General features: G+C 64.9%; 43 protein-coding genes and 1 riboswitch. Of the genes, 23 read left to right on the top strand and 20 right to left on the bottom strand.

All coding sequences use genetic code 11. The features are described from left to right. Positions 1 to 123: 123 nt before the first annotated feature. The 3 genes from AB2N08_RS21835 to AB2N08_RS21825 all read right to left on the bottom strand — a co-directional run bounded on the left by AB2N08_RS21835 (position 124) and on the right by AB2N08_RS21825 (position 2,593). Positions 124 to 1,827: a hypothetical protein gene (locus AB2N08_RS21835; RefSeq protein WP_367613010.1), complete on the bottom strand. Its 1,704-nt coding sequence runs from the start codon at positions 1,825 to 1,827 to the stop codon at positions 124 to 126. A 59-nt stretch (positions 1,828 to 1,886) separates the two neighbouring features. Beyond that, positions 1,887 to 2,288 carry a response regulator transcription factor gene (locus tag AB2N08_RS21830; protein WP_367613009.1) on the bottom strand — a complete coding sequence of 134 codons (402 nt, stop codon included), beginning with the start codon at positions 2,286 to 2,288 and terminating at the stop codon, positions 1,887 to 1,889. A 77-nt stretch (positions 2,289 to 2,365) separates the two neighbouring features. Next, complete coding sequence (locus AB2N08_RS21825; RefSeq protein ID WP_367613008.1) at positions 2,366 to 2,593, bottom strand: DUF3820 family protein; 228 nt, start codon at positions 2,591 to 2,593, stop codon at positions 2,366 to 2,368. Between the two features lie 62 nt (positions 2,594 to 2,655). Between AB2N08_RS21825 and AB2N08_RS21820 the strand changes: the two genes are divergently transcribed. Further along, positions 2,656 to 3,075 (top strand): DUF1810 domain-containing protein, encoded by a 420-nt coding sequence (locus AB2N08_RS21820; RefSeq protein WP_367613007.1) that lies wholly within the window; start codon positions 2,656 to 2,658, stop codon positions 3,073 to 3,075. Between the two features lie 11 nt (positions 3,076 to 3,086). Here the strand turns inward: AB2N08_RS21820 and AB2N08_RS21815 are convergent, their stop codons facing one another. Together AB2N08_RS21815 and AB2N08_RS21810 are read right to left on the bottom strand one after the other, a co-directional pair. Continuing rightward, a complete protein-coding gene (locus tag AB2N08_RS21815) occupies positions 3,087 to 3,509 on the bottom strand; it encodes a DUF7684 family protein (protein WP_367613006.1) in 423 nt (140 codons plus the stop codon). Between the two features lie 71 nt (positions 3,510 to 3,580). Beyond that, positions 3,581 to 3,973 (bottom strand): MerR family DNA-binding transcriptional regulator, encoded by a 393-nt coding sequence (locus tag AB2N08_RS21810; protein WP_367613005.1) that lies wholly within the window; start codon positions 3,971 to 3,973, stop codon positions 3,581 to 3,583. 64 nt (positions 3,974 to 4,037) lie between these two features. On the opposite strand from AB2N08_RS21810, the gene AB2N08_RS21805 reads away from it, so the two are divergent. Next, the gene (locus AB2N08_RS21805; RefSeq protein WP_367613004.1) at positions 4,038 to 4,964 is read left to right on the top strand and encodes an alpha/beta fold hydrolase; all 927 of its coding nucleotides are present in this window, start codon (positions 4,038 to 4,040) and stop codon (positions 4,962 to 4,964) included. A gap of 7 nt (positions 4,965 to 4,971) precedes the next feature. On the opposite strand, the gene AB2N08_RS21800 is transcribed toward AB2N08_RS21805, so the two are convergent. Further along, the gene (locus tag AB2N08_RS21800; RefSeq protein WP_367613003.1) at positions 4,972 to 6,540 is read right to left on the bottom strand and encodes a hybrid sensor histidine kinase/response regulator; all 1,569 of its coding nucleotides are present in this window, start codon (positions 6,538 to 6,540) and stop codon (positions 4,972 to 4,974) included. Positions 6,541 to 6,627: 87 nt separating this feature from the next. Next, on the bottom strand, positions 6,628 to 7,638 hold the full coding sequence (locus AB2N08_RS21795) for an NADP-dependent oxidoreductase (protein ID WP_367613002.1): 1,011 nt from the start codon (positions 7,636 to 7,638) through the stop codon (positions 6,628 to 6,630). Between the two features lie 176 nt (positions 7,639 to 7,814). Between AB2N08_RS21795 and AB2N08_RS21790 the strand changes: the two genes are divergently transcribed. From AB2N08_RS21790 to AB2N08_RS21750, 9 genes are all read left to right on the top strand, one after another. Further along, positions 7,815 to 9,254 carry an NYN domain-containing protein gene (locus AB2N08_RS21790; RefSeq protein ID WP_367613001.1) on the top strand — a complete coding sequence of 480 codons (1,440 nt, stop codon included), beginning with the start codon at positions 7,815 to 7,817 and terminating at the stop codon, positions 9,252 to 9,254. A gap of 126 nt (positions 9,255 to 9,380) precedes the next feature. Next, entirely contained in the window at positions 9,381 to 9,809 is a 429-nt protein-coding gene (locus tag AB2N08_RS21785) for a hypothetical protein (RefSeq protein WP_367613000.1), read from the top strand. Between the two features lie 72 nt (positions 9,810 to 9,881). After that, positions 9,882 to 11,351 (top strand): sodium:solute symporter, encoded by a 1,470-nt coding sequence (locus AB2N08_RS21780; protein ID WP_367612999.1) that lies wholly within the window; start codon positions 9,882 to 9,884, stop codon positions 11,349 to 11,351. 29 nt (positions 11,352 to 11,380) lie between these two features. Next, positions 11,381 to 13,237: a signal peptide peptidase SppA gene (gene sppA / locus AB2N08_RS21775; RefSeq protein WP_367612998.1), complete on the top strand. Its 1,857-nt coding sequence runs from the start codon at positions 11,381 to 11,383 to the stop codon at positions 13,235 to 13,237. A 278-nt stretch (positions 13,238 to 13,515) separates the two neighbouring features. Continuing rightward, a complete protein-coding gene (locus tag AB2N08_RS21770) occupies positions 13,516 to 14,829 on the top strand; it encodes an efflux RND transporter periplasmic adaptor subunit (protein ID WP_367612997.1) in 1,314 nt (437 codons plus the stop codon). 151 nt (positions 14,830 to 14,980) lie between these two features. Next, a complete protein-coding gene (locus tag AB2N08_RS21765; protein WP_367612996.1) occupies positions 14,981 to 18,076 on the top strand; it encodes an efflux RND transporter permease subunit in 3,096 nt (1,031 codons plus the stop codon). After that, positions 18,073 to 21,351, top strand: coding sequence for an efflux RND transporter permease subunit (locus AB2N08_RS21760; protein ID WP_367612995.1), 3,279 nt, complete (start codon positions 18,073 to 18,075; stop codon positions 21,349 to 21,351). The genes AB2N08_RS21765 and AB2N08_RS21760 overlap by 4 nt, the downstream gene beginning before the upstream one ends. 5 nt (positions 21,352 to 21,356) lie before the next feature. Continuing rightward, positions 21,357 to 22,811, top strand: coding sequence for an efflux transporter outer membrane subunit (locus AB2N08_RS21755; RefSeq protein ID WP_367612994.1), 1,455 nt, complete (start codon positions 21,357 to 21,359; stop codon positions 22,809 to 22,811). Between the two features lie 65 nt (positions 22,812 to 22,876). Further along, on the top strand, positions 22,877 to 23,839 hold the full coding sequence (locus tag AB2N08_RS21750) for an HDOD domain-containing protein (protein WP_367612993.1): 963 nt from the start codon (positions 22,877 to 22,879) through the stop codon (positions 23,837 to 23,839). A gap of 16 nt (positions 23,840 to 23,855) precedes the next feature. On the opposite strand, the gene AB2N08_RS21745 is transcribed toward AB2N08_RS21750, so the two are convergent. Further along, positions 23,856 to 25,163, bottom strand: coding sequence for a GGDEF domain-containing protein (locus AB2N08_RS21745; protein WP_367612992.1), 1,308 nt, complete (start codon positions 25,161 to 25,163; stop codon positions 23,856 to 23,858). Between the two features lie 176 nt (positions 25,164 to 25,339). Between AB2N08_RS21745 and AB2N08_RS21740 the strand changes: the two genes are divergently transcribed. From AB2N08_RS21740 to AB2N08_RS21730, 3 genes are all read left to right on the top strand, one after another. Next, complete coding sequence (locus AB2N08_RS21740) at positions 25,340 to 27,478, top strand: S46 family peptidase (protein WP_367612991.1); 2,139 nt, start codon at positions 25,340 to 25,342, stop codon at positions 27,476 to 27,478. A 158-nt stretch (positions 27,479 to 27,636) separates the two neighbouring features. Next, complete coding sequence (gene pnuC / locus AB2N08_RS21735) at positions 27,637 to 28,230, top strand: nicotinamide riboside transporter PnuC (protein ID WP_367612990.1); 594 nt, start codon at positions 27,637 to 27,639, stop codon at positions 28,228 to 28,230. Then, entirely contained in the window at positions 28,227 to 28,748 is a 522-nt protein-coding gene (locus tag AB2N08_RS21730; protein ID WP_367612989.1) for an AAA family ATPase, read from the top strand. The genes pnuC and AB2N08_RS21730 overlap by 4 nt, the downstream gene beginning before the upstream one ends. 10 nt (positions 28,749 to 28,758) lie before the next feature. On the opposite strand, the gene AB2N08_RS21725 is transcribed toward AB2N08_RS21730, so the two are convergent. Then, the gene (locus AB2N08_RS21725) at positions 28,759 to 29,898 is read right to left on the bottom strand and encodes a hemin-degrading factor (RefSeq protein WP_367612988.1); all 1,140 of its coding nucleotides are present in this window, start codon (positions 29,896 to 29,898) and stop codon (positions 28,759 to 28,761) included. Between the two features lie 18 nt (positions 29,899 to 29,916). Then, positions 29,917 to 32,172 (bottom strand): TonB-dependent receptor domain-containing protein, encoded by a 2,256-nt coding sequence (locus tag AB2N08_RS21720; RefSeq protein ID WP_367612987.1) that lies wholly within the window; start codon positions 32,170 to 32,172, stop codon positions 29,917 to 29,919. Positions 32,173 to 32,464: 292 nt separating this feature from the next. Between AB2N08_RS21720 and AB2N08_RS21715 the strand changes: the two genes are divergently transcribed. Further along, positions 32,465 to 33,433: an HDOD domain-containing protein gene (locus AB2N08_RS21715; RefSeq protein ID WP_367612986.1), complete on the top strand. Its 969-nt coding sequence runs from the start codon at positions 32,465 to 32,467 to the stop codon at positions 33,431 to 33,433. A 1-nt stretch (position 33,434) separates the two neighbouring features. Here AB2N08_RS21715 and AB2N08_RS21710 read toward each other — a convergent pair whose 3' ends face one another. From AB2N08_RS21710 to AB2N08_RS21690, 5 genes are read right to left on the bottom strand one after another with little or no spacing between them, the layout of a single operon-like run. After that, positions 33,435 to 34,730 (bottom strand): methyltransferase domain-containing protein, encoded by a 1,296-nt coding sequence (locus tag AB2N08_RS21710; protein ID WP_367612985.1) that lies wholly within the window; start codon positions 34,728 to 34,730, stop codon positions 33,435 to 33,437. Positions 34,731 to 34,766: 36 nt separating this feature from the next. Beyond that, positions 34,767 to 36,827: a TonB-dependent receptor domain-containing protein gene (locus AB2N08_RS21705; RefSeq protein ID WP_367612984.1), complete on the bottom strand. Its 2,061-nt coding sequence runs from the start codon at positions 36,825 to 36,827 to the stop codon at positions 34,767 to 34,769. Between the two features lie 35 nt (positions 36,828 to 36,862). Then, on the bottom strand, positions 36,863 to 37,213 hold the full coding sequence (locus AB2N08_RS21700) for a DUF3325 domain-containing protein (RefSeq protein ID WP_367612983.1): 351 nt from the start codon (positions 37,211 to 37,213) through the stop codon (positions 36,863 to 36,865). After that, positions 37,210 to 38,865 carry a PepSY-associated TM helix domain-containing protein gene (locus AB2N08_RS21695; protein WP_367612982.1) on the bottom strand — a complete coding sequence of 552 codons (1,656 nt, stop codon included), beginning with the start codon at positions 38,863 to 38,865 and terminating at the stop codon, positions 37,210 to 37,212. Before AB2N08_RS21695 ends, AB2N08_RS21700 begins: the two co-directional genes overlap by 4 nt. Beyond that, on the bottom strand, positions 38,862 to 39,197 hold the full coding sequence (locus AB2N08_RS21690; protein ID WP_367612981.1) for an iron transporter: 336 nt from the start codon (positions 39,195 to 39,197) through the stop codon (positions 38,862 to 38,864). Before AB2N08_RS21690 ends, AB2N08_RS21695 begins: the two co-directional genes overlap by 4 nt. Before the next feature lie 363 nt (positions 39,198 to 39,560). Here AB2N08_RS21690 and AB2N08_RS21685 point away from each other — a divergent pair, with 363 nt between their 5' ends. Further along, entirely contained in the window at positions 39,561 to 40,523 is a 963-nt protein-coding gene (locus tag AB2N08_RS21685) for a DUF6279 family lipoprotein (RefSeq protein ID WP_367612980.1), read from the top strand. A 242-nt stretch (positions 40,524 to 40,765) separates the two neighbouring features. Here AB2N08_RS21685 and AB2N08_RS21680 read toward each other — a convergent pair whose 3' ends face one another. Further along, entirely contained in the window at positions 40,766 to 41,497 is a 732-nt protein-coding gene (locus AB2N08_RS21680; RefSeq protein WP_367612979.1) for a TetR/AcrR family transcriptional regulator, read from the bottom strand. A 14-nt stretch (positions 41,498 to 41,511) separates the two neighbouring features. Here AB2N08_RS21680 and AB2N08_RS21675 point away from each other — a divergent pair, with 14 nt between their 5' ends. The 3 genes from AB2N08_RS21675 (at position 41,512) to AB2N08_RS21665 (ending at position 44,685) form a co-directional block, all read left to right on the top strand. Beyond that, positions 41,512 to 42,567 carry an aldo/keto reductase gene (locus AB2N08_RS21675; RefSeq protein ID WP_367612978.1) on the top strand — a complete coding sequence of 352 codons (1,056 nt, stop codon included), beginning with the start codon at positions 41,512 to 41,514 and terminating at the stop codon, positions 42,565 to 42,567. Then, entirely contained in the window at positions 42,567 to 43,700 is a 1,134-nt protein-coding gene (locus AB2N08_RS21670; RefSeq protein WP_367612977.1) for a metallophosphoesterase, read from the top strand. Before AB2N08_RS21675 ends, AB2N08_RS21670 begins: the two co-directional genes overlap by 1 nt. Positions 43,701 to 43,761: 61 nt before the next feature. Further along, on the top strand, positions 43,762 to 44,685 hold the full coding sequence (locus AB2N08_RS21665) for a polyprenyl synthetase family protein (protein ID WP_367612976.1): 924 nt from the start codon (positions 43,762 to 43,764) through the stop codon (positions 44,683 to 44,685). 25 nt (positions 44,686 to 44,710) lie between these two features. Here the strand turns inward: AB2N08_RS21665 and AB2N08_RS21660 are convergent, their stop codons facing one another. Beyond that, complete coding sequence (locus AB2N08_RS21660) at positions 44,711 to 45,253, bottom strand: YdeI/OmpD-associated family protein (protein ID WP_367612975.1); 543 nt, start codon at positions 45,251 to 45,253, stop codon at positions 44,711 to 44,713. 1,016 nt (positions 45,254 to 46,269) lie between these two features. Here AB2N08_RS21660 and AB2N08_RS21655 point away from each other — a divergent pair. Further along, positions 46,270 to 46,668, top strand: a complete 399-nt coding sequence (locus AB2N08_RS21655) for a hypothetical protein (protein WP_367612974.1) — start codon at positions 46,270 to 46,272, stop codon at positions 46,666 to 46,668. Positions 46,669 to 47,122: 454 nt separating this feature from the next. Here AB2N08_RS21655 and AB2N08_RS21650 read toward each other — a convergent pair whose 3' ends face one another. Together AB2N08_RS21650 and AB2N08_RS21645 are read right to left on the bottom strand one after the other, a co-directional pair. Then, positions 47,123 to 49,252, bottom strand: coding sequence for a TonB-dependent siderophore receptor (locus tag AB2N08_RS21650; protein ID WP_367612973.1), 2,130 nt, complete (start codon positions 49,250 to 49,252; stop codon positions 47,123 to 47,125). An 85-nt stretch (positions 49,253 to 49,337) separates the two neighbouring features. Next, positions 49,338 to 49,435, bottom strand: a riboswitch (TPP riboswitch). A gap of 56 nt (positions 49,436 to 49,491) precedes the next feature. Next, positions 49,492 to 50,265, bottom strand: a complete 774-nt coding sequence (locus AB2N08_RS21645) for a DUF535 family protein (RefSeq protein ID WP_367612972.1) — start codon at positions 50,263 to 50,265, stop codon at positions 49,492 to 49,494. 252 nt (positions 50,266 to 50,517) lie between these two features. Between AB2N08_RS21645 and AB2N08_RS21640 the strand changes: the two genes are divergently transcribed. Beyond that, positions 50,518 to 50,817 (top strand): hypothetical protein, encoded by a 300-nt coding sequence (locus AB2N08_RS21640; protein WP_367612971.1) that lies wholly within the window; start codon positions 50,518 to 50,520, stop codon positions 50,815 to 50,817. A gap of 93 nt (positions 50,818 to 50,910) precedes the next feature. Beyond that, entirely contained in the window at positions 50,911 to 51,624 is a 714-nt protein-coding gene (locus AB2N08_RS21635) for a glutathione S-transferase (RefSeq protein WP_367612970.1), read from the top strand. Here the strand turns inward: AB2N08_RS21635 and AB2N08_RS21630 are convergent, their stop codons facing one another. Then, on the bottom strand, positions 51,625 to 52,830 hold the full coding sequence (locus AB2N08_RS21630; RefSeq protein WP_367612969.1) for an MFS transporter: 1,206 nt from the start codon (positions 52,828 to 52,830) through the stop codon (positions 51,625 to 51,627). 103 nt (positions 52,831 to 52,933) lie between these two features. Between AB2N08_RS21630 and AB2N08_RS21625 the strand changes: the two genes are divergently transcribed. Next, the gene (locus AB2N08_RS21625) at positions 52,934 to 53,830 is read left to right on the top strand and encodes a LysR family transcriptional regulator (protein ID WP_367612968.1); all 897 of its coding nucleotides are present in this window, start codon (positions 52,934 to 52,936) and stop codon (positions 53,828 to 53,830) included. The last annotated feature ends 95 nt before the right edge of the window (positions 53,831 to 53,925 follow it).

Here is a 53,925-nt window from a genome sequence, read left to right as displayed (position 1 = left end):
ACAGGCCGAGATCAAAAATCAGGGATGTCTATTCTGATGCGACAGTCAACAAGATTATTCCGGACAGCAGTGCGCCTCTGCGGGAACGACGTGCTGGAATTTGTGGCCAAGGGACTCACCCCCTCACCGCAAATCGTGCAGCGCCATCCCGCCGAAACTCGTCCACGTCCCGAACACGCTTTCAAGCTGCGGCAGCAGGCGCATCAGCGCGCCCTTGTCGGCGTGGAAGCTGGCGTCGGCCGCGTCGATGTCCTGGCTCGCGGCCAGCGCATACGCCTGCGCCTTGTCGTGCGCGGCCGGCACCTGCAAGAGCAGCAGGATCTTCTGGCCGCCCAGTTCGAACACCAGCAAGTCCCCGCGTGCGCCTGGCGGGCGGCGCTCGTAGCGGCGCTGCACGCCGGCGCCGATCGGGCCTGCGTCCAGTGCCACGCGCACCGTCTTGCCATGCAAGGCGCCCCAGTCCAGGAACGGCACGGCCAGGCGGTAGATCTGCTCGGGATCGGTGCGCGGGCTCTTGACGGTCAACATATCGGCGTACTTCGCCAGCCCATCCAGCAGACCGGTCTTGCCGGCCCACCAGTGCGGCACCACGAAGTCGAGCGTCAGCTTGCCGCCCGCCTGGTGCAGCGCGGCCGCCAGCTCCAGGTAGCGCCGGTCGCGCTGCGCCTGCGGCAGCACGTGGGCCGGCAGCGCATACGGCTCGATGTGGTACTGGACACCTTTTAGCCGGGCACCATCGGCAGCGGCGGCATTGTAGGCGGCGTAGGCGCGCATGCGCGCGACGGCGCCAGCCTGGCCAGCGGGCAGCACCATCTCGGGCGCGCCTTCCATGGCGCTGACGGCGATGCCGCGGCTGCCGGCCTGGCGCACAAACGCGCCCAATTGCGCGGCGTCTGCCACCGCGCCGTCTTTCAGTGGCACCGTGATGAAGACCGCGCCGATCTTTTGTTCGGCCGCCCAGTCCAGCAGCGGCGCAGCGCGCTCGCGCCATTCGTTCGGGCTCCAGGTCCAGGTCGCGCGCGGCGCGGCAGCCGGATCGGCATCGCCGGCCGCTTCCAGCGTCAGCGCGTCGAGCGTCAGCGTCGCCGCGCCTTGCGGACAGGCCAGCGTGACCTGGCGCCAGTTGGCGCGATCGAGTTGTTCGGGCAGGGCGAAGCGCGCTGTCTGCACGCGCTGCCCGGCGTCCAGGTAGCCCAGGTCGAGCGCCGCTTGTGGCTTGGCCGACGCGCCATCCTGGATGCGCATGGCGAAGCGGCCCGTGCCCGAAAATGCCCCCTGCAGCACGGCGTGTGCGCGCGGCATGAACCAGGGACCGAGCAGCGCGACTCCCGCGGGTCTGGCGCCGGCGCGGCAGGTCAGGTACAGGCGGCCATCCTTGAGATTGGCGTTGATGCGCTCAGTGTCGCCATGGGTGCGCGTCTGCATGGCCCCTAACAGGCTGGCGCCGAACGGCATCGGGGTTTGTGGCCGCGGCGCCGGCTGGTCGCTCACCAGCGTGTGTTCGCTGACGCTGAACGACTTGCCCTTGTCGGCCTCGATCCCGCGCAGCAGGATGGTCTTGCCGGGACGGGCGTCAGGCGGCAGGAAGTGCAGCGCCTGCACGCCCGTGACTGACGCCGGCAACGGCAGCATGCGGCAGTTTGCCTGCGGCTTGCCGGGTTCTTCGGTGACGATGGCATGCAGGACGGAACCGTCTGGCGCCGTGGTTTGCGCGGTGATGGCGCCAGGCGAGACGACGGGCGTGCCGGGACACAGCTGCAGGCTGGCAGCCAATGCGGGCGTGGTCGATAGCGAGAGTAACAACAGGAGGGGGAGCGAACGGGACATGACTTGATTTTAAGTCAATAGTCCGATCTGGCGCGTACGGTTCAGCGCCGGCCGTCCCGTCAGGCGTCGTGGATCTTGAGCAGGCGCCGCACGCGCGCCATCAATTCATTGGGCTGGAATGGCTTGCTGACGAAATCGTTGGCGCCGGCGTCCAGCGCGCGCACGGTATCGCGTTCGGTGTTTTTCGCGGTGAGCATCAGGATAGGCACCGCGACCCAGTCGGCCCGCGCACGCGCCAGTGCGACGAGCTCGAACCCGTCGAGGTAGGGCAGCATCACGTCGAGCAGGATCAGGGCCGGCGCTTCGGTGGCGGCGGCGATGTGCTCGCTCGCGGCGCGGCCATCGGCCAGGTGGATCACGCGGTAGCCCTGGCGCTCGAGCATGAAGCGCAAAACCTGGGCGATGTGGTCATCGTCCTCGACAACCAGGACCAGTGGCGATGATGCGTGTTCGTTCGGCATGATGAACTCGTGAAGGAATGTCCGATTATACCGATGCGCCTGCCTGATTTGCCACATGAATTGCTATAAAGAATCAACTAACTGCGCCGGTTGGCCGGGTGTCGCAATGGATCGAGCAGGCCACGCAGATCGTTGTGATCGAGTTCGTACATCAAGGCCAGCAATTGGCCCAACTCGCCGCGCGGAAACCCTTCGCGCGCAAGCCAGCCAAGGTAGTGGCCGGGCATGTCGGCGATCTTGCGGCCTTTGTATTTACCGTAAGGCATTTCTCGAACGAGCAGGAGGGCTAAATGGTCGGCATTCATCGTGCGGCACTTTAGCAAACAACGGCGACGTTGTAGCATTTCGATGACAAAGGGAGGGCATCATGGACAATCATTTCGATCTCGACCGTTTCGTGCAGGCGCAGGATCCGGTCTACCCCGCCGTGCTCGCCGAGCTGCGCGCCGGCCACAAGCGCACGCACTGGATGTGGTTCGTGTTTCCGCAAATCGCCGGCCTGGGCACCAGTGCGATGGCGCAGCGCTACGCGATCGCATCGACCGACGAGGCGGCGGCGTATCTGGCGCACCCGGTGCTGGGGCGCCGCCTGCGCGAATGCGCCGGCATCGTCGCCGCGCTCGACAGCGACGATGCCGGCGCCATTTTCAGCCATCCGGACGAGCTGAAATTTCATTCGTCGATGACGCTGTTCGCCGATGTGGCGCCAGATGAGGCGGTGTTTCAGGCCTGCATCGACAAATACTTCGAAGGCCAGCCCGATCCCGAAACGCTGGCCCGGCTGTAGCACGCGCAGGCTCAGGCCTCGGCCAGCTGCGCCAGCAGTTCGTCTGGCCGCCCGCGCATGGCCACGTGCAGGATGACGGCCGTGGAAAGACGCAGCGCCGGGTGGCTGGCGCGGTGGCGCGCGAACCAGAACACTTCGTCGAGATCTTCGTCGGCGTGCTGCGACACCGTCACGATCTGTTCGGGCGGGATGTCGTCGTAGTCGAACGCTTCGAGTGCGGCGTCGTCGACGGCGTCGTGCCAGCTCTCGCATTCTTTGCCCCAGGCCAGCATGCTGCGGCAGCCGCTTGTTACCAGCCAGCGCGCCACCTCCCAGCGCCACATCTCGTCGCTGTCGTCGTCGATCACGACAATGGCCATGAACGGCGCCAGGTGACTCAGGTCGGGCAGGGCGTCGTGGGGCCGCAGTTGCAGGTAATGGGCTTTGGCTTGCATGGTGTTATCGCGGTGTCGGTAAAGCCGTCATTATCGCAGCAAGCAGCGGCCGCCGCGCCAGGCGCAGGCGTTCAGTCGGCCGGCACGCCGCTGCCGTCGACCAGCATGGCGCGCAGGCGCGCGCGCCGGTGTTCGAGCTCGCTCATCTCGGCCTCGATCGCGGCCAGCAGCTTGCGGCGCGCCGGCGCGGTTTCCGGGCACATCGCGGCGCCGTCGACGGCCAGCATGCAATTCGGGAATGCCGCAATGTTGGCCAGGCTGAACCCGGCCGCGATCAGGCGGCCGATCTGGCGCACCTGCGTGACGGCGATCACCGGGAATACCCGATAGCCATTGTCGGCCCGGCGCGATGTCAGCAAACCCTGCGCATCGTAATGACGAATCGAGCGCACGCTGGCGCCGCTGCGGCGCGCCAGTTCGCCGATCGACAGCGGGCCAGGTTCTTCGGATGGCATTGCACGCATTTCGCTTGACCCTCACACTAATGTCAGGCTCGAGGATAGCATTTCATCGACTCCGGAGTACATCATGTATCTGTTTTCTTCACGCATCCGGGCCCACGCCCTGGCGTCCTTCCTGTTGGCCGCGCTGCTTGCCGCATCGTCGTTATTGCACGCGGCGCCCCGGCACTTTACCGTCACTGCGCCCGACGGCGTGGTGCTCGCGGTCCAGGAATCCGGTAATCCGGCCGGGCCGGCCATCGTGCTCATTCACGGCCTGCTGGGCAGTCACATGAACTGGGAGGCGCAGCGCGCCAGCCCGGCCCTGCAGGGTTATCGCCTGATCAGCTATGACCTGCGCGGGCACGGCCGCTCCGGCCAGCCGCGCGATGCCAGGGCCTACAGCGAAGGCCGGCGCTGGGCCGACGACCTGGCGGCCGTCATCGCCGCCACCGGCGCGCACAAACCGGTGCTGGTCGGCTGGTCGCTGGGCGGCGTGGTGATCTCCAATTACCTGGCCGCGCACGGCGACGGCCGGATCGGCGGGGCGGTCTATGTCGATGGCGTGATCGAGATGGGCCACCCCGAGCAGATTGCGCCGCACCCGGCGATCTATCGCGATCTGAACGCGGACGACCTGGCCACGCGGCTGGATGCGCAGCGTGCCTTCCTGGCACTGTGCTTCGCCACGCGGCCCGGCAAGGCCACGTTCGAGCGCCTGCTGGGCGCCGCCGCGATGGCGTCGTGGGACATGCAGGCGGCCGTGTTTGCGCTCGATGTGCCGCTCGGCGGCCTGGCCAGGACGCAGGCGCCGGTATTGCTGCTGTATGGCGCGCGCGATGCGCTGGTCAACGCCGAACCTGCCATGGCGCGCGTGCGCCAGCTCAATCCGCGCGCGACCCGCATTGTCTATGCCGGGTCGGGCCATGCGCCGTTCGCCGAGGAGCCCGAGCGCTTTTCACGTGACCTGGCGCGGTTTGTCGATGCTGCCGCAGCGCGCGGCGCACAACGGTGACAGAGGGTTAGCCGGCGCCGTCGAGCAGCGCGTACAGCTGCGCGATATCGATCGGCTTGACCAGGTGATGGTCGAATCCGGCCTGCAGGATCTGCTGGCGGTCGCTGTCCTGGCCGTAGCCGGTGATGGCGACCAGCAGCGCGCGGGCCGTACCGGGCCGTGCGCGCAGGCGTCGCGCCAGTTCCAGGCCGTCGATGCCGGGCAGGCCGATATCGAGCAGGCAGGCCTGCGGTGGGTGGTCAAGCGTGGCGTCGAGTGCCTCGAGCGCCTCGAGCGGATCGTGTTCGACCTGGACCTGGTGGCCGTTCGCTTCCAGCAGCATCGACAGGATGACGGCCGCGTCGACATTGTCATCGACGACCAGTACGCGCAGTGGCGCCGCCGTGGATGCCGGCTGCTCATTGGGCGCCGGCGCCGCCACCGGGGGCGCATGCAGCCCCGGCAGGCAGACCGAGAAGCGGCTGCCCTGGCCCGGCCCGGCGCTGTCGCAGGCGACCACGCCGCCGTGCAGTTCGACCAGGCTTTTTACGAGCGCCAGGCCCAGTCCCAGGCCGCCCGATGAGCGGTCCGAGGCGCGCTCGGCCTGGGTGAACAGTTCAAAGGCGCGTGCCGCCAGCTCGGGCGCCATGCCGATCCCGTTGTCCAGCACATCGATGCACAGCCAGCCGTCGCGCCCGAAAGCATTGACGCCAAGGCGACCACCATCGGGTGTGTACTTGGCAGCGTTGCCCAGCAGGTTCGCAATCACCTGCACGAGGCGCTTGCGGTCTGCCTGTATCTGCGTGCCGTGCGGCGGCAGATTCAGCGCCAGAGAATGGCCGCGCGATTCGATCAGCGGCGTGACCTGTTCGACCGCTTCGTGCAGCACGGCGCCGACGTCGAGCAGGGCCTGGTCGAGTTCCACCAGGCCGCGCGTGACGCGTGAGACGTCGAGCAGGTCGTCGATCAGCGCTGTCATGTGCCGCACCTGGCGCCCGATGATCTGGCTGGTGCGCGCGAGCACGTCTTCATCGAGTGTCGTGCGCTGCAGCAGTTCGGCGGCCGCGCCGATTGGCGCCAGCGGGTTGCGCAGCTCGTGCGACAGCATCGCCAGGAATTCGTCCTTGCGGCGGTCGGCTTCGCGCAAGCGTTGTTCGCTCTCGCGCAGCGCCGCTTCCGACTTGAGCTGGTCAGTAACATCGATATTGCTGTGCGAGATGCACAACAGTTCACCGTCGGCGCCGAACACCGGCGTGCTGGTCGCGGTCCAGAAGCGTTCTTCGAAGATGGTCTCGCCGTTGGGCAGCACGATCGGGATCGGATAGCGGATCGCGGGCAGGGTATCGGGCTGGCTGCTGGTGCGGACCTTGGCCAGCGAGTCGCGCAGGCTCGCTTCGCCAACGTCTGCCGGATCAGCGGGGTCGCCTGGAAAGGCCTTGAACAGACTGACACCCACCAGTTCATCGCGGGTGCGCGCCGACGCTTTCAGAAAGGCGTCGTTGACAGCCAGGATCGTCGCGTCGGGCGTCGGCGACAACAAGTAGTGCCCGAACGGCGATCGGTTGAAAACAGACTCGAACAGGGTCGTGGTCAGCATCGTTGTTCGATAAACGGTAGCAAAAGGTTAAATAATTATAGGCCACATTTGACGTGCAGCGTGACAAGTCAGGATTGTGGCCTGTGATTATTCTGCGACGCGCACGACCAGCTTGCCGAAGTTTTTCCCTTCGAGCAGACCGATGAATGCTTCCGGCGCCCGGTCCAGCCCCTCGACGATATCTTCGCGGTAGCGCAACGAACCATCCCTGATCCAGTCGGCGGCCTCTTTCAAAAAGGTCGGCTCGAGCCGCTCGGCGAATTCGTTCTGCAGGAAGCCGCGCACGGTCAGGCTCTTGAACAGCGTCAGACTGAGGTCGATCGAGGCGCCCGCGCCGGCGTCGTTGTAGTGCGAAACCAGCCCGCACACGGGAATGCGCGCAAAGTTGTTCAGAAGGGGTTTGACCGCCTCCAGCACCTGGCCGCCGACGTTCTCGAAATACACGTCGATGCCGTCCGGGCAGGCCCTTGCCAGTTGCTCGGCGAAGTCCGGCGCGCGATGGTCGACCACCGCGTCGAATTTCAGTTCGTTCTTCACGAACGCGCATTTCTCGGGCCCGCCGGCGATGCCCACCGCCCGGGCGCCCTTGATACTGGCGATCTGGCCGACGACCGAGCCGACGGCGCCGCTGGCTGCCGCCACCACGACCGTTTCACCTTGTTTCGGCTTGCCGATTTCCAGCAGGCCGGCATAGGCCGTAAAGCCCGGCATGCCCAGCACGCCGACGGCAGTGGACACCGGTGCGGCGGCCGGATCGACGCGGCGCAGGTTGCTGCCGTCCGAGATGGCGAACGCTTGCCAGCCCGAATACGCTACGACGATCTCGCCTTGCGTCCAGTCAGGGTGGTTCGACTGCTTGACGCGGGCGACGGCGCCGCCGATCATCACGTCGCCAAGCTGCAGCGCGGCCGCGTAGGTGGCGGTGCCGTTCATGCGGGTGCGCATGTACGGGTCGAGCGACAGGTACAAGGTCTCGAGCAGCAGCTCGCCGTCACCCGGCGTGGGGATCGGCGCGTCTTCGATGTGGAAGTTGTCGGTCGTTGGCTTGCCCTTCGGGTGCGAGGCAAGCACGATGCGGCGGTTTGACGTTGCGGACATATCGGGGTCTCCATGGAAGCGGTCGGATGCGACAGCATAGAGAGTGTTTGCGGATCGTGCCCACGCGCCAGGGCGGACACCCGGGATTGACCGCTCGGATTCGCCAGAAGGCGTGAAACGGATGGGCGTGCGTATAATCGCCGTACGTTTGCCTTATCACTACCGAAAAAAAACTCATGGCCTCTTCTTCCGACAACATCAGCATGGCGGTGTTCTGCGACTTTGAAAACGTCGCACTGGGCGTTCGCGACGCCAACTACGAAAAATTCGACATCAAGCCGGTGCTGGAACGCCTGCTGCTCAAGGGCAGCATCGTGGTCAAGAAGTCGTACTGCGACTGGGACCGCTACAAGGGCTTCAAGGCGCCGATGCACGAAGCGAACTTCGAGCTGATCGAAATCCCGCACGTGCGCCAGTCGGGCAAGAATTCGGCCGACATCCGCCTCGTCGTCGATGCCCTTGACCTGTGCTACACCAAGTCGCACGTCAACACCTTCGTCATCATCAGCGGCGACTCCGACTTCTCGCCGCTGGTCTCGAAGCTGCGCGAAAATAACAAGCAGGTGATCGGCGTCGGGGTCAAGCAATCGACCTCCGACCTGCTGGTGGCGAACTGCGACGAATTCATCTTCTATGATGACCTGGTGCGCGAGCAGCGCCGCACCGCCGCCAAGCGCGACGAGCGCAAGGCCGCGCCGCAATCGCGCCGCTCGAACGCCAACACCGCTAACAACAGCAATGTCGGCGACGACAAGCGCAAGGAAGAACTCGAAGCGCGCAAGGTGCAGGCGCTCGACATGGTGGTCGAGACGTTCGACGCCCTCACGTCCGAACGCGGCGACACCGGCAAGATCTGGGCGTCACTGCTGAAGGACACGCTCAAGCGCCGCCGTCCCGACTTCTCGGAAACCTATTACGGCTTCCGCACCTTCGGCAACCTGCTTGAAGAAGCGCAGACGCGTGGCCTGTTCGAATTCGGCCGCGACGAAAAATCGGGCACCTATGTGTTCCGCAGCGCGAATGCGGCCGGCGTCGCCGCCAGCCAGGAAGCCTCGCAGGACGGCACGCAAGCGCCGGACGCCGTGGTCCAGGACATGCTCGACGCCGCAGCGCCGGTCGAGGGCGGCGACGAGCCGGTCAAGGCCGACGGCCGTCGTGGCCGTGGCCGCGGTGGCCGCAAGGGCGGCAACCGCAACGAAGCGTCCAATGTGCCAGCGCTGCTCGAGCCGGTGGCATACGAGCCGCAGGCCGAGCCCGAGCTGTTCGAAGAGCCTGCATCGCAGCCGACCCTGGTCGTGAGCGACGCCGAGCCGGTCGAGGCTGAAGAAGCACCGGCGCCGGTGGAGAAAGAACGTCGCCGCGCGCCGCGCAAGCCGTCGGCCAAGAAGCTGGCGGAGCAGGCCGCCGCCGAAGCCGAAGCCGCGGCGGCAGCCGAAGCCGAAGCGCAGGCCGTTGCCGCAGCCGCCGCCGAGGTCGAGGAAGAAGCCGCACCGGAGCCAGAGCCCGAAGCCGAAGCCGCCAAACCATCGCGCACCAAGGGCGCCCGACCGGCGCGCAAGGCGGCGCCGCGCAGCCGTCGTCCGGCCAAGCCGAAAGCCGGGTCCGACAACGGTTGATCGCCAGGTAGAAGCCACGCGCGGCAGCAGTGCGCCGCGCGCGGATCGACGATGCAATAATCACAGCGCCTGCCCGGTCCTCTGGCAGGCGTTGTCGTTTGATGGAGCCTGGCTGTGGAGCCTTGCATGCGCGCACTTGCCGCTGTGTTCCTGCTGTCCTGCCTGGGCGGACCCGCGTTCGCCGCGCCGGCGGGCGTCGCCGCCGATCACCCGATCGTCGGCATCTGGCGCCTCGACGTGCCGGACGCTGGCTGCGCCGAAACCTACCGCTTCCGCGCCGACGGCACCACGTTCGTCACCAGCGCGGCCGAAGTCTCCGAGAGCGTGTACACCATCCCGCCACAGCCCGACCAGCAGGGTTTCTATCGCCTGACTGATCGCATCACCAAAGACAACGGCAAGCCCGATTGCGGGGGCAACGTCATGAAGCCCGGCGCCCAGGTCATCAATTTCATCCAGTTCCACCCGTCGCGCACGCTGTTTCTGATGTGCGCCGACCAGACCATGCAAACCTGTATCGGGCCGTTCCGGCGCGTGCGCGGCGAAGAGGTCTGATCGTGCGTTGCCTGGCTGCCCGCGTGCCCGGCAGTGTATATTGCTGGGCAAAACGACCTTCCCCGGCTTGTCATGTCCCCGCTTCTCCTGTTCTGCATCCTCATCGGCTACTTCGCCCTGCTTCTCGCCGTGGCCTGGGCCACTTCGCGCGGCGCCAACAACGACAGCTTCTTCATCGGTAACAAGAGCAGCAACTGGATGCTGGTCGCGTTCGGCATGGTGGGCACCACGCTGTCGGGCGTGACGTTCGTCAGTGTGCCGGGCGCCGTCGGCGTCGACGGCTTCGGCTATGCCCAGATCCTGATCGGCTATGTGATCGGCTACCTCGCCGTGACCTGGCTGCTGCTGCCGCTGTACTATCGCCTGCAGCTCACCTCCATCTATCACTACCTCGACGTGCGCCTGGGCCGGCGCGCCTACCAGAGCGGGGCGGGGTTCTTCATCATCTCGCGCCTGCTCGGCGCCACCGCGCGCCTGTACCTGGTGGTGAACATCCTGCAGGCGATCATCCTCGACAGCCTGGGTGTGCCGTTCTGGCTCAGCACCCTGGTCGTGCTCGGGATGATTTTGCTGTACACCTACCAGGGCGGCGTGAAAACCATCGTCTGGACCGACACGCTGCAAACGACCGGCATGCTGTTCGGCCTGTTCGCGTGCGCCTGGTTCCTGCTGGACGAATTGAACCTGTCTGTGCCGCAAAGCCTGGACCAGATGCGCTCGAGCGGCCTGGCGAACATCTTCACGCATGACGTCAACAGCCCAAACTTCTGGCTCAAGCAGATCGTGGCCGGCGCCCTGATCACCATCACCATGACGGGCATGGACCAGGAGATGATGCAAAAGACCATCTCGGTCAAGACGCTGGCCGACTCGCAAAAGAACCTGCTGGCGCTGACCGCCGTGCTGGTCGTGGTACTGCTCTCGTTCTTGTTCCTCGGCGGCTTGCTGTACCTGTACGCGCCGACAGTGGGCGTAACCGCCACTGGCGACAAGATCTTCCCGGCCGTCGTGATGGGCCACCTGCCGCCGGCGCTGCAGATCATCTTCTTGATCGCGCTGATTTCGGCGCTGTTCCCGAGCGCGGATGGCGCGATCACGGCGCTGACGTCGTCGACCTGCATCGACCTGCTTGGCATCAAGCGCCGCACCGACCTGACCCAGGCCCAGGCCGAAGGGCTGCGCCGCCGCGTGCACCTGGGCTTCGCCGGGCTGTTTTTGCTGCTCGTGATGGGCTTCAAGGTGGCCGACAACCCGAGCATGATCGGCGTGATCCTCAAGCTCGCGGCGTATACCTACGGCCCGCTGCTTGGCCTGTTCGCCTTTGGCATGTTCACGGCGCGCGTGCCACGCAACCGCCTTGTCCCGCTGGTCACGATCGGCGCGCCGGTCCTGTGCGCGATCCTTGAGTACAATCAGGCGTATCTGCTCGGTTCATACCGGCTCGGGCTGGAACTGCTGATGATCAACGGCATCCTGGTGTTCGCGGGGCTGTACGCGATTTCGCTGCGCGCCCAGGCCCGTCATCCCATGCAGTCCGCTTAATTTTTGCATTCATCTTTTATGGAGTTTCGATGGCCTTCAAGCCCCTGAGTGCCTTGCGGCGCGGGATCGTCATGGTGTGGACCGCGCTCGACGTGACCCGCCGCACCTTCGTCAACCTGCTGTTCCTCCTGCTCGTGATCATCGTGGTCTCGCTGTTCTTCAGCGGCGGCGCCAAGCCGCTGTCAAGCAAGACGGCGCTGGTGCTCGAGATCCGGGGCGACCTGGTCGAACAGTACGAAACCACGCTGCGCGACACGGTGCTCGACAACGTCGGCGGCGATTCCAAGCGCACCGTGCGCCTGCGCGACGTGATCGTCGTGCTCGACGCCGCAGCGCGCGACCCGAACATCTCGAGCGTCGTGCTGCTGCTCGACGAGATGCAGGGCGGGGGCATGGCCATGCTGCGCGAGATCGGCGCTGCCGTCGACCGGGTAAAGAAGAGCGGCAAGACGGTCGTGGCCTGGAGCGGCCAGTACGACCAGAAGCGCTACCTGGTCGCCTCGCACGCCAGCGAAGTCTATGTCCACCCGATGGGCATGGTCATGATCGAAGGCTTCGGCGGACGCCGCAACTACTACCGCGACGCGCTCGACAAGGTCGGCGTCACGGTCAACCTGATCAAGGTTGGCACCTACAAGAGCGCCGCCGAGCCGTATATCGCCAACGGCCCGTCCGATGCCGCGCGCGAAGCCGACGCCTATCTGTACAACGCCATGTGGTCGGGCTACACGGGCCTGGTCGAGAAAAACCGCAAGCTGCCCGATGGCGCATTGGGGAGCATGATCGAGTCGCTGCCGGAGCGGATGGAAGCGGCCGGCGGCAGCGCCGCCAAGGTGGCGCTGCAGGCAAAGCTGGTCGACGGCCTGAAAACCCGCGACGAACTGCGCGACCTGATGATCAAGCGCGGCGTGCGTGACGACGACATCAAGTCGTTCCGCCAGATCGGTTTCTATGACTACCTGGCGCGCAATCCGCAGAAGCAGTTCGGCGACGCGGTCGGCGTGGTGGTTGCTGCCGGCACCATCACCGATGGCGACGGCGGTCCAGGCGTGATCGGCGGGCGCGGTATGGCCAACCTGATTCGCCAGGCGCGCGAGGACGACAATATCAAGGCGCTCGTGCTGCGCGTCGATTCGCCCGGTGGTAGCGCCTATGGCTCCGAGCTGATCCGGCGCGAGCTCGAGCTGACGCGCGCCGCCGGCAAGCCGGTGGTGGTGTCGATGGGCAGCGTGGCGGCGTCCGGCGGCTACTGGATCTCGATGGCATCCGATGAAGTCATCGCCGACCCGGCCACCGTCACCGGTTCGATTGGCGTGTTCGCGCTGCTGCCGACGGCCGACAAGGTCGCCGCGAAGCTGGGCATCCACACCGACGGCGTGACCACGACCTGGCTGGCCGATGCCTACAACCCGCTGCGCCCGCTCGATCCGCGCTTCCAGCAACTGGTCCAGTCGAGCATCAACAACGTCTACAGCGACTTCACCACCAAGGCCGCCGCCGCGCGCAAAACCACGCAGGCGAAGATCGACGAAGTGGGGCAGGGCCGCGTCTGGACCGGCGTCCAGGCAAAGGAACGCGGCCTGGTCGACCGCCTGGGCGGCTATAACGATGCGCTGGCGTCGGCCGCCGGCCGCGCCAAGCTGGGCAAGGATTACCGCGTCGTGTATGTCGAGCGGCCGGTCACGCGCGTCGAGCGCTTCCTGCAGATGGCGGGCGCCTCGGCGGTGCAGGCCATGAACATCCAGGTCAAACTTGGCCTGATCGAGAACGCGATCCCGGCCGGTCCGGTCAACCAGGTGGCGGCCGACATGGCCTTTTTGTCCGAACTGACCGACGAGCGCAAACCGTTCGCGGCGGTCACGCACTGCTTCTGCGGCAACTGGTAGGCTACGGCGATGCTACCAATGTAATGACTTTGTAACTGATTAATACAGGGCCCAGACGGGCGCGGAGCCGCGGTTTCGCGCCCGTTGTACGTCTACTGCCGCCATTGCGGGGCTAACCGTGTAAATCGGCGTTAAGTGAAGCGACACGCTGCCGTTTGAAGCCCGGCGCGTTCCGTATTCAATGTACGTTACGAAACATTCCGTATGAAACTCGCATGCTAAAGTCATTGTGAGCCGTAGTGCGTAGCACGCATTCACAAAAAACGACAAGGACAAGCATGGACCAGCATTCCCCGACCCCTCCCGCCACCACCCGGCCAGCGCGCACCCGGCGCACCCGCCTGATCGGCGGCACGATCGCCGTGCTGTCGATGGCGGCGCTGGGCTACCTGGCCTGGACGCTCATCAACCCTGCGCCTGCCGGGCCAGGTGGACCAGGCGGCGCGGGAATGTCTGCCGGTGGTCCTGGCGGCGGTGGCGGCGCACGTGGTCCTGGTGGGCCTGGTGGTCCGGGCGGTGGCCGGGGCGGCCCGGCGACGACAGTTGGTACCGCCACCGCGACCCAGGCCGATATCCCGGTCACGCTCGAAGCGCTGGGCACGGTGGTGCCGGCCGCGATCGTGACGGTGCGCCCGCAGGTGTCGGGCGTGGTCCAGAAGATCCACTTCACCGAAGGCCAATTGGTCAAGCCGGGCCAGGTCCTGGCCACGATCGACCAGCGCCCGTTCCAGATGGCGCTGCTGCAGGCACGGGGCCAGCGCCAGCGCGACGAAGCGCAGCTGGAAAGCGCGCGCGTCACGCTCAAGCGCTTCCAGACCCTGCTCGAACAGGATTCGATCGCGCGCCAGGAAGTCGATACGCAGGCGGCACTGGTCAAGCAGCTCGAAGGCACGGCGACCATCGACCGCGCCGCCGAGGGCACGGCCCAGCTCAATCTCGACTATGCCACGGTGCGCGCACCCATCGGCGGGCGCGTCGGCCTGCGCACGGTCGACGTGGGTAACCTGGTCAGCAGCGGCGACACCGCAGGCATTGCCGTGATCACGCAACTGGCGCCGATCGACGTCGAATTCGCGGTGCCGCAGGATGGCCTGCCGGTGCTGCAGCAACGCATCACGCAAGGCGCGAAGCTGCCGGCGACGGCGCTGGACCGCACGCGCACCGAGGCGCTGGCCACCGGCAGCTTCATCGCGCTCGATAACCAGGTCGACACGTCGACCGGCACCGTGCGCGCCAAGGCGCGCTTTGCCAATACGGACGCCAGGCTGTTCCCGAGCCAGTTCGTCAACCTGCGCCTGACGGTCAACACGATCCAGGATGCGGTGCAGGTGCCGGTGACGGCGCTGCGCCATGGCACCGACGGCGATTTCGTGTATGTGCTCAATGCCGAAAAGCGTACCGTGGCGCTGCGCACCGTCAAGCGCGGGCAGGCCACGGTCGACAAGGTGCAGATCGTCAGCGGTTTGAAGGCGGGCGAGCAGGTGATCACCGAAGGTGCCGACCGCTTGCGCGATGGCGCCAGCGTGGTGCTGCCGACCGACAAGCCGGCCGCGCGTGGCGCAGGCCGTCCGGCGCGGGGAGCGCAGCAATGATGGTATGGGATTCGGCCCGCGCCGCTGGCACGTCGTTCCCGCGGAGGCGGGAACCCAAGTGTGCATGCGCTGCCACCAGCGCGCACAGCATCGGCGGCTTTACGGACTTGGGTTCCCGCCTGCGCGGGAACGACGGTCATGGGGGAGCCGCGTGAGCCCCTCCACCCCCTTCATCCAGCGTCCGGTCGCCACCGCCCTGTTGATGCTGGCGATCGTGCTCTCGGGCCTGGTCGGCTACCGCTTCCTGCCGCTCGCCGCGCTGCCGCAGGTTGACTTCCCGACCATCCAGGTGCAAACGCTGTATCCCGGCGCCAGCCCGGAAGTCATGGCGCGCACCGTCACGGCACCCCTCGAACGCCAGTTCGGCCAGATGGCCGGCCTGACCCGCATGAGTTCCACCAGCGCCGCCGGCGTGTCGATGGTCACGCTGCAGTTTGCGCTGGGCGAGACGCTCGACGTGGCCGAGCAGGAAGTGCAGGCCGCGATCAATGCTGGCGGCTCGCTGCTGCCGACCGACCTGCCGGCGCCGCCGGTCTACGCCAAGGTCAACCCGGCCGACGCGCCGGTGCTGACCCTCGCGATCACGTCCGACACGCTGCCGCTGACCGAAGTCCAGAACCTCGTCAACACGCGCCTGGCGTTGAAAATCAGCCAGGTCTCGGGCGTGGGCCAGGTCTCGCTGTCGGGCGGCCAGCGCCCGGCCGTGCGCATCCAGGCCGATACCGACGCTCTTGCATCGTATGGCCTTGGCCTGGACACGCTGCGCACGGCGATCACCGCCGCCAACGCCAACAGCGCCAAGGGTAGCTTCGACGGCCCGACGCGCTCGTACGCGATCAACGCCAACGACCAGCTGGTCACGGTGCCAGACTATCAAAACCTGATCGTCGCCTACCGCAACGGCGCGCCGGTCAAGTTGCTCGAAGTGGCCAAGGTTGTCGACAGCGCCGAGAACGTGCGCCTGGGCGCCTGGGCCAATATGAAGCCGGCCATCATCCTGAACGTGCAGCGCCAGCCGGGCGCGAATGTCATCGCCACGGTCGACGCGATCAAGGCGCGCCTGCCCGAGCTGCAGGCCGGCCTGCCGGCCGCACTGCGCATGGACGTGCTGAGCGACCGCACCACGGGCATCCGCGCCTCGGTCAAGCACGTGCAGATCGAACTGGTGCTGGCCGTGATCATGGTGGTGCTGGTGATCTTCGCCTTCCTGCACGACCTGCGCGCCACGGTGATCGCCAGCCTGGCCGTGCCAATCTCGCTGATCGGCAGCTTCGGCGTGATGTACCTGCTTGGGTACAGCCTGAACAACCTGTCGCTGATGGCGCTGACGATTGCCACCGGCTTTGTCGTCGACGATGCGATCGTCATGATCGAGAACATCGCGCGCTATATCGAAAAGGGCGAAGCCCCGATGGCCGCCGCGATCAAGGGCGCCACGCAGATTGGTTTTACCATCATCTCGCTGACCGTTTCGCTGATCGCGGTCTTGATTCCGCTGCTGTTCATGGGCGACGTGGTGGGGCGCCTGTTCCGTGAATTCGCCGTTACGCTGGCCATCACGATCCTGATCTCGGGCGTGGTCTCGCTCACGCTCGTGCCGATGATGGCCGGGCGCTGGCTGCGCAGCCACGAGCAAGAAAAACCGAGCCGCTTCGCCGTCAAGTTCCAGGCCTTCTTCGATCGCGTGATTGCACGCTACGACGTGATGCTGGGCTGGGTGCTGAAGCGCCAGGGTCTCACCTTGCTGGTGGCGCTGGCCACGGTGGTGCTCACTGCCGTGATGTGGATCATCATCCCGAAAGGCCTGTTCCCGACCCAGGACACGGGCCAGCTCCAGGCCCGCGTGCAGGCACGCCAGTCGATCTCTTACACTGATATGGCCAAGCTGCAGCAAGAAGCAGCGCGGGCAATCATGGCCGACGAATCGGTCGCCTCGGTGGCCTCGTACGTCGGCGTCGATGCCGCCAACAACACGATGCTCCATACCGGCACCATGCTGATCAACCTGAAGGCCGATCGCGGCAACCAGGCTGACACCATGCAGCGGCTGCGCGAGCGCGTGGCCAACGTCGCCGGCCTGCAGTTGTTCCTGCAGCCGACCCAGGATTTGACGATCGACGCCGAAAGCGGCCCGACCCAGTACCGCCTGTCGGTCGAAGGCGCCGACACCGATCTCGTGAACGAGTGGGCGCGCAAGCTCACGCAAAAGATCGGCACCTTGCCCGAGCTGCGCACCGCCGTCACCGATGCCGGCGCGACCGGCGCCGCCGCCTTTATCGACATCGACCGCGACACTGCATCGCGCCTGTCGATCACGGCTGCGTCGATTGACGATGCGCTCTACAGCGCCTTCGGCCAGCGCATCGTCTCGACCATCTTCACCGAGACCAACCAATACCGCGTGATCCTCGAAGCGCAGCAGGACAAGGCGATGTCCATTGCCGCGCTGGGGCGGCTGCAACTGCGCACCGGCTCGGGCGACTCGACGCCCCTGTCGGCGGTGGCCACCATCAGCGAACGCCAGGCGCCGCTGCAAGTGATCCACGTGGCGCAGTATCCGGCGGCCACGGTGGGTTTCGACACCGCGACCGGCGCCTCGCTGGGCGATGCGGTCAGCGCGATCCGCGCCGCCTCAGTGGACATCGGCATGCCCGCCTCGGTCAGCCTGACATTCCTGGGCGCGTCCGGCGCCTACGAATCCTCGCTGTCGAACCAGCTGTGGCTGATCATGGCGGCTGTCGTGTGCGTGTACATCGTGCTGGGCGTGCTGTACGAAAGTTATATCCACCCGCTGACCATCCTGTCGACGCTGCCGTCGGCCGGCGTGGGCGCGCTGCTGGCGCTGTGGGTCAGCGGCCAGGGGCTGGGCGTGATCGGCATCATCGGCATGATCCTCCTGATCGGCATCGTCAAGAAGAACGCCATCATGATGATCGACTTCGCCATCGAGGCCGAGCGCGAAGAGGGCAAGTCGCCACTGGACGCGATCCGCCAGGCAGCCTTGCTGCGCTTCCGTCCGATCCTGATGACGACGCTGGCGGCGCTGTTCGCGGCGGTGCCGCTGATGCTGGGCACGGGCGAGGGCGCCGAGCTGCGCCGCCCACTGGGCCTGGCAATGTTCGGCGGCCTGGTCCTGAGCCAGCTCCTGACGCTGTTTACCACGCCGGTGATCTATCTTGCATTCGACCGCACCGCGCGTCGCCTGATGGGTAAGGCGCCCCATAAAACCGAGGGAGCCGGCGCATGAACCTGTCGCGCCCCTTCGTCGAGCGGCCGATCGCCACGGTGCTGCTGACCATCGGTATCGCGCTGGCCGGCATCGCCGCGTACTTCGTTCTGCCGGTGGCGCCGCTGCCGCAGGTCGACTATCCGACCATCTCGGTGTCGGCGTCGCTCCCCGGCGCCAGTCCCGATACGATGGCATCGAGCGTGGCCACGCCGCTGGAGCGGCGTCTCGGGGCCATTGCCGGCGTCAATGAAATGACGTCGAGCAGCAGCACCGGGTCGGCGCGCATCAACCTGCAGTTCGAACTGAATCGCCAGATCGATTCCGCCGCGCGCGAAGTGCAGGCGGCGATCAGCGCCTCGCGCGCCGACCTGCCGGCCACGCTGCGCAGCAATCCTACCTATCGCAAGGCCAACCCGTCAGATGCGCCGGTACTGATCCTGGCACTGACGTCCGACACCAAGGCGCCGGCCGAGATCTTCGAATCGGTCTCTAACCTGGTGCAGCAGCGCCTGGCCCAGGTCAAGGGCGTCGGCGAAGTGGAGATCGGCGGCGGCTCGCTGCCGGCCGTGCGCGTGGAGCTGGTGCCGTATTCGCTGAATCGCTATGGCGTCTCGGCCGAAGACGTGCGCGCTGCGATCCAGGCCACCAACCCCAATCGCCCGAAAGGCGAGATCGAAAGCAGCGGCAACCGGCTGCAAATCTACTCGCAGCCGGCCGGCGGCGATGGCCGCAGCGCCGCCGATTACAAGGATCTCGTGGTCGCCTGGCGCAATGGCGCCGCCGTGCGCCTGTCGGACGTGGCGACCGTATTCGATGGCCCCGAGAACATCTACACGCTGGGCCTGTTCAATGGCCAGCCGGCCGTGATCGTGCTCGTCACGCGCCAGCCCGAGGCGAACGTCATCGAGACCGTGGACGGCATCCGCGACCTGCTGCCGTCGCTGCAGGCGCAGCTGCCGGGCGATATCAAGCTGGCGATCGCGTCGGACCGCACCAACTCGATCCGCGCGTCGCTGCACGAGATCGAATTCACCCTCGTGCTGTCGATCGTGCTGGTGGTAGCGGTCGTCAGCGTGTTCCTGCGCAGCCTGCGCGCGACGGTGATCCCGGCGGTGGCCACGGTCGTGTCGCTGCTGGGCACCTTCGGCGTCATGTACGCGCTGGGCTTCTCGCTCAACAACCTGTCGCTGATGGCGCTGACGGTGGCCGCCGGCTTTGTCGTCGACGATGCCATCGTGGTGCTGGAAAACACGGCGCGCCATATCGAGAACGGCATGGACCGCATGTCGGCCGCCCTGCTCGGTGCGCGCGAAGTGGGCTTTACCGTGCTGTCGATTTCGCTGTCGCTGGTGGCGGTGTTCATCCCGCTGCTGTTCATGGGCGGGCAGGTGGGCCGGCTGTTCCGCGAATTCGCCGTGACGCTGTCGGCGGCGGTGATGATTTCGCTGGTGATCTCGCTGACCACGACGCCGATGATGTGCGCCTGGCTGCTGCGCCCCGAAGACAAGGACAAGAAACCGGGGCGCCTCGCGCGCTGGTCCGAAGGCGGTTTCTCGCGCGTGCTGCGCGTCTATGAACACGCGCTCGACTGGGCGCTGGCCAGCAAGGTGCTGGTGATGATCATCCTGCTGTTTACGGTGGGCCTGAACATCTACCTGTTCGCCAATGCGCCGAAAGGCTTCTTCCCGCAGCAGGATTCAGGCCAGATGAACGGCGGCATCCGCGCCGACCAGAGCATTTCGTCGCAAGCGATGCAAAAGAAGATCTACCAGCTGGTCGAGATCATCCGCAGGGATCCGGCGGTCGAGACGGTCGTGGCCTTCACCGGCGGCGGGCGCGCGGGCGGCGGCTTCATGTTCATCAACCTGAAACCCGTGAGCGAACGCGATGTGGCGGCGCAGGCCGTGATCGCGCGCCTGCGTCCGCAAATGGCGAAGGTCACCGGCATCTCGATCTTCCTCAATCCGGTGCAAGACCTGCGCATGGGCGGGCGCTCGAGCAACTCGACGTACCAGTACACGCTCAAGAGCGACAATGACGAGGACCTCAAGCTGTGGGCCGGCAAGCTGGCCGAGGCGATGAAGGCGCAGCCGGCGCTGGTCGACGTCGATACCGACCAGGCCGAAAACGGCGTGGAAACCTATGTCACGATCGACAAGGAGAGCGCGGCGCGGATGGGCATCACCACGCGCGACGTGACCAATGCGCTGTACAACGCCTTCGGCCAGCGCCAGGTCGCCAACATCTACGATGAGCTGAACCAGTACCACGTGGTGATGGGCGTCGCGCAAAAGTATGCGCAGTCGCCCGAAGCACTGAAGGACGTGTACGTGCCGGCGCGGCCGACCGGAACCGGCAACGTGGTCTCGTCCAGCACCGGCACGGCCGCCGCCGCCGGCGCGGCGGGCGCTTCGACGTCGTCGAGCTCGAGCCTGACGGCGGCGCGCGATCCATCGGGCGGGCAGGCGCTGGCCGACAGCGCCGCCACCATGGTGCCGCTGTCGGCGATAGCCACCTTCGCCGAGAGCGCAACGCCCACCTCGGTGAGCCATCAGGATGGCGAACTGGCCACCACCGTGTCGTATAACCTGAACCAGGACTTCACGCTGACCGACGGCGAAGCGGCCGTGCGCCAGGCCGAGGCCGACATCGGCATGCCGACCAATGTGCGCGGCAGCTTCCAGGGCACCGCCGCTGCGGCGCAAGAGTCGAGCAAGGAGCAGCCGCTGCTGATCCTGGCCGCCATCGTCGTCATCTACATCGTGCTGGGCATTTTGTACGAAAGCCTGATCCACCCGATCACCGTGCTCTCGACGCTGCCGTCGGCCGGCGTGGGCGCCGTGCTGGCGCTCTTGATGTTCAAGATGGAGTTCTCGATCATCGCGCTGATCGGCGTGTTCCTCCTGATCGGTATCGTGAAGAAGAACGCGATCCTGATCATCGACTTCGCCCTCGAAGCCGAGCGCGCCCGGGGACTCAGCGCGATGGAAGCGGTGCGCGAAGCGTGCATGCTGCGCTTCCGCCCGATCCTGATGACGACACTGGCCGCCGCGCTGGGCGCGCTGCCGCTGGCCATCGGCTTCGGCGAAGGCTCCGAATTGCGCCGCCCGCTGGGCATCGCCATCATCGGCGGCCTGGTCGCGAGCCAGCTCCTGACGCTGCTTACCACGCCGGTCGTGTATGTCTTGCTCGACAAGCTGCGCACCCGCAAACCCGATGAACACGCGCTGACCCGCCATCCGCACGACGTCGATCCGACGCCGGGGGCCGGTCCATCGCTCGCCAAACATTGATGCCCATGCAAATTTCAACACCTCTGCGTTTGACCATTCTCGCCATGGCCCTCGGCCTGGGCGGCTGCGCCATCGGCCCCGTCTACGAACGGCCTGCGGCGCTGCCCGCCGGGCCGCTCCCTGAATCGTACAAGGGCGCCAACGCGCTGCTGCCCGGCTGGGCGCCCGCAACACCTGCCGACGCGCTCGATCGCGGCCCCTGGTGGATGTTGTTCGAAGACCCGGAGCTCGATCGCCTCAGCCGCCAGGTGGAAGCGGCCAACCAGAACATCGCCGTTGCCGTGGCCAACTATGCCCAGGCGCGCGCGATCGTGGCGCAGCAGCGCGCCTCGCTGTTCCCGGTGGTCTCCCTGAGCGCGGCGGGTGACCGCGCCGGTGGCGGCAACAGCAGCGGCGCCAGTACCACCAATCGCAGCGCCACCAGCGCCTACCGCCTGCAGATCGGCGCGAGCTGGGAGCCGGACGTGTTCGGGCGCCTGCGCACGGCGGTGAACGCCGCCGAAGCCAGCGCCCAGGCCAGCGCCGCCGACCTGGCCAGCGTGCGCCTGGCGGCCCTGGGCGAGCTGGCGATCAACTACTTCTCGCTGCGCCAGACCGATGCCCAGGCCGAGATGCTCGCCGCCACCATCGACGGCTACGAGCGCGTGCTGCAGATCACGTCGAACCGCTTCGAGGCCGGCGTCTCGGCGCGTTCCGACGTGCTGCAGGCGCAGACGCAACTGGCCACCGCGCGCAGCGACGCGCTGAGCCTCGAGCGCTCGCGCGCCGAACTCGAACACGCCATCGCGGTGCTGGTTGGCCAGAGTCCGTCGAGCTTTGCGCTGGCGCCGGCGCCGTGGCATGTGTCGGTGCCCGACGTGCCGATCGGCGTGCCGTCGACGCTGCTGCAGCGCCGGCCCGACATCGCGGCCGCCGAGCGTGACGTGGCCGTGGCCAACGCCGACATCGGCATCGCGCGCTCGGCGTACTTCCCGACCTTCGGCCTGTCGGCGGCATACGGCAACAACACGAGCCGCGTGGGCGACCTGTTCTCGCTGTCGAATGCCGCCTGGTCGTTCGGCCTGTCGGCGGCGCAGACGCTGTTCAATGCCGGCGCCACGCGCGCCAGCGTCGAAGGCGCCGAGGCGCGCCACCGTGCCACCGTGGCGAACTACCGCCAGGTGGTGCTGACCGCGTTCGCCGATGTCGAAAACGGCCTGGCCGCCACGCGCGTGCTCGATCAGCAGCAGCAACTGCGGGTCGAGGCGGCCGAAGCGGCGGGGCTGGTCGAAGAGCAGATCCTGAACCGCTACAAGTCGGGGCAGGTGAGTTACACCGAGGTGGTGCAGGCGCAGGTCACGGCGCTGAATGCGCGGCGCCAGCTGGTGCAGGTGCAGGCCGACCGCCAGACGGCCGCGGTGGCGCTGATCCAGGCGCTTGGCGGCGGCTGGGTCGAGGGTGCGCCGGTGGGTGTCAACTAATTTTCCAAGCCATGCTGCAGGTGCGCCAGGGATTACAATGGCGCACCTGACGCCTGACCTACCCTATGAAAAAATGGATTGACCGTATGCTGGGCGCCGACAAGGCGCCTGCCGCCCCCGTGGACACCGCGCAGGACGAGGCGGCGACGCGCGACCTGGCTATCCTGGTCGATGCCGCCTATTACCGCTGGCTGACCGCATCGGCCGGCTACCAGGCCACGGCGGACGTCGAAGAGCACCTGCTGGACCTGGTGCGCACGCTGGCGCTCGACCCGGCCGCCGCCAGCGGGCTGGTGCCGCGCATCCCCGAACTGATCCCGCAACTGCTGCGCGACCTGGCCGACGACGATGTCTCGCAGGGCGACCTGGCGCGTTCGGTCGAGCGCGACATGGTGCTGGTGGCCGAAGTCATCCGCGAAGCCAACAGCGCTTACTACCGCCCGCTGCAGGCGGTCAAGTCGCTCGATGGCGCGCTCCTGATGCTGGGCCAGAACGGCTTGCGCATGCTGCTGGCGCGGATCGCCTTCCGGCCACTGGTGCGCATGGCCGACGGGGGCTTCGCACGCCGCGCCGCGCCCCAGGTCTGGAACCAGGCCGAGAAGTGCGCGCTCGCCTCGAGCCTGATGGCGCCGGGCCTTGGCGCTGGCGTGTTCGAAGCCTACCTCGCTGGCCTGATGCAGAACCTGGGCCTCCTGGTGGCGTTTCGCCTGGCCGAACGGGCGACCGAAGGGGGCAAGATCCCCGGTTCCAGCGAGTTTGGCGCGCGCCTGTTCGCCGTCAGCCGCAGCCTGTCGGCGTCGATCGCCGCGCACTGGGAATTCCCGCCGGACGTCGTGCATGCCATCGGCAGCGTCGGCACGCCTGCCGCCACGGCACTGACAGGGGCGCTCGAGCGTGGCGACCAGATCGCCAAGCTGCGGGTGCTGATCGATGCCCGCGTGATTGCCGACGACGACACGCTCGTCGCCGATGCCCTGGACAGCTTCGAGCGGCGCTGTCTTGGCAAGCTGGCCGATTCGCCCGCCTGAGTCTCCCGCCTCAACATCAGGGCGCCGGGCAAATCCGGTTGCGCCCACCTTCCTTGGCCGTATACAGCATCGCATCGGCCTTCAGGAACAAGTCGTTCTCGCTGCGCTGGGCCGGAAACGCGGCCAGCCCGCCGCTGAACGAGAAGCGCCGCTCGTCGCCGGGCGCCACCTGGAACGCGATGGCGCCAAAGGCGGCGCGCAGCGCGTCCAGGCGCGGCCAGGCCTGCGCCAGCGTGCAGTCCCAGAACACCACCACGAACTCTTCGCCGCCGAAGCGGCTGAGCAGATCGCGCTCGCCCATCTGCGGCGCCAGGCACAGGCACAGGCGCTTGATGACGATATCGCCGAAGTGGTGGCCCCAGGTGTCGTTGATTGTCTTGAACTTGTCGATGTCGATCACGCCGAACGCCAGCGGCTTGTTCTCGAGCGTGGCCTGGCGGATCAGGGCTTGCGTCTTGCGCTGCAGGCCGATCTTGTTGAGCAGGCCCGTGGCGCGGTCCTTGCCGATCAAGTCCTTGTTGACCCGGATCTTGGCCGCGCGGTTGATCAGTTGCGCCTCGAGCATGCCCGATCCGGTGTCGGGCAGGATCGCGTCGAAGCCGTCGCCCAGCGCGCGCCGGGCCAGGGCGTCGTCAGGGCGGCGCTGCAGCAGTACGACCTCGCGCACCGGATCGGCCTCGATATTCTTTTGCAGCACGCGCGCCAGGGCGTCCACCCGCAGGTAGTCGCTATCGGGAATCACCACCAGGTCGGGCTGCACTTCCTTGACGCGCAGGTGCAGCGTCGATGGATCGGCATGATGAATGACGTCGATGCGCTGGGCCTGCAGCGCCGCCTCGTCCAGGCTGCCAGGCTGCCCGAGCGTCACCAGCGTGACGGCGTCGCCGCGCTTGTTCTGCACGAACAGGTTGAACAGCTTGTCGACCAGCACATCGTTCGCAATCGGCTTTTCGGCGTACGCGAGGCAGTTGCTGTCGACCAGCCGCTGTTGCAGCAGGAAGCGGCTGCCCTGGCGGCTCGATTGCAGGTACACGTAGCTGTGACCGGCCGGCAGGCGCGCCAGTAATTCGCCCAGCATCAGCGTCTTGCGCGCATCCTGCAAGTCGGCCTGCATATTGTGCAGCGCGTCCAGGTCGATCACGAACAGGCTGTTGCCATGGTCGGCTTCGACGGCGGCGACATACTGCGCCAGCTCGCTGAAGAAGCGGATGTCGAAATCGTATTTGTGCGCATGCAGCAACAGTTCCGCCCGGTTGTCCTTGATGAAGAAATTCTGAGACAGATACAGGACATTCTGTCGGTACAGCGGCGTCTCGGTCGTCATGTCTGCTGGTCTCTATGAATGCTTATCTTGCAAAACGACAATATTACATCTTGCCAGCCGAAGATGACGCAATGCTGACGCGGCCGAACCAGCCTTTGCGTCGCGACAAATCCGCCACGCGTGTTACACAACGGCGATATACTCCCGCATTGCTTTTTTTCATCCAGGGTGTTGTCTTGTTGAAATCGATCTTCTTGCCGGTTGCCCTCCTGGGCGCCGCGACCGCCGCCTTCGCCGACGAAGGCCAGTGGCAACCGCACCAGCTGCCGCAGCTCGCATCCGAACTCAAACGCATCGGCATCACCATCCCGGCCGCCAAGCTGGCCGACCTGGGCAAGCATCCGATGAGCGCCATCGTGTCGCTCGGCGGCTGCTCGGCCTCGTTCGTCTCGCCCGATGGCCTGGTGGTCACCAACCACCACTGTGCCTATGGAGCGATCCAGCGCAATTCGACCCCGGAACAGAACTATATCGTGAACGGCTTCCTGGCCAAGACCCGCGCCGAAGAACTGCCGGGCGGCCCGAACACGCTGATATACGTGACCGAGAAAGTCGAGAACGTCACCCGGCGCGTGCTGGACGGCTTGAACCCCACCTTGTCGGGTAGCGAACGCCATGCGCTGGTCGCCGCGCGCGTAAAAGCCTTGATCGCCGAGTGCGAGACCGACAAGTCGACGCGCTGCTCGGTGCCGGCTTTCCACCGCGGCCTGGAGTACTACCGCATCAAGCAGCTGATGATCCGCGACGTGCGCCTGGTGCACGCGCCGTCCGACCGCATCGGCAACTTCGGCGGCGACATCGACAACTACGAGTGGCCCCGGCAGACGGGCGATTACGCCTTCTTGCGCGCCTATGTCGGCAAGGACGGCCGCCCGGCCGACCCATCGCCCGACAACGTCCCGTACAAGTCGAAGGACTTCCTGGTGGTGTCGGCCGAGGGCCTGAAGAACGGCGATCCGATCCTGCTCGCAGGCTATCCGGGCCGCACCAGCCGCTACAAGCTGCCAAGCGAGATCCGCTTCGCGCGCGATGTCGATTTCCCGGCCAAGGCAGCCGCCATCACGGCCGATCTGGCGACCATCGCCGCCGCGACCCAGGGCAATCCAGCCTGGGACGTGCGCTATGCGAGCGTGGCCAAGAGCCTGAACAACGTGCTGAAAAAGACGCAGGGCCTGATGGACGGCTTCGCGCGCAAGGACATCGCCGCCATCAAGGACGTGCAGGACGCCGAGTTCCGCACCTGGCAGCAGGCCCACGCCGGCGCCAACCAGAACCTGTTGACGGACCTGGACGCCGTGATCGCCCGCGACATGGCCTTGCAGCGCCAGGAAGCGGCGTGGAATGAGGCGACCCACAGCGACCTGCTCAAGAGCGCGCGCACGCTGTATCGCCTGGCGCTCGAGCGCCAGAAGCCCGACGCGCAGCGCGAAGGCGGCTACCAGGAGCGCGACCTGTCGTTCATCAAGGCCCGTCTGACTCGTCTCGAGCAATCGTTCGTCGCAAGCGTGGACGAGGCGCGCTTCAAGGCGGCGCTGGGCCGCTACGCGCGCATCGACGCCGCCGTGCGCCCGCAAGGCCTGGATGCGCTGCTGCCGACCGAGGCGGCATTGCCGGCGCTGTACCGCGGCAGCGAGCTGGCCGATACCGCCAGGCGCCTGGCCTGGATCGGCAAGGACCCGCAGGCGTTTCGCGCCTCGAACGACCCGTTCATCGCGCTGGCCGTGCGCCTGCACGACGCCGGCATGGCGCTGGAAAACCGCCGCAACGACATCGACGGCAACCTGGAACGCGTGATCCCGCAGTACATGGCGGCCGTGATTGCGTTCAAGACGTCGCAGGGCAAGCCGGTCTACCCGGACGCCAACTCGACGCTGCGCGTGACGTATGGCACCGTGGCGCCGTACGCGCCGCGCGACGGCTTGATCAAAGGCCCGTTCACGACAGTGGAAGGCATCCTCGAGAAGGAAACCGACAAGGATCCGTTCATCGTCCCGGCCGCACTCAAAGAAGCGATCCAGGGCAAGCGCTACGGCGTGTTCAAGGACAAGGCGCTGGGCACGGTGCCAGTCAACTTCCTGTCGAGCGCCGACACCACGGGCGGCAATTCGGGCTCGGCCGTGATGAACGGGCGCGGGGAGCTGGTGGGCCTGAACTTCGATTCGACCTATGAATCGATCACCAAGGACTGGTACTTCGACACCGCCATCACGCGCGCCATCCACGTCGATATCCGCTACATGCTGTGGGTGATGAAGGAGGTCGATCATGCCGACAACCTGCTCAGGGAAATGACGGTCAAGTATCCGAAGAAGTAAGTCGTTGCACCACGCACGTCGTTCCCACGAAGGTGGGAACCCAAGTTGGCCAGCGTCTCGATAACGCACGCAGTACTTAGGTTCCCGCCTGCGCGGGAACGACGGTTTTTAGGCCAACGACTTCTTTGTGCGTTCGCTGTAATCTTCTGCTTGACCGAATGAACGAACCCCTCATCCTCGCCGGTCTCGCGACAACGCCACTCGAACTGATCTCGTTCCTGCTGGCCGTCGCCACCGTGGTGCTCAATATCCGCCAGAAGCACTGGGCCTGGCTGTTCTCGATCGCCTCGTCGGCCACCTACGCCGTGGTGTTCTTCGACGCGCGCCTGTATGGCGACATGGGGCTGCAGTTCGTGTTCATCGTGGCGTCGATCTGGGGTTGGTACACCTGGCTGCGCGGCGCCGGCAATGCGCCGCTGGTCGTCACGCGCATCAAGCCCGGCATGCGCGCCTGGGTGCTCGTGGCCTGGTTCGCCGGCTTCGTGCTGCTCTCGACCTTCCTCGATCATTTCACCGACACCGACGTGCCGCACGCCGACGGCTTCCTTACCGCCGGCAGCCTGCTGGGCCAGCTGCTCCTGGCGCGCAAGAAGCTCGAGAACTGGCATATCTGGATCGCCGTCGACATCCTGTACGTCGGCCTGTACGTCTACAAGGGCCTGATGCTCACGGCCGTGCTGTATGGCGTGTTCGTGCTGCTGGCCGTTGCCGGGCTGCGCACCTGGTCGGCGCACGTGGAGAAGCGGGCGTGACGGTGCCTGTGGCACGCGTCGCCATCCTGGGCGCCGAGTCGTCGGGCAAGTCCACCTTGTCCGAAGCGCTGGCGCGGCGCTATGGCACCGTGTGGGTGCCGGAATACCTGCGCGAATTCGTGGACGTCAATGCGCGCGTGCCGCGCGAGGAAGACCAGTTCGGGATCGCGCGTACGCAACTGGTGCGCGAGGATGCGGCGGCCACGTGCGCGGCGCGCTATCTGTTTTGCGACACGACGGCGCTGATGACGGCGCTGTACAGCCGCGTGTACTGGGGCAGGGTGGATGAGCAACTGGCGCAGCTCGCGGCCCGCCACGCGTACGCCGTCACGCTGGTGACGGCGCCCGACGGCCCGTGGGAGCCGGACGGCCTGCAGCGCGAATCCGAAGAAGTGCGCCAGATGGTGCACCGGATGCTGCTCGAGACGCTGGCCGACCGCGGCATCGCCTATACCTTGTTGGCGGGCGACCTGCCGCAGCGCTTGCGGCAGGTGGAACAACTACTGGGAACGCCGTAACTACAGGCGCTTACGCCTTCGGCAGACCCGCCGCCAGGTCGAGCCACGACTGCGGCTGCGGCTTGCCCCGTTCGCGCACCCCGAAGAACGTCACCACCAGGTCGCCCTGGTCGTCGAAGAACTCGATCGACGTCACGTTGGCGCGGCGCACCACGTAGCCGCTCCTGAACGCAGTCTCGCGCAGGTGCAGGTTGACATCCGGGTCGAGCACATTGAACCAGCCCTCGGCCGCCATGACCTTGTTCACCTTGCCGCTGTAGATCTGGATCAGCGCGCCATTGCCGAGAAACGCCATGATCCCGACCTGCTGTCTGGCCGCATCTTCGAGCAGCTTGCGCACCGCCTGCGGCGTGACTTTCTGCACCATGCCCGCCGGCGCCAGGCGCAGCGCCTGTTCACGCGTCAATCCGAATTCGGCCACGATGCGGTTGAACTGGTGCACGTCGGTCATCTCTTTCCAGGCCAGCTGGAATTCGGCCAGGTCGACGGCGCTGTCGGCTTTTGACGGCGCCTTGGGCGCGGCCGGCGTCACGCCAAGCGGCGCGTCCTGGCGCGGATGGCGAAAGTCCGCTGCCAGCTTGTCGAACACGGCAACGCCGGCCTCATTGCGCAGATACAGCTTGTGCACCGCGTTGCCATTGGCGTCGAAGAACTGCAGGCTGCGGGTGACGGCGCCGTCGCGGCCAGGCGCCGTCACGGCGAACGCGTGCTTCCATTGGGCGAACTGGAAGCGCAGGTCGATCGGCCCGCCAAGATAGCCGCCCGCGATGTTCAGGTTGCGCGCTTCGCGTTCGGATTCGTCGCGGCTGGCGGTTTCGGCCTCTTTCGGGAGGCGGGTGGCGACGCCCGTCGTTTCGATCACGCCGTTTTCGTTGCGCGTCAACGCCATGACCCGGCCCAGGTCGAGGGCGCGGCGCATGATCTCGCGCGGTGCGTCGCTGGCATCGCTCAGGCGCACCACGGTGCTGCCGATGCCGGTGGCCAGAAGCTCGGCCTCGGACACCTTGAGTTGGCGCGCGGCGTCGCGTGCCTGCAGGCGCGGTTGCTGCGCCTTGAGCGTGTTGAATTGTTCCAGCAGCGGGTCGGCGGCGTGCGCCGAACCGATGGCCAGGGCGATGGCGACGGCCAGGATGGGGCGAATGAATGACATGGTGTGCTCCTTGTGCGGTCAGTAGGCAAGCTTGAAGGTGATGGCGGCGTAGCGGCCCGGGCGGGCCTGGCGCTCGATGTCGGCCGCCGTGACGGCGTTGGTGGCGGCGACCAGGCTGCGCGATGAGGCGTAGTCCCAGTACTTCTTGTCGCCCAGGTTGTAGATGCCGGCCGTGATCGAGGCGTGTTCGTTGATGTTCCAGTAGCCGGTCAGGTCCATCACGGTGTTCGACGGGATGGCGAAGAACGGCGTGTTCACGCCGCCGATCACGTCATTCTGCGCCTGTTTGGCGCGGGTGTGGACGACGGCAAAGGCCGCGCCGCCGCGCTGAAACGGATCGTCCCAGGCCGCAATCATGCTGGCTTTTTTCGGCAGGGTCGAGGCCAGCTCGCTCTCAAGGCCGGTGCGCAGATTGCGCGCCTTGCTGCGCCCAATACCGCCGGCCAGCGTCAGCTTCGCGCCCCTGAGATCCTGGTGCCACTGGCCCAGATCGGCATCGACCGTGAGTTCGCCGCCCCAGGTGCGCGCCGCGCCGACGTTCTCGGGGCGGAACAGGCCGAACGTGATGTTCGGGTAGTTGACCGGATCGCGCGGCTGCGACGCGTATTCGATCAGGTTCTTGTAGCGCGTGCTGAACAGCGCCGCGTGCAGGCGCAGGCCGCGCGCCACCTGGCCCTTGAGGCCAAGTTCAAACGCATTGCTGGTTTCCTTCGCCAGGTTCGGGTTGCCGACCACGGCGTAGGCGTTGCCGACCGCCGTGTAGCTGAGTGAATCGTAGGTGCCGGTGCGCTCGGCGGCCGTGGGCAGGCGCGTGCCGCGGCTGTATTGCAGGTAGGCGGCGAGGTTTGGCGCCAGGTTGGCCGTGAACCCGAGGCTCGGCGTGACGTAGCTATCGGTCTCTTTCGTCAGTTCGCGGCTGGCCGCCGGAATGCCGATCGCGTAGTTGGTCAGGTCGTTCGGCTTGAGTTCGCGCCAGTTGTAGCGCAGGCCCGGCGTGATGGTGGCCCAATCCGACAACGCGATCTCGGCGCGTGCGTGGGCGGCTAATTTCAGCGAGGCCATGTCGGCCATGCGGTTCTTGTTGGTGACTTGCTGGGCGCCGGTGGCGACGATGATGCGGTCTTCGCGCCAGGGACGCTGCGTGTCGACCTGTTCGGCGCTCACGCCATAGGCCAGCGTGTGGCTGCCCAGGCGCTTGCTTGCATTGCTGGTCAAGCCCACGCTACGGTTGACAAAGGCGGTGGCGATGGTGCGCAGGCTTTGCACGCCGCCCGAGATATAGCGCGCATCGGTGACGTCCCGCACTTCGCTGTCCTGCACGAAGACGCGGCTTTCCAACGTGTCGAACCACGGCGCGCTGCCGGTGTACAGGTGGTCGATGCTGACGCGATCGCGTTTGGTCTTGCCGTCCTGGCGCGCGCCTTCGGGATACAGCGCGCCCTGCTTGTTCAGGTATTCACGCTCGTGCTGCGCGCGGTAGCTGTCGACCGTCGCCGTGAAGCGGTGGCCGAGCCAGGGCGTCCAGGACAGCTTGGCCAGCAGGGCATCCGAATCCCAGTCGTCCGGGTTCAGCGGCGTGCTGCCGCGCGAATCGGGTTCTTTGCCGTCGCGGTGCACCAGCACCGCCAGCGCCTTGAACATGCCCGACTGCGCCGCGCCGGTGAGCGCATGCATGCGCATGTCGTTGGCGCCGTTGAAGCCGAACTTGTAGTCGGCGTAGGTGGGGCGGGCATCGCTGACGTAGTCTTCGGGCGCCTTCGTCACGAACGAGACGTTGCCCCCCAGGCCCTGCGCGCCGGCGCCGGCGGGCGCGGTGCCCGACTGGATCGTCACCGAGCGGAACGTCTCGGGATCGAAGTAGTCGCGGCCGACACCGAAGCCGTTGACGGTGGAGGCGTCCGGTTTCGGCGCCGCTTCGGGCAATTCGATGCCGTCCAGGTCCAGGCCGACGCGGTTGCCTTCGACGCCGCGGATATTGAAGCCGGTGTTGCCGGCGCCATCCCACACATTGCCGCTGCCGCTGGCGGCGCCCGGCACGCTGACCAGCGGCGCATAACGCGCCATGTTCTGCATGTCGGTGACGCCCTGACGCGCCAGGGCGCTCGTGCCGAGCACGGTGACGGTGCCGCTCCTGGCGTCGCGCTGGCCGGTGATGACGATCGGTTCAAGCGCGGCCGGCGGCGCGTAGGGGGCGTCGTCGGCAAACGCCTGGGCGGTGAAGGCGCAGGTGAATAGCGCTGGGAGAAGTCGCAGGGCGGGAAGGGATGCTGCCATGGTATCCAGTCTGAATGGGTTGCACACGCACTGACGGGCATGCGCGGCAATGCCGGCCTGCTCGATCAGTGTTATAAATGAGAATGATTCTCATTTAGTGCGTATACTAAATGATAATGATTCTTGTTCGCAATGGTTAATTCAAACAGTTGAGCAAAATCATGCGTTAGTCTGGAACCAAGCCGATATCGGTGAGATGACACGGATTGACAGCATTTAGTTGCGGCAACGTGCATTTTTGTTTCCTTGTGGCATTACAATATGGCACTTTGTGAATACGGGGCAGGGCGCGATGAAAAACTGGATTGGCCGCTTGCTGGGCGGTACCGAGAAACAGACCGCGGCAGAAGCGCCTGGCGGCGTGGCGCTGGCGTTCGAGGACGACCAGGCCATGGCGGCCGAAGTGCACGCCACCTACTACCGCTGGCTCACGGCCAGCAGCGGCGCCACGGCCTCGCCCGAGCAAGAAGCGCAGATCCTGCGCGAAGTGAATTCCCTCGCTGCCGATCCCGTCTGCGCATCCGGTCTCGTGCCGCGCATCCCCGAACTGATCTCGCAGCTATTGACCGCACTGTCGGACGAGAACATCTCGACCGGCGCATTGTCGGCCCAGGTAGGGCGCGACCTGGTGCTGGTCGCCGAAGTGATCCGCGAAGCGAACAGCGCCTATTACCGCCCGCTGACGCCCATTGAAACCCTCGAAGGCGCCGTGACCATGCTGGGCCTGAACGGCCTGCGCATGCTGCTCGCGCGGATCGCTTTCCGGCCGCTGCTGCGCGTGACGGTGCAGGGCGTGGCGCGTCAGGTCGCGCCGGTCGTCTGGAAGCATGCCGAGCGCAGCGCTTTTGCTGCCAGCGTGATGGCGCCGGGGCTGTCGGCCGGCGTGTTCGAAGCCTATCTGGCTGGCCTGATGCAGAACCTGGGATTGCAGGTGGCGTTTCAGGTGGCCGATCGCATCTGTGGCGGCAAGGTGCCCGGTTCCAGCGAATTCGGCCTTGCTTTCTTTGCCGCCAGCCGCGCGCTGTCGTCGGTGATTGCCAGCCACTGGGACTTTCCGCCCGACGTCGTCGAGGCGATCGCGCAGGCGGGCGAGAGCGATGGCCCGAATCTGGCCCAGGCGCTGGCGCAGGGCGATCGCATCGCCAAACTGCGCCTGCTGCTCGATGCGAACGTGATCGGTGCGGACGACCCGCTGATCACGCAGGGCCTGAACGGGTTCCAGCGGCGCTGTCTGGGCAAGCTGCAGGATTTGTCGGGCTGACCTATCCCGAAAACCGGCCAGTGGCCGTATCCGGCTCGAGTTGCAGGCCGACCTTGCGCGCGGTGAGCAAGCGGTTGATGGCGGCGATCGATGCCGCGTCGGCCTTCGACCGGTCGTTCTGCGCGGGATGAATCAGGCCGGCATGCAGCATGATCGTGATGGCCTGGACCGCCTGGTTGACGGCGGCAGGCGCCGCCGGGCGCAAGCCCAGTTCCCTGAAGGTGAACGTGGATTGTCGGTTGGCCAGCGCGAGGATGCGCAGGAACCCGTCATCCGCCACGTCGATCGGTCCGAACGGCGTGGCGATGTCGTGCAGGTCGGGATCCGGGCGCCGTGGATCGCGCCTGAAGGTGAGCGCGTTCAATGCGTCCCAATATGCTTGCCCGCTCGGGCGGGCGGCATTTTTCTGGAACACGTCGGCCCGGTGCGGGCGCCCGCTGGCCATGTCCTTCAGGGTCTCGGCAAAGGCTGGCGAGGGATTCTGTTTCAGCAGCGGCTGCATTTCAGGCGGAATGCAGAAGGCCGGGTCCAGGTTGTAGAACATGTCGGCCGAACCGACGAACGACAGGCTCGCCTGCGCCGCCAGCCGGTGGACGTCGCCGGCATGCTGCACGCTCCAGAAGTCGCTCAGCAGATCGTGGGCGAGGTTGTCTGTGCCAGCGCCGCGCAGGCCGCGCAAGCGTTCTTGCAGGCGCGGCTGGTCATCGGCATACCCGATCGCCAGCAGATGGTCGACGGCATCGAGCGCGCGCGCGACTGCAACGCCTGAATCTGTACTGGCTGGCCCGATCAGGCCGCGCAACAGGTGCTGCACCGGCAGCATCGGCGTCGACCCAGGATGGCACATATAGTGCAGGCAGAACAGGCCTTTGGGTATGAGGTGCCGGGCGACGATTTCGAGGATGTTGCGCTGGCTGGCGGGCGCGACCCAGGACCAGACGCCGTGACAGTTCATGAAGTCGAACTGCGGCGTCCTGTGTTGCACGAACTGCTGGAAATCACAGCAGATGAATTCGATATTCGTCACGCCCATATCGCGCGCCAGCGCACTGGCAAGCGCGATGTGGCGCGGATTGAAATCGACCCCGGTGAAATGCCCGGCCGGATTCAGGGCCGCCGCGACGATGATGTTGAAGCCCGTGCCACAGCCAAGTTCGCAGTAGCGGTACGGCGCGTCGAGATCGGGGCCGTGAAGGCCGTGCAGGCGGGCGATGGTCGACAGCCAGAGCGGCTGTGTATCCGGGTAAAAATACGATGGATACACGCTATCCATGACGTAGCCATTCTGTTTGTGCATGGATAGGGGCGCTCTGGCTGGGTTGGTTGCCGGTGCTTAGAACGTGTAGGCGACGGCGGCCGAATAGCGGCGCCCGTCGATGTAGCCGTTCGAGCTGTTGCCGACCTGCTTGTCGGCCAGGTTGTAGACGCCGAGCTTGAGCGTCACGTTGCGGCTTGGCCGGTGCACGACACCCATGTCCACCAATGTATAACTTTGCGAGGTGGACGTGGCGGTTACCAGGTCGGTGCTGATGAACTGGCCCACGTAGGCCGCCTGGCCCCAGAAGTTCGTGCGTCTGGACAGATCGTAGTTCAGGCCCAGGTTGGCGCCATGCTTGGCCTGGTCGTTGAGCGGACTGCCCTTGTTGGCGCCGGTCAGCTGTTCGGAATCGGTCAGCGTGTAGTTCGAGCGCAGCGTCAGGTCTTTGGTGAAGCTGTAGTCCAGCGCCAGTTCCACACCGCGCACGCGCGCCTTGTTGACGTTGATCGTCTCTTTGTACCCGTACTGGTGCGCCGGATACAGATTGCCGTTGTAGGTGCATTCGATGTTCGGGCGGCACAAAAAGTCGGGCGAGCGCACGATCTTGTCGTCGAAGTCGGTCTGGTAGGCGACCGCGCTGGTCTTCAGGCCCAGGTCGGCGCGGTCGTAGTCCACGCCGAACTCGTAGCTCACGCTGGTTTCCGGCTTCAGGTTCGGATTCCCGATGCTCACGCCGCCCATCGACGACGACGAGAAATCCGGGGCCGAGTTGCGCAGCGATGGCGCCTTGTAGCCGGTGATGGCGCCGCCCTTGAGGGTCAGGGCCTCGCTGGCGCGGTAGACCAGGTACAGCTTCGGACTCCAGTGGCCGCCATACTGGTCGTTACGGTCATAGCGCGCGCTGCCGCTCAGGGCCAGGCCATCGATCAGGCGCCATTCATCCTCGACGAACACGGAATACTGCGAGCGTTCGATGGTGACATAGCCGTCGTTGGGCGTGTTGAACACGTTCAGGGCACTGGTCGCGCCGTCCTTCAGCGTTTCATCCTTGTAGGTGAAGCCGCCGGTGAGCGTGTGGGCTTCGCCAAGGCGCCATGTTCCCTGGCTGTTGAGCGTGAGCGTCTCGAAGTCGATCCCGCGCAGGGCGCCGCTTGGCGCGCTGGTGCGGTTGGTGCGGTTTTCGGCTGCATCGTAGTTCAGGTAGGTGCTGGTCGTGATGTCGCCATAGCGGCCATCGTGCTGCAGATAGACGTTGTCCTTGACCGACGGCTGGTAGGTGGCGACTGCCGTGGCGGCCAGCGAGCGGCCCGGATTGCGATAACGGTCGGTGTCGGTGCGGCTCGCGCCGACCGTGGCGGTATTGTTGCCGTCGGCCTTCCAGGTAATCTTCGCGCCCAGATTGCGATTCTTGTAGTCGGCGTCGCCCGTGGACGTGTCGCCGAACTGCACCGCGCTGCCTTCGTCGGTGCCGCGAAAGCCACCCGACAACTGGATACCCAGCACGTCGTTCACCAGCGGACCATTGAGCAGGAAGCTCGTGTTGTACGCATCGCCATTGACGTCGTTGCCGCTGTCGGGCAGCACGTATTCGGCCGTCACGGCGCCGCGCCACTTGTTGGAGACCTTCTTGGTGATGATGTTGATCACGCCGCCCATGGCGTCCGAGCCGTACAGGCCCGATGCCGGGCCGCGGATGACTTCGACGCGCTCGATCATGTCCAGTGGCGGCATGAACGAGAGCTGCTGGCCGGTGCCCTGGCCGTTGTACTCGAACGTGTCGCCGCCCTGCGCCGGCCGGCCGTCGATCAGGTACAGCGTGTAGGCGCTGCCCATGCCGCGAATCGAGATCGATTGCTCGGTGCCGCTGCCTTGCACGGTCACGCCCGGCACGAACTTGAGCACGTCGGCCAGGTCGGTGTACGAGCGCTTGGCGATTTCCTTGGCGCTGATGACGGTGATCGAGGCTGGCGCATCGCGGATATTCTGTTCGTAGCCCGCGGCAGTGACCACGACGGTGGCCAGTTCCGGATCGGGCGTTTGCTGGGCCAGCGCATGCGCGCTCATGAACAGCAGGGGAATGATGGCGGCGATCGGCGTGCGGGTAAATTGCGGGGCAGTACGGACGTGACGGTGCATGGATCAGTTTCTCTCTGGTTAGGACTTGGATATTGTTATGACAGCGTGGCGGGGAGCAGCCAGGCCAGCGGCATGAGGGCAATCAGCGCAATGAGCGCCAGGCTGCAACGCCAGATGCTGCGCGGGCGATACGTCAGTTGCACGGCCAGCGCGAGGCAGGCGAAGGTGAGCAGCCCGAGCCAGGCTGCGATGCCCACCGAGACGCCCCACGTGCCCACTGCCGGCGCCAGCGCCATGGCCAGCACAAGCCAGCCTCCGTAGCGCAGGCCATGCACCAGCCGGGGCGCCGGAACACTGGCAAGGAGCTGGTCCTGGTGCCGCGACATCGTGGCGCTGATCATGGTCATGGCCAGGTAGCACAGGCCGAATATGAGAAAGGTCATCATGGCGTCACCGGTACAGAAGGGGCGGCGTGTGCCGGACGCGCCGGTGCTGCGGTCTTGCGTGCCTTGGCGATCAGGTGCGCGGCGATCGTGGCGAAGATCGACGCCAGGGCCAGCATGGCCAGGTCGAAGCCGGCAATACTCAACTGGCCCAGGACCAGGCTGCTCACCAGGCCGTGCCCGCCGGTCAGTGGGTTGAGCAGCGGCAGCAGGGCGAACAGCACGGCTGCTGCGATACTCTGTTCGATCCAGGCCGCACGCGCGGGCCGCAGCACGGCGTGCACGAGGCTCGCGAGCCAGACAATGAAGAAACCGTTGATTTCCCAGTCGGTGCGCCCGGCCATGTTGGCCGACAGCAGCCGGTTCAGCCAGAAGTAGCCGGCGGTGGCCAGGGCCAGGCCCGTGATGACGGCGATATTGCTCTTTTCGACCAGGTGGTGGCCCCACGGTGTGCGACCGAGCTTGCGCCGTTCGGGCAGGCGCTTGACCACCCACAGCACAAGGCCCGTGCCGACCATGGCCGTGCCGGCCACGCCCGACAGGAACAACAGCCAGCGCACGGTCGGGCCGGCGAAGTCGCCAAGGTGGGCGACCACGACGACGTTGTAGATGGCGTTGGCCGCCGACTGCGCTGCTGGCGCCGGCTGCTCGCGCAGCGTGCCGGTGGCGGCATCGAAGCGCAGGCGGCGGGCAGCGCCGCGCGACAGCAGGCTTTCGCTGCCATGCTCGCGCAGTTCGACCGTGGCGCCGGGTTTGCCCGGTTTGTTGATGGTGACCGTGCCGACCGTGCGGCCGGGCCACTGGGTTCTGGCCTGGGCCAGCATCGGCACGATTGCCGCCGCCAGGTCGACCGGCTGGGCCTCGGCCATCTGGCGCGCGCCGCGCCGTGGGGCGCCGTCGCCACCGCCACCGCCACCACCACCGCCGCGCCGCTCGGCGTTGTAGGCCTGGCGATCACCCTGGTACACGGCGTCAACCGGCCATGCCATCAAGGTGCCCATCAACAGCAGCAGGCCGCTGAAGGTGATCATGACGTGGAAGGGCAGGGCCAGCACGGCGGTGACGTTGTGCGCGTCGAGCCATGAACGCTGGCCCTTGCGTGGCCGGAACGTGAAGAAGTCGGTGAAGATTTTCTTGTGCGTGATGACGCCGCTGATGATCGCGACCAGCATGAACATCGTGGCGATGCCGACGATCCAGCGGCTGACGGCCCGTGGCATCGAATGCAGCTCGAAGTGGAAGCGGTACAGGAACCCGCCGCCGCGCGTCTCTCGCGGCGTGATTTGCTCGCCGGTGGCGGCATCGAGCTCGGCGCGTTTGGTGCCGGCCCGGCCCGCGTTCTCCGAACCCGGTTCGCGCCAGCTTGCCGCCACCGTCGTGCGGCGCTCGGTAGGCAAGTTCAGCGTCCAGACCGTGGCGTTTGGCGCCAGCGTCTGCATGCCGGCCAGTGCCGCCTGCACTGTCTGGTCGACGTCACCGGTCGGCACCGAGCGGTGAAGTTCAGGCTTCATCCACAGGCTGATCTCGTCCTGGAAATAACTCAGGGTGCCGGTGAAGAAGACCACGTACAGCAGCCAGCCGAGGACGATCCCGGTCCAGGTGTGCAGCCACGACATCGATTGCCGGATGCCTTCGGGTTTGTGATCGATTCTCACGCCGCACCTCCATAGGCCCAGGCGCCGACTGCGAGTACGGCGGCCGGGACCAGGATGCCGATCGCGGCGCGCCAGGTGCCGGCGATGGCGAAGACCCAGATGGCGGCGCAGGCATGCACGACAAAGGCAAGCATGCTGGCAGTGAGCACGGCATCGAGACGCGTCATGCCCAGCGCTGGCAGCAGGTGGCCGAGCCAGATGGCGCAGGCGGCGGACAGGGCGTAGCCGCCGAAGATGGCGACCAGGCTGCGCACGGCGACTGCCAGGCGATAGCGGGTGAGGGCGGTGGTTGCCGCTTGCGCTGGGGCGGGGCGGCTCGGGGTGGTGTGCATGGCAGGGTGGCCGTCGTCGTTGTTTTTCTAAACGAGAATCATACTCATTTGCGTTTGAAAAAGTATGTCAAGTTGTGACAAGACTTGGCAGGGTTGAGTAAATCTGGCAGGCGAGGATGTGGCGCTGGACAGGGATTGCATCGTTGACGAAACGCGGCGGCAGCTCTGCCTAAGTTGTTGCCAAAGACAAAATTTTAAGTCATCATGCGGAACTTTGTAGTTCCGTAACTGATCGGTTCGAAACTATCAAGTCGAGAAGGTGAAATTCAAACAACTTTAATCCGAGCCCAATGGATCGTTCGTACCCAGCGCGATGGCTGCGGGGGAAGGCGCGACGTTTCGCGCGAAGTGGTAGTCAAGGCAGTGCGCGAACTGATTGCTGTTGAAACCACGATGCTATTGCGTATGTACGTGAAAATACAAAACAAAATGGAAACGATAAAAAAGCCAAACAATTTGTTCGAGCGAGCCCACGTCGTATGCGTGGTGATCGTCATGGTGGCATTAACTGCCTGCAGCAGTATTGGCTTCGCCTATAACCAGGGCGCTACGCTTGCATACTTTTGGGTAAATGACTATGTCAGCCTCGACTCGCAACAGTCCGCAGCGTTGAGACAAGACGTCGGCAAGCTGTTGGTTTGGCATCGTACAACCCAACTGATGGACTACGCCCAGTTGCTCGGGACGGCCCAGCGTCAGCTTGCTTCTGGCCAGATTGAGCCAGACGATCTGAACAAAACTTACAGAGCAGTCAAAGCCCGCGCGAAGTTATTGGCCGAAAAATCGTTGCCAGATTTGGCAGAACTCACCATGTCCATGAGGCCAGAGCAATTCGTCCGTATGGAAAAGAAATTCTCTTCAAGTAATGAAACGTTTCGCAGGAAGTTCGTTAACGTCGCTACCGAAAAAAAGCAGGAGCTGCGCTTCAGGAAGTCGATGGAAGAGTTCGAAGAATGGTTTGGAAGGTCGAGCAACGAACAGGAAGCGATCCTGAAAAAGGTTTCTGATGCCCGGCCTCTGAATAACCGGTTTTTGCTGGAGGAACGCATCTTGCGTCAGAAAAAAATCCTCTCGACGCTCCGCAGGATTCACCATGAAAAATTGAGCGAGGAAGCTACCATGGTTGTACTGCGTGAAGTAATCAACGATTTTTTTCATCACGACGAGGCTGCCGGAAACAAGGCGCTTTACGATGCCAATCTACAAGGCAGTCTGAGCGTGGCGAGCACGGCAATCAGAATCGCCACCCCAGCCCAGAAAGCACATGCCCAGGAACGCATTGCCAATTGGATCAACGACATCGAGAAGCTGGCGGTGTCGAAATAGCCCAATTGGTGCTCGTCCGTGCACCTGCCGCCTTGTGCCGGCAAGCTGAATTGCGTCACTCACCATTGCCATGGGGTAGTCCAGCGAGGTCGTCTTCAGGTCAGCTCGACAGTCGAAACGGCCTGAGACGCGAGCACAGGTGGTTGAATCGCACGCCGCAGTAGCCACTGCCGCCACCAGTCCTTGCAGCGCGATCGAACCAGAGCGTTTCGCACCAACGCGTTATCGCGATTTTATCCTTCTTATCGCGCTGTAATTCCCAGGGCCGGTAACAGCACCCCATCGATGATCTCAACCAGGAAAGCATGATCGAACGGTCGACGTTGTATCAACGCCCGATAGGCTGCCAACGAAGGAATGATTTGGGCGACGGTGTCCACATGCGCGTTCGCGTTCGTTTCACCGCGCGCGCGCGCGCGCTCGATCAAGGTGCGGTTCGCCGTCACCCAAGGCGCCACGATCGCTTCGTGGCCCGCCTCGGCAAGCGCGGGATGTTGCGCCAGCATGGCAGCGACGCCAGCCATCGCCCGCATTTTCTGTTCCGCCTGCTCGACTGACTGCGGCCGGAACAAGGCAAGCAGGTCGCCGCGCAGCGTGCCTGTATCAGCCAGCTGGTCGAGATCGACCAGGCTGCGTTTCATCCGTCCTACTGCCTCGACCACCATCTCGCCCTTCGACGCCCACCTGCGGTAAACGGTTGCCTTGCCCGCCCTGGCGCGCACGGCCACCATGTCCATCGTCATCCGCTCATAGCCGATTTCCGCAAGAATCGCGATTGCCGCATCAAGGATTGCCTCGTCGCGTGTGGCATCGCGTGGTCTGCCGCCGCTTTCGCGCTGTGGCGCTGTCGCTGTCGCTATTTCGGCTTGCACATGCTCATGTGCCTCTTGTTTAGACTTCATAATTTCGATACTATTCAGTTCCGGAACTGTAGAGTTCCACATGATGACGTTTAATTTTTTATTCTGCAACAACAAAGGACATAATTATGCGCTACAACCTGTTGGGCCGGACTGGCTTGTTCGTTTCGGAGCTCTGCCTTGGCACGATGACCTTCGGCCAGGCCGGTGGGCAGTATGCGGCGGCGAGCGGCGTCGGCCAGGATGAAGTCGACGCAATCGTGCGTGGCGCATTCGATGCCGGCATCAATTTCATCGACATGGCCAATGTGTATGCCAACGGCCAGTCGGAAGAGATGGTCGGACGCGCATTGAAAACACTGGGAATCGTACGCAAGGACGTGGTCCTGGCCACCAAATTCGAGCACGCGACAGGTGTCGGCCCGAACGACAGCGGTGCTTCCCGCGTCCATATCATGGAAGCGGTCAAGGCCAGCTTGAAGCGCATCGGCACTGACCACATCGACTTGTACCAGATGCACGGTTTCGACCCGGCCACGCCGGTCGAGGAAACCCTGCGCGCTCTGGACGACCTGGTGCGGCAAGGACATGTGCGTTACATCGGTGTGTCGAACTGGGCGGCGTGGCAGGTGAGCCAGGCGCTGGGTGTGGCGGACAGGCTGCAGCTGGCCCGCTTCCAGTCTTACCAGTCTTATTACTCGCTGGTCGGGCGCGATGCCGAGCGCGACATCGTTCCCATGCTCCGGGCAGAGGGCCTGGGCATGCTGGTGTACAGCCCGCTTGCGGGTGGTTACCTGACCGGCAAATACCGCGATGGCAAGACCGCAGGCCGACGTGCCACGGTGCAGTTCCCGCCCGTCGATGAACAACGCGGCGCCCGCCTCTTGCCGGTGATCGACGCGATTGCGACGGCGCAAGGCGTGTCGATGGAAGCAGTGGCGCTGGCATGGCTGCGTCACCAGAGCGTGGTCACCAGCATCACGCTGGGCGTCAAAACACTGGCCCAGCTCGAGGCTAACGTGGCCGCGGTCAACGTGACGCTGCATGAAAACGACTTGCGCGAGTTGGGAGAAGTCTGTGCGCCGGCACCTGAATATCCGGGCTGGATGCTGGCCAACAGCAGTGCCGCGCGCTTGTCCCTGCGCGACTCGGGCAAGCTCTCGAAGCAGGCAGGGCCGGCCTGATGTTCCATATAGCGTTCGCTATCCCGGCGCTCTACGTCATCGGCCGCACCGTCTGGCCGATGACGTGGGCACTCGGAATCAAACTGGCGGTGGCTCTTCTGGTGCTGCTCGCTTCCCAGTACCATCTGTACAGCCGCTGGTCATCTGGCAGCGTATTCTCGGCTGAGATGCCGCGTTTCGCGATCATCGTCTTCAACTGGGCCTTCAGCGCGATCCTGCTGCTGGCCGTGTTCCAGATTCTGTTCGACCTGGCAGGGCTGGCGCTCCTGCTCGCACGCGGCAGTAGCCCGGCTTTCACGGCCTGGTTGCGCCACACGATGGTGGCGGGTGCGATGTTGCTGGCAGCAATCGGTGTGCATGCCGCAATTCGCGTGCCGCCGCTCAACGACGTCGTGGTCGACATCGCGAACCTGCCGGATGAATTCGACGGCTACCAACTGCTGCAGCTGACCGACCTGCATATCAGCCGCCTGTTTCCCGAGGAGTGGACACAGGCAGTCGTCACCAACGCGAATGCTTTGAACGTGGACCTGGTTGTCGTCACCGGTGACCTGATCGATGGCACAGTTGCGGACCGGTCCAGCGATGTCGCGCCGCTGCGCGGGCTGCATGCCCGGGATGGCGTCTTTGTTATCCCGGGCAACCATGAGTATTTTTTCGATCCGACCGCCTGGATGCAGCGATTCGCGATGCTCGGCATGACGCCTCTGGAAAACAGCCATGCCGTCGTCACGCGGCACGGTGCGCAGCTGGTACTGGCCGGCGTGACCGATCTGTCAGCAATTGAAACCGGCTTTCCAATGCCGGACCTCGGCATGGCACTCGCCGGGGCGCCAGCAAATGTGCCGATCATCCTGCTGGACCATCAGCCGAAAAACGCCCGTGCTGCGGCCGCACAGGGAGTGGCGTTGCAGCTGTCAGGACATACGCATGGCGGCCTGGTATTGGGGTTGGAACGCCTCTTTGCGCTGGCCAACGGTGGCTATGTATCGGGACGCTACGACGTGCAGGGCATGACGCTGTACGTCAACAACGGGACAGCGTTGTGGCCAGGATTGGCGCTACGACTCGGCAAGCCATCCGAGCTGACCCGCATCACGCTGAAAAAGAAAGCACAAGGCACGCCTGAATGAATGCAGCGTTATCCGGCGTGACGCCAATCTGATCGAACACTGTCGCAGAAAAGGAAACAGCATGTCAGCGACCTACGCAGCGGCGCCACAAGATTGCGGCGCCGCACCCCACGCCACACCATTCGATCAAACCAGACGCGCGCTCGAACAACGTTTGATGGCGCTCTTGCCAAACCACGGCGATCCGGACAACGTGCTTGCTGCAGCGATGCGTCACGCAGTACTCGGCGTCGGCAAGCGGGTGCGTCCCATGTTGTTCATGTCCATTTGCCGTGACCTCGGCCACGATGCGCCCGCTTTATTCGATCTCGCATGCGCCATTGAGGTTGTGCACGCGTCGTCGTTGATTCTGGACGACCTCCCTTGTATGGACGATGCAACGCTGCGACGTGGCCAGCCCGCCGTCCATGTCCAGTTTGGCGAAGACGTTGCTTTGCTTGCTGCGGTCGCCTTGCTCAGCCATGCCTTCCAGATTGTCGCAAGCGTCGATGGCATCTCACCAGGCGCGCGGATGCGTTTGACGGGCGCTCTCGCACACGCGGTTGGCGCGCAAGGTTTGGCCAAGGGCCAGTATCAGGACTTGCGTGAGGTGCAACAAAGGCCTGCTGACGACATTGCCATGACCTACGCCTTGAAGACAGGTTCGCTGCTCAGCGTGGCGGTCGAGATGGCCTCGATCATCGCGCAGACAAACCCGGAAACGACGCAATGGCTGCGTCAGTTCGCGTCCACTGCGGGACAGGCGTTTCAGATAAGGGACGATTTGCTCGACGCCGGCATGGGCCCAGTGCTCGCAAAAGGCGAGATGATCGGCAAAGACATCGGACAGGACGCCGGCAAAGCCACGCTGCCTGCTGCATTAGGCATCGAAGCGGCCCGCCTCAGGATGGTAAGCGAAGTGAGTCGGGCGGATCAATATTTAGAAGTGGCGCTTGGTCCTCGCAATCAGACGCGCCGATTGCTTCTGGAATTGTTCCCGCATTGAGCCGCAGAAAACTCACGGATGCCTGTCAATCGTTGACTGCGGCTTCGGCCGACAAACGGTCGGCCAGCTCCTTGGCCTTGCGAACCCGCGTCTCTGTCTTTTTCTTGGTAACGATTGCTGGATGCAGCAAGTAACGCTGTGCTTTCGGCAACGCATGAAAGCGGGCGGCCGCAATGGGCTGATTCTCGAATGCTGCCAAGATTTCACACGGTATCGAGATCGTGCTGGGCGAAGGATAAGCCGCGTCCCAGCGTCCATCGGCCTTGACCTCGAACAAGGCCAAACAGGTCGGCCAGAAGACACCGTTGACGTTGAAGGAGATATGGGGATACGGATCCGCCGCCAGCTGACTGAGAAACCCAGGGATCTTGCTCTCTTCAACCTGGCAATCGATACTAAGCTCTGCGGCTGCGACCTGCTGAGTTGACAAGTTAGCGACATCGCACAAGGACGTAGCATCATGCACCGTGCGATCGTGATGCAACGTAAAACGCATCGCCCAGTACAGTTCCAAGTCGCTGACGTAACAACGCAGGCCGTACTGGCATTGATCACGCGAAGCTTTCAAACAATGCGTTTCTCTTTCCGAGCACGGTTGCTGACAGCCTGGATCAGTCGATTGAAATCAGCCCAAGCTTGATAGTTGCGGTGTCAGGTCTGACATTCAGACACAGTTGCGGTGTCAGGTCTGACATTCAGACACAGTTGCGGTGTCGACACAGTTGCGGTGTCAGTTGCGGTGTCAGGTCTGACATTCAGACACGGACTCTGCGCTGATCCGGCTCGTTGATTTTTTGAGAGCATCTTGAAAAGTCGATGGTTTCTTTGAATTTCCTCTAGCTAATAGTAGAGGCTGTGTCCAGATGTCAGACCTGACCCCTTCAATGTGACCCCGCCAATGGATGTCAGACCTGACCCCGCCAATGTGCGTATTTCATCAAAGATCACAGCTCAGCTCTCATAATTCCGGAACCCGGCGACGTCTGCTTTGAGTCGGTTCCGGCCGGTCGTGACCATTGGTGACTTTTCTGCTTCAACATCCTGCTACGCTGGTTCGATTATCTGAGATCGTGCCAGAAGTGGTCCTGAAAAAAAATTGCGTAAAGGCACGATTAGCACTGTTATCGGTAGAGTGGTTACAAAAGACGAAATTCACAAATATCATGGAGAAAATATGAGAACAATGATAGTTGTAGCGGCGATCTTGTCCCTGTCTGGTTGCATATCGACCCATGGTCAGTCGACTGAGCGTGCTCAGCTCGTCCAGTCGGCGCCGGTGGCGACATCGAATACGTCTTGTTCTTACGTTGGTGGTCAGTTGAATTGCATGCCTCAGCCCATCAGACCAACTTCCTCCGACGTAAAGGGGGAAAAGCCGCCCAGCAACTGAAAGCAGTAACTATTAACTTTCAGGCCGATGGCCGGGCAGCGTCGCCCCGTCTGGGAATCCATGACCGTCCGCTTTGAGTCGACTCCAGTCCTTCGTCACTCTCTGCGGTTCTTCGGCCGCGGCGACCTGCAATGCTGAGCTCAAGGGCCGAGATCGGCCAGAAACAGACGTAACGTGGTTTGGAAAACAGGAGCATGACCATGAGCGTAAGGGTCGCCAGCATGAAACCTGCTTGCATTACGGCGCCAAGGGATGACGCTGCTCGACAGCGACTGCATGGGTGGCAAGCCGCCGGCAAAATGCTGTGCTTCAGCTATACCCGCACATTGGGCGGCTTAGTTCTGAGCGGCCGCGGCCGCGTCGCGAACTTGAGCGCGACGGCCCTGACAATCGATGCGCTCTCTTCGTCGCTGTTCGTCGTGCTGGACGATGCGACGTTCGACGACACTCCGCAGATTTTCTTCACCCCCGACCTCGGCGGCCACTTCCAGGTGCACGGAATCAGTATCAGCCTAGGCAACTATGACTGGCTGTTCTTCTCAGAAGTGGCGGTACCGAACGCCGCGTTGGTTCACCGCATTAGCGCGACGTAGTCACTGAACGTACGATTCCTACGACGGTGGAATGGCATTAATAATCTTCTCGCGGACGTTGCCGCGTTGGACTTGGCAAGTCCACTAGAAAAGCAGTTTTGAAATCGCTTGAGTTCGACCTGGGTCGAAAACGGCCATTCCCGCGCCTGCTTGCAGCGAGTCCGTGGCAAACCTCATTGTTCAAACGAGACGTATAGAAACGGTTCGCCGCAATCTCGTGGCGAACATCATTCGCAAGAACAGCACGCTACAATCGGCCTACCTCGAAGGAGAAGCTCGCAAACTTTATTCCACGTCCATAATATTTTTGAGCAAGCCGAGATCGATTCGAGGATGATCCTTGCGGAGTGTCCCGGCACGCCGTTGCCTGCGCCCACCCCGCCGTTACAACCAAGCGTCCACCACAGCTCCAACCACGGCAGCGCCACCCACCGTGATCAACCAATCTCCCCAATCAAAAATCAATCTGCGCCGACAACCTGAACGTCCGCGGCGCCCCCGGCAGCAAATACCCACCGAGCGACTGCGTCACATCCCGCCAGTAGAACTTGTCGAACGCATTGTCCACCCGCGCCCGGATGATCGTGTTCAGCCCACCGGCGCGCAGCACGTACGCCGCGCCGAACCCCGCCACGTGATACCCCGGCACCTTGACGCGATTGGCCGGATCGAACACCTTGTTGCCCGAGTACTGCCACTGCGCGTCAAGCTTCAGCCCCGCCACCTGCGGCACCGCATACTCGATCCATGCTGCCGTGCGCAGCTCAGGCACATTGGTCACGCGCTTGCCTTCGGTGCTGGCGTCGCCCGTGTTCTTCTGATCCGTATCGAGCGCCATCAGCGACAGGTTGTAGCTCAACCCGGGCAGCGCGCGGCCCTGCGCCGACAATTCCACGCCGCGGTGCGTCTGTTCGCCCGCGCGCACGAAGACGTTGGCGGCGTTGGTGTACTCGAGGCCCTGGGTGATCTCGAACACGGCGCCCGACAAGGCCAGCTGCTCGTTCACATTGCGCTTGACGCCAAATTCGAACTGCTTCGAGCGGCTCGGCGAGAGCACCGTGTTCTGGTTGACCGTCTCCATCGGCGCGATGCCGCCGTATTGCAGGCCATGGCTGATCGAGCCATACACGCGCCAGTCCGGCGCCGGCGCGTACACGAGCGCCACGTTCGGCAGGGCAAACGAGTCTGTCGACTTCACGCGCGCCTGGTCGATTTCTTCCAGCGCGTCGAGCTTGAGCTGCACGTAGCGGACACCCGCATGCAGCGTCCACGCGGGCGAGAGGCTCAAGACGTCCTGCACGAACAGCGAGCGCTCTTCGGTGGCGCGGCGTTCCATCACGGGGCCGGTCACGCGGCTGCTATCGACTGGCGGCACAATGGCGTTCTGCCAGATATTGCTCGAGCCGACGTAGTCATAGACGTACTCGCCGAAGCTGTCATGGCGTTCGGCGTAGGCGCTGCCAACCGTCAGCGCATGGCGCACGGCGCCGGTGTCGAAGCGGCCCTGCAGCATGGCTTGCGCGCCCCAAGGCGTCTTGCGCTCGCCCGTGCTCTGGAAGTCGTACACGTCGTAGTCGCCGTTGGAGCAGTAGCCCGGATAGTAGCCATCGCCCTCGTTGCTGCAGCCGTAAGGGAAGGCGGTGAAGTCGTCGCGCTTGAACCAGTGCTTGTTGGCGTTGACGGTCGCCGTCCACGCGTCGCTGATGCGGTACTCGAAGCGCAGGCCCAGATTGCTGCTGTCGGTGTCGACGGGGCGCGTCCACGGCTGATCGTTGAGGAGGGTCTTGGCCGAGATCCCGGTGGGCAGGGCTTCGTTGCGCAGCAGCTGGTAGCCGGGCGCGGTGATCTGCGATTTGTGCTGGTGATCGACGTCGATCTGGAACAGCGCGTCCGGCGACATCTGCCAGTCGAATGCGGCCGAGATGAACTGGCGCTTGCCGTCGGCGCCGCGCACATACGATTTCAGGTCTTCGGCAGCAGCGTTGATGCGGTAGCCGAAGCGGCGATCGGAAAAGCGTCCGCCCAGGTCGACCGCGCCGTACACGGTGCCGCGCTCGCGCACCTCGGCCGTAATCGAGCGCAGCGGCGCATTGGTCGGGCGCTTGGTGGCGAAGTTGAGCATGCCGCCCGGCGCCGCGACGCCCGCCTGCAGGCCCGCCAGGCCGCGCAGGATCTCGATGCGCTCCTTGTTCTCGAGCGGGATCTGCGTGTCGCCCGAGATGGCGATCATGTCCTTGCGGTAGCTGGTTGCGTTGTCGAGCGTGAAGCCCCGCACCGAGAACTGTTCGGCGTAGCCGATGGCGTTGTAGGCGTCGCCGATCGAGGCGTCGTAGCGGCTCGCGTCGGTCACGCTGCGGATCGACAGGTCCTGCATCTGGCCCTGGCCCATCGAGGTGATGGACGCGGGGGCCTCGAGCAGCTGCGTCTCGGCGAAGCCGCCGACGCTGGCGCGGTCGAGCGCGATCCATTTGCTGCTGGTGACGACGACCGAGGGAATGGCGTCCTGGGCGAGTGCGACAGGCGTGACGGCGAAGGCCTGCACGATGGCGCAGGCAAGGACTGGGTACTTCAGGTTGAAGGTCATGGTGTGCTCGTTGTTGCGCGCCACAGAAGGCGCGCCGCTTTGAATTAAAGCCGGAGCCAACGTGGGGGAAGGGCAAACGAACGGGGGGTGCTGCTTTGCGCTTTCCTTCGCTGGCATTATCCAGATCAGGTACGAAGGGTATGTCTCACCCGGAACAACGTTCCAGGACCCCTAGCGAAGGCGCGAGTGTAGCACGACGTTTGACGGCCGTGGTGATTCTGGCAAGCGGCGTCTTGTCCTCAGGCTTGCGCGATGGACCGTGCGCTGGCCACCGCAACCGGCGCGGCGACGGGCGCCATATGACGCAGCAGCGTGGCGCGGGCCGCCTCGCCGATCGCGTGCCATTGCGCGCGGCGCTGGGCGGCGCGCTTGCGGTGCTTCGACGGCATGTCCGCCAGCGGCTTGAGGTAGAACGGCAGCGTGATCTGGTAGTGCCGCGCATCGAATTCGGCGCCGCCCAGGATGCGCCAGAAGCCGTCGTAGGCGCTCTCGAATGCCGCGTGCTGGTCGATCCGGTAAGACGGGTGCGCGGTGGCGCGCAGCGCGAGCACGCGGTCGATGCCCAGGGCCTGCGCCGCGCCCTGTAACGCGGCGAAGGCGAAGAAGCTCGGCGAATTGTTCGGGAAGGCGCGCTCGAAGGCATCGAAGGCCGGGCCGGCATCGCGCCACAGGCCGGCGTTGTGCGCCACCAGCGGCACGACCGGCTGCGTGGCGCCAGGCGTGGCGCCATCGACCCAGGTCCACGACAGGCGATGCAGGATCGCGCCATTGGCAAGCAGCGACAGTGTCAGCCCGTCGTTGGCGTCGTCGCGCTGCGCCATGCGCAGTTGCAGCGCGAAGCGGCCATGTTCGCCATCCTGCTGCCACAGGATCAGGCCTGCGCCGCTGTGAATTGCGTCGCGGTACGCGCGGTTGAAGGTCGATTCCTCGAAGAGACCGTGGGATTGTAATGACTGGCGCCCGCGCCAATGGCGCAGGGCGTGCCAGCGTTGGGTCAATCGCGCGAAGATCATGGGCGCTCCATTGGGCAGGAATCGGCAGGTGCGAACTATATTAACTTAGTTCCGTACGGCAATTATGTGCTCGTTTGCCAACGCGTGCTCGGCGAAAGTGTAACGATTGTTTGGTAACCAACAGGATTGGGCTGTTTCTTCCTTCTGGCACCGCGGAGGCGCTGAGGAACGTTGCTTACTAGCCACAACTGGGCCATGCCCGCTGATCGCGTCATAATGGCGGCACTAATCTACAAGCAAGAAAGAACATTCATGACCCATCCGATCGAGAAGGCATCTGGCGACGACAGCGTGTCAGGGGCCGACATCGCCGAGAACCCGGAGCGTGTCCGCAGCATGCACCGAACGGCGGCAACTCGCGCCGTCGCCAAGGCGTCGCCCGCCGCCACGAGCAAGACGCTCAAGGGCAAGGACGGTGCGGGCCGTCCACAAAGGGCGACCGCCAGCGAGGTCTCGGCATGGAAGAAAGCGAACAAGGCGACCATTGCAGAAACGGCGAAACATTTCGACCTGCCGCCAACCATTGCCAAACGGTGGTGCGCAGTGGCATGAAGGCTGACGCCGGCCGCATGGCCGGCGTACCGTGCTTCCCGGCCTGCCTGATCGGTCTACCATGACTTTTCTTCCAAAAAAGGAAACGTCATCATGGTGCATCCCTACGAACTGTTTTACTGGCCAACGATCCAGGGTCGCGGCGAATTTGTCCGCCTGGCGCTGGAAGAAGCGGGCGTCGATTATGTCGACGTGGCGCGCAGCAAAGGTGGCGTCGACCTGTTGATGGCGGCGCTCGAGGTCGACGACCATCCCGCGTTTGCGCCGCCATTCCTGAAAACCGGTGAACAGACCATTGGCCAGGTCGCCAACATCCTGCTGTACCTGGGCGAGCAGCATGGCCTGGCGCCGCGCACGGAGCCTGGCCGCCTCTGGGTCCATCAGCTGCAACTGACGATTGCCGACTTGGTGACCGAGGCGCACGACACACATCACCCGATCGCCTCGATGCTGTATTACGAAGACCAGAAGCCCGAGGCGCAGCGCCGCGCGGCCGATTTCGTCGAGACGCGCATCCCCAAGTTCTTGGCGTATTTTGCGCGCCTGCTGGCCAATCCCGAGCCCCGCGATTATCTGCTGGGCGAGCGCGTGAGCTATGCCGACCTCTCGCTGTTCCAGGTCATCGACGGCTTGCGCTACGCGTTCCCCAACGCGATGAAGAAGATCGAGCAGGAGCATCCCGAGCTCACCGGCCTGCGCGACCGGGTCGCGGCGCGGCCCAACATCGCAGCCTATCTGGCGTCCAAGCGGCGCATCCCGTTCAACCAGGAGGGCATCTTCCGGCATTACCCGGAACTCGATGCCTGACTAATGCATCGCCACGGCGCCGGCGGTCGCACTCCTGGCCGGCATGCCGTCACGCCGGTCCAGCCAGCCGGCCAGCGTCGTGAGCAGCAGGGCGCCGATTACCACCAGGGCGCCGATCCACGGCGTGGCCATCAAGCCGACATGCGCGACGATCAAGCCGCCGCCCCAGGCGCCCAGCGCGATGCCGACATTGAAGGCAGCGATGTTCAGGCCCGACGCCACATCGACCGCCTGCGGCGCATCGCGCTCGGCGCGCCGCACCACATACACTTGCAGGCCCGGCACGTTGCCGAAGGCGACCGCGCCCCAGGCCAGCACGGTAAGCAGCACGAGCGACTTGCTCGGCGCCGTGAACGCCAGCACGAACAGCACCACGGCCAGCAGCGCGAACACGATCTGCAGCGCGCGCACCGGCCCCAGGCGATCGGCCAGCTTGCCGCCCCAGATATTCCCGCCCGCGACCGACACGCCATACACCAGCATCACCAGGCTGACGGTCGACGCCGCGAAGCCCGAGACTTCCTGCAGGATCGGCGCCAGGTAGGTGAACGCTATGAAGCTGCCGCCGTAGCCAAGCGTCGTGATGGCGTACACCAGCAGCAGGCGCGGCTTCTTCAACACGGCCAGTTGCGTCAGCAGCGGCGCCGGCTTGCTGCCGGCGATATCGGATGGCACCAGGATCGCGCTGCCAATGATGGCGATCACGCCCAGCAGCGACACCGCCAAAAAGGTCGCCTGCCAGCCGAAGTGCTGGCCGATGAAGGTCCCGAGCGGCACGCCGGTGACCAGCGCCACAGTCAGGCCGGTGAACATCAAGGCGATCGCGCTGGCCGCTTTTTCTTTCGGCACCAGGCTCGTGGCGATGGTCGAACCGATCGAGAAAAACACGCCGTGCGCCAGGCCCGTGAGCACGCGCGCGGCCATCAGCGCGGTGTAGTTCGGCGCCATCCAGGCCACCAGGTTCCCGACCGTGAACAGCACCATCAGGCCAAGCAGGAGCTGCTTGCGCGGCACGCGACCGGTCATGGCGGTGAGCAGCGGCGCGCCGATGGCCACGCCCAGTGCGTACAGGCTGACCAGGAGGCCCGCCGAGGGCACCGACACCTGCAGGCTGGCGGCGATGGTGGGGATCAGGCCGACGATGACGAATTCGGTCGTCCCGATGGCAAAGGCGCTCAATGCGAGCGCCCAGAGTGCGAGTGGCATGGTGGTGTTCCTTGTAATGACAGTGACAGGCATGCAGTGTGCCGCGTTCGCTGGCCGGGAGAAATAGCCCGCGCTACAATGGACTTTTGATTCGGAGTCACTAATGATCGATGTGGATGGCCTGATTGTATTTTCTGCAGTCATCGATGCGGGCTCGTTCTCGGGCGCCGCCGAGCGCCTGGGCCAGACGCCGTCCGGTGTCTCGCGCACGATCTCGCGCCTCGAAGACAGCCTCGGGATGACGCTGATGCAGCGCACCACCCGGCGCCTGCACCTGACCGAAGAAGGCACCTGGCTGCTGGGGCGGGCGCGGGCGATCCTGGCCGACCTGGCCAATACCGAGGCCGAAGCCGCCGCGCGCCGCTCGCAGCCGGCGGGCCTGGTGCGCGTCAATGCCGCCACGCCGGCACTCGACCATCTGCTGGCGCCGCTGGTGGCCGATTTTCTGCAGGCGTATCCGCTGATCCAGCTCGAGCTGGTCAGCGGCGAGACGTATGTGGACCTGATCGAAGAGCGGGCCGACCTGGCGATCCGCATCGGCGCACTGCCCGATTCGACGCTCAATGCACGCCGCCTGGGCGTGGCACAGCTGCGGGTGCTGGCGTCACCGGCGTATCTCGACCTGCATGGGATGCCGCGCACGCCGGCCGGGTTGGCGCAGCATCGCACGCTGGGCTTCACGGCGCCCGCGCTGTTGAATACATGGCCGCTCAGGCACGACGGCGGCGAAGGGTGGACGATCACGCCGCAGGTGGTGGCGTCGAGCGGCGAGACGGTGCGACACCTGGCGCTGCATGGCGCGGGCATTGCATCGCTGTCGGATTTTCTGACGCGCGCGGACGTCGCGGCGGGACGGCTGGTACCGGTGCTGGAAGAACACACCCTGCCGTGGACACAGCCCGTGTGGGCCGTGTTCTACAAGCAGGGTGCATTGGCGCCGCGGGTGGCGGCGCTGGTGGAGTTTCTGGCCCACAGGCTGGGCGAGGTGCTGGAGAGGTAGGTGGAGTTGTGCGTACTGGGGTTCCCGCCTCCGCGCACTGCTGTCCGGAATAATCTTGTTGACTGTCGCATCAGAATAGACATCCCTGATTTTTG

The organism is Massilia aurea (assembly GCF_040790145.1).
Classification (GTDB): Bacteria; Pseudomonadota; Gammaproteobacteria; order Burkholderiales; family Burkholderiaceae_D; genus Telluria; species Telluria aurea_C.
Note: the sequence above shows the minus strand (reverse complement) of the source record. Positions and strands in the feature narration are given on the sequence as shown.

What these genes read in the sequence shown, in the direction of transcription:
- AB2N08_RS21835 (WP_367613010.1), bottom strand. Translation starts at nt 1,827, where the DNA reads ATGTCCCGTTCGCTCCCCCTCCTGTTGTTACTCTCGCTATCGACCACG.
- AB2N08_RS21830 (WP_367613009.1), bottom strand. Translation starts at nt 2,288, where the DNA reads ATGCCGAACGAACACGCATCATCGCCACTGGTCCTGGTTGTCGAGGAC.
- AB2N08_RS21825 (WP_367613008.1), bottom strand. Translation starts at nt 2,593, where the DNA reads ATGAATGCCGACCATTTAGCCCTCCTGCTCGTTCGAGAAATGCCTTAC.
- AB2N08_RS21820 (WP_367613007.1), top strand. Translation starts at nt 2,656, where the DNA reads ATGGACAATCATTTCGATCTCGACCGTTTCGTGCAGGCGCAGGATCCG.
- AB2N08_RS21815 (WP_367613006.1), bottom strand. Translation starts at nt 3,509, where the DNA reads ATGCAAGCCAAAGCCCATTACCTGCAACTGCGGCCCCACGACGCCCTG.
- AB2N08_RS21810 (WP_367613005.1), bottom strand. Translation starts at nt 3,973, where the DNA reads ATGCGTGCAATGCCATCCGAAGAACCTGGCCCGCTGTCGATCGGCGAA.
- AB2N08_RS21805 (WP_367613004.1), top strand. Translation starts at nt 4,038, where the DNA reads ATGTATCTGTTTTCTTCACGCATCCGGGCCCACGCCCTGGCGTCCTTC.
- AB2N08_RS21800 (WP_367613003.1), bottom strand. Translation starts at nt 6,540, where the DNA reads ATGCTGACCACGACCCTGTTCGAGTCTGTTTTCAACCGATCGCCGTTC.
- AB2N08_RS21795 (WP_367613002.1), bottom strand. Translation starts at nt 7,638, where the DNA reads ATGTCCGCAACGTCAAACCGCCGCATCGTGCTTGCCTCGCACCCGAAG.
- AB2N08_RS21790 (WP_367613001.1), top strand. Translation starts at nt 7,815, where the DNA reads ATGGCCTCTTCTTCCGACAACATCAGCATGGCGGTGTTCTGCGACTTT.
- AB2N08_RS21785 (WP_367613000.1), top strand. Translation starts at nt 9,381, where the DNA reads ATGCGCGCACTTGCCGCTGTGTTCCTGCTGTCCTGCCTGGGCGGACCC.
- AB2N08_RS21780 (WP_367612999.1), top strand. Translation starts at nt 9,882, where the DNA reads ATGTCCCCGCTTCTCCTGTTCTGCATCCTCATCGGCTACTTCGCCCTG.
- sppA (WP_367612998.1), top strand. Translation starts at nt 11,381, where the DNA reads ATGGCCTTCAAGCCCCTGAGTGCCTTGCGGCGCGGGATCGTCATGGTG.
- AB2N08_RS21770 (WP_367612997.1), top strand. Translation starts at nt 13,516, where the DNA reads ATGGACCAGCATTCCCCGACCCCTCCCGCCACCACCCGGCCAGCGCGC.
- AB2N08_RS21760 (WP_367612995.1), top strand. Translation starts at nt 18,073, where the DNA reads ATGAACCTGTCGCGCCCCTTCGTCGAGCGGCCGATCGCCACGGTGCTG.
- AB2N08_RS21755 (WP_367612994.1), top strand. Translation starts at nt 21,357, where the DNA reads ATGCAAATTTCAACACCTCTGCGTTTGACCATTCTCGCCATGGCCCTC.
- AB2N08_RS21750 (WP_367612993.1), top strand. Translation starts at nt 22,877, where the DNA reads ATGAAAAAATGGATTGACCGTATGCTGGGCGCCGACAAGGCGCCTGCC.
- AB2N08_RS21745 (WP_367612992.1), bottom strand. Translation starts at nt 25,163, where the DNA reads ATGACGACCGAGACGCCGCTGTACCGACAGAATGTCCTGTATCTGTCT.
- pnuC (WP_367612990.1), top strand. Translation starts at nt 27,637, where the DNA reads ATGAACGAACCCCTCATCCTCGCCGGTCTCGCGACAACGCCACTCGAA.
- AB2N08_RS21725 (WP_367612988.1), bottom strand. Translation starts at nt 29,898, where the DNA reads ATGTCATTCATTCGCCCCATCCTGGCCGTCGCCATCGCCCTGGCCATC.
- AB2N08_RS21720 (WP_367612987.1), bottom strand. Translation starts at nt 32,172, where the DNA reads ATGGCAGCATCCCTTCCCGCCCTGCGACTTCTCCCAGCGCTATTCACC.
- AB2N08_RS21715 (WP_367612986.1), top strand. Translation starts at nt 32,465, where the DNA reads ATGAAAAACTGGATTGGCCGCTTGCTGGGCGGTACCGAGAAACAGACC.
- AB2N08_RS21710 (WP_367612985.1), bottom strand. Translation starts at nt 34,730, where the DNA reads ATGCACAAACAGAATGGCTACGTCATGGATAGCGTGTATCCATCGTAT.
- AB2N08_RS21705 (WP_367612984.1), bottom strand. Translation starts at nt 36,827, where the DNA reads ATGCACCGTCACGTCCGTACTGCCCCGCAATTTACCCGCACGCCGATC.
- AB2N08_RS21700 (WP_367612983.1), bottom strand. Translation starts at nt 37,213, where the DNA reads ATGATGACCTTTCTCATATTCGGCCTGTGCTACCTGGCCATGACCATG.
- AB2N08_RS21690 (WP_367612981.1), bottom strand. Translation starts at nt 39,197, where the DNA reads ATGCACACCACCCCGAGCCGCCCCGCCCCAGCGCAAGCGGCAACCACC.
- AB2N08_RS21675 (WP_367612978.1), top strand. Translation starts at nt 41,512, where the DNA reads ATGCGCTACAACCTGTTGGGCCGGACTGGCTTGTTCGTTTCGGAGCTC.
- AB2N08_RS21670 (WP_367612977.1), top strand. Translation starts at nt 42,567, where the DNA reads ATGTTCCATATAGCGTTCGCTATCCCGGCGCTCTACGTCATCGGCCGC.
- AB2N08_RS21665 (WP_367612976.1), top strand. Translation starts at nt 43,762, where the DNA reads ATGTCAGCGACCTACGCAGCGGCGCCACAAGATTGCGGCGCCGCACCC.
- AB2N08_RS21655 (WP_367612974.1), top strand. Translation starts at nt 46,270, where the DNA reads ATGACCATGAGCGTAAGGGTCGCCAGCATGAAACCTGCTTGCATTACG.
- AB2N08_RS21650 (WP_367612973.1), bottom strand. Translation starts at nt 49,252, where the DNA reads ATGACCTTCAACCTGAAGTACCCAGTCCTTGCCTGCGCCATCGTGCAG.
- AB2N08_RS21645 (WP_367612972.1), bottom strand. Translation starts at nt 50,265, where the DNA reads ATGATCTTCGCGCGATTGACCCAACGCTGGCACGCCCTGCGCCATTGG.
- AB2N08_RS21640 (WP_367612971.1), top strand. Translation starts at nt 50,518, where the DNA reads ATGACCCATCCGATCGAGAAGGCATCTGGCGACGACAGCGTGTCAGGG.
- AB2N08_RS21635 (WP_367612970.1), top strand. Translation starts at nt 50,911, where the DNA reads ATGGTGCATCCCTACGAACTGTTTTACTGGCCAACGATCCAGGGTCGC.
- AB2N08_RS21630 (WP_367612969.1), bottom strand. Translation starts at nt 52,830, where the DNA reads ATGCCACTCGCACTCTGGGCGCTCGCATTGAGCGCCTTTGCCATCGGG.
- AB2N08_RS21625 (WP_367612968.1), top strand. Translation starts at nt 52,934, where the DNA reads ATGATCGATGTGGATGGCCTGATTGTATTTTCTGCAGTCATCGATGCG.